This is a genomic window from Kribbella sp. NPDC003557, from assembly GCF_040610805.1.
Taxonomy (GTDB): domain Bacteria; phylum Actinomycetota; class Actinomycetes; order Propionibacteriales; family Kribbellaceae; genus Kribbella.
On the sequence record NZ_JBEXMY010000001.1, the window covers coordinates 552,625 to 608,879 of the forward strand.

Sequence of the window (56,255 nt, forward strand, 5' to 3'; positions counted from 1 at the left end):
GGCAAGACCACAGCCTCTGCACCGCCCTCGAATTCGACTGAGACTCTGCCTCGCCGGACCGGCGACACCGCGGGGTCTGCGCGGCCGTCGAACTCGGCTGAGACTCTGCTCGGTGAACCGGCGAGACCACTTGGTCTGCACCACGTCGGACTCGACTGACACCCCCAGCCCCGCGAACCGACGAGCCCCCCAGGTCCACACCACCCCCGCGAACCCAAGCCACACCCAACCCGCCCAACCACCAGACCCACACCAGCCCGAACCCAACCCACACTCCAACCCCAACCAAACCGCCAGGTGCGCGCCGCCCTCGGACTCCGTTGACACCCACACCCCGGCGGAGCGAACTCCTGGTTCGGTGTGGGCGTCATACCGGGCGCAATTCGATTGTGGTGGTTCTGTCATCTGGTTGCGGTACCGGCGTCGTACGGTGGCCGGGGTCGTCAGGGTTCGGGGGAACGAGGATGTCGAAGAGCACAACTGCCGCGCCGGCGTGGCAGGTCGGTGTGCGGGAGTTGAGTGTGGCCGAGCAGGCCCGCATCCTCCCAGCGGTACGACGGCGGCGCTGGAGTGAACGCATCCGCCTCCTGTACCCGCTGGCCGTGCGCTACCACCGCGCCGTCAAACGCCTGCAGTGGCTGACGTCCAGTACGCCGTACTCCGCTACGCACGAGCCGACCAACCTGCCGGTGCGCATCAAGCGGCACAAGTCGTTGCTGCTGCGACAGCTCGGGGAGACCGAGATGTGGATGCAGCACAACAAGGTGGCGAATCTGAAACTCGCCTGCGCGCAGATCGACGGGCTGCTGATCCGCCCCGGCGAGACGTTCTCGTTCAACAAGGTGGTCGGCAACGCGACCCGTCGCAAGGGCTATCTGAAAGGGATGCGGCTGTCGAACGGCCAGGCCAAGCCGGGGATCGGCGGCGGCATCTGCCAGCTCGCGAACCTGCTGCACTGGATGGTCCTGCATTCGCCGTTGACCGTGACGCAGCGATCCACGCACAGCTTCGACCCGTTCCCGGACAACGGCCGGGTGCTGCCGTGGGGCGTGGGCTGCAGCATCGTCTACAACTACGTGGATCTGCAGTTCCGCAACGACACCGACCAGACGTTCCAGTTGCGGGTCGGCGTCGGCGACCGCTACCTCGAGGGCGAGATCCTGGCCGACGTCCCGGCGGAGTCGTCGTACCGGGTGTTCGCCAAGGACGAGCGGTTCCTGCGCGTCGGCGCCGAGTACTTCCGCCGGAACCAGATCTGGCGGACCGTCGTCGACCGGCGCACGGGGACGGCGGTCCGCGACGAGCTGATCCGCGAGAACGTTGCCCTGGTCAAGTATCTGCCGGTCGACGTACCGGTGCTGGACGTCGTCCTCCCGCGCTGATCACCCGAGCAGCGAGCACCCGTATTGCTCGAACAGCGCCGCCACGTCGCCGGAGAACCCGCCGTGCAGCTCGCGCAGCATCGCGTGCGTGGTCGCCGACATCACCAGCACGTACCGCGCCGGCTCCTCGCCCGGGTTGCCGAACGTGTGCGGCACGCCGCGCGGCCCGACGATCCCGGATCCGGCCGGTACGTCGTAGTCCTCGCCGTCGATCCGCATCCGCATCGTCCCCGACAGCACGTACCAGGCCTCGTCGTCGGTGTGGTGGACGTGCAGCGGCGCCTGCCACGCCACGGCGTCCGACGTACGGCCCGCGGCCTCCCACTCGGCGAGCACCAGACCGGACCCCTCGGGCGCGATCGTGCGCCCGAGCAGCGGAACCCCTGACAGATCGTCACGACGCGTCACAGCACCCCTCATGCCCGAACACGGACATCGGCAAACTGTCGGCGGCGCGTAGCAGACTGGAGAGGTGACTGTGGCCGTCGAGCCGTACCGGGAGCGCCCCGCGCGCATCGCCGGCGCCGACCTGTGGACACGGACGGCCGAAGGCGGTGAGTACCGGATCCTTCCCGACGGCTGTATGGACCTGCTGCTGATGGACGACGACCTGATCGTGGCCGGCCCGGACAGCCGCGCCTGGACGGGCTCTGCCCCGCGCGGCACGCGGTACGCCGGGATCCGGTTCGCGCCGGGCGCCGCGCCGGGCTTCCTCGGCGTACCGGCTCATGAGTTGCTGAATCAGCGGGTCCGTCTCGCCGACCTGTGGTCGCCGAACCGGAGCAGACGCCTGCTGGACCGGATCAGAGCCACACCCGATCAGGCGACGGCGCTCGACCTCGAGGTCGCCAAACTGCTGGAAGATCCCACGGACCGGCTCACCGCCCACGTGCTGCGCAGCGTCCGCGGCGGGCTGCTCCGCGGCACCGCCGGCGTGGCCCGCCTGGCGGGGACGATCGGCCTGAGCGAGCGGCAGCTGCACCGCCGCTGCCTGGACGCGTTCGGCTACGGCCCGAAGATGCTCGACCGGGTGCTGTGGATGAATGTGGCGCTCGACCACGCCCGCACCGGCCTGCCGCTCGCCGACGTCGCCGTCCTCACCGGGTATGCCGACCAGGCCCATTTCACCCGCGATGTGAGAGCCCTCACCGGTCTGCCACCGAAGATGCTGCTGGGCTGACACACTGCTCCTCATGACCGAAGTCGGTACGACGACGTTGCGGCACAACCCGCTCAACGCGGTGACGGCGAACGTCGAACGGGTGACGTACGCCGACGGCCGGACCGCCGTACGCAAGGAGCTCCGGCGGCCCGCCGACTCCTCCGGTCCGTGGGCCGCGTCGACCGATCCGCGGCACTGGAACTACTGGCGCCGCGAGCTCGAGGTCTATCGCGACGACGAACTCCGCGAACAGCTCGCCGACGCCGGACTGGTGCTGCCCGCGGCGCAGACCGAGGACCAGCCGGACGGCGCCGTCCTGCTGATGGAAGACATCGACGGTACGCCGGGCACGCACTTCAGCCTCGCGGAGCACGCGGCGCTCACCCGGGCCTGCGGTCGCTGGCAGGCCCGCCCCGCGCCGGAGCGGCCATGGACGTCGACCGGCTTCCTGCGCGACTACTCGACGACCCGCGACGTGCCGTGGCATCTGATGACCGACGACGCCGCCTGGCAGCAGCCGTTGATCCGCGAAACCTGGCCGGCCGAGCTGCGCGAAGCCTGGACCGGGTTGCTGGTCCATCGCGACGCGCTGCTCGGCCTGGTGGCGAGCCTCCCGCGGGCCCGCTGCCACCTCGACTTCTGGGTCTCGAACGTGATCCAGCGGCCGTCCGGCGAACTCGCCCTGTTCGACTGGTCGTTCCTCGGCGACGGCGCGCTCGGCGAGGACATCGGCAACTACATCCCGGACGCGGTGTTCGACCTGTTCTGGCCGGCCGAGCGGCTGCCCGAGCTCGCCGAGACCTGCATCGCCAACTACCTCGACGGTCTGCACGAGGCCGGCTGGCGTGGCGACCCGGACCACGTCAGGCTGGCCGTGATGGCCTCGGGCGTGAAGTACGCGTGGCTGCTCCCCGGCCTGCTCGGCCGGGCCTCGGATGCGACGCACAACGCCTACCACCGCCAGGTCGACAGCCGGTACCTGTTCCACCAGCGCGGCCAGGCCCTGCTGTTCCTGGCCGACTGGTGTGCCGAGGCGCTCAGCCGAGCACGACGGTGAACCCACCCGGTACGACGAGCGGCGCGCCGCGGGCAATCAGCCGGCCGCCGGCGTCGTAGGTGTAGGCCCGCTGGCCGAGACCGACTACCCGCGGACGGCTGTCGACACTCACCAGTAGCGTCGCCGAGCCGATCCGCAGGCTGCTGATGGTCGGAAGCAGAAGCACTGCGTCCACTTGAGCCGTGCCTGTCGCTTGTGCGCTGAGCGTGGTCGCGTTGGCCGGTAGCGGTTTGGCCAGTGTGAGCGGTTGGAGAGCACCAGGTGCCGCAGAGATTCCTTGTGGGCCGCAGAGATGCGTCAGCGTGCCAAGGGTCAACCCATCGCTGGTCCAGGTGGTCTTGGCCGGGTCGGGTGTGTTGATGAGGTTGACCACTGGGAGCACCAGCCGCGGCTGCGTCGACGCCGGCAGCGTCCAGGTCGCCGTGTCGTCCAGGGAGAGGTAGGCGCCGTTGCTCCACTGGGATTCGCCGGTCCAGGCCGAGGGCGGAGTGACGACCGTGCCGCCGGTGCCCGACTCAGCCTCGACGACGTGCAAGCCGTCGTACGTCGCTGAGCCTGAGAGCCGGGCGACGTCGGGGTGGGCGTCGAGGGCGAGCATCGAGAGTTGACCGTGGATCGTCGACTCGGCGCCGGAGTTGCGGTTGATCACGCCGTCGCCGGAGACGCCGTCGTACGTGCGCCCGGTGGTCGCGTCGTACATCGGTTCGCCGGCCCGGTTGGCACCGAAGTACCAGGCCGCGACGAAGGCGGCGAGGTGCTGCTGACCGGGGCGGTCGATCGCCAGCAGTGCTTGCAGGCGCGCGTCGACGCCGTACGCGATCTGGGTGCGGTCGATCGGGACCGGCAGCCAGCCGTTGTCGGGGCCGCCCGCCGTCAGCAGGAGCGGCGTGAAGCCGGCCGTGTCGCCGATCGCTGCGGTGAGCAGCCCTGGATCGCCGAGCGCCGCGGCGGCGGCCGCGAGGGCTGAGGGCATCTGGGCACCCCACGCGTGCCAGTCGGAGATCGACTCGCCCCACGGAAGGAGCGCACGGAACGGCCATTCGCGGGTCGAACCGGCCTGCAGCTGTGCGATGCCTTCGGCGAAGCGCGTCAGCGCGCGACGGGCGCTCGGCGATCCGCCGGCGTCGACGTACGCCGACAGTCCGAGAACAGCTTCCGAGGTGGCGTCGGCGCCGTTCACGATCAGCCAGGCGGGGAGCTTGTGACCATCGACCAGGTTGTACTGCCCGTAGCGGATCAGGACCTGGCGTTCTAGTGCGGCGATCGCGAGCTCGAGACGGTCCTTCAGGAAGTTGGCGAAGGCCCGGTCGGTGCGGCGGAAAACGCTGTATCCCTCCCCTAGCGCCCAGACCGTTCGGGCCAGCCAGTACGACGGGCCGGAGTCGGACGGGTCGGGCAGCTCGACCGGGTCGGCGCTGGGGTTGAGGGTGCCGTCGGGCTGCATCCAGAGGACGACGTTGCCGTTGCGCGACTGCAGGAAAGTGAGGGAACGCAGCAAGTTCCTGGCAGCCTGCAGCGACGAAGCCTCGTGGAACAACGTCCAGTGCCGCAGGTAGACGACGGCCGCGCGGGCGATGTCGTCCGCGTTGAAGGCGCCCTGGCCGTAGGTGTCGGTCGCGGGATCGTAGGTGCCGCCACCGATCCGCCGGTACGAGCCGTCGGGCTGACGGTCGGCGTACGTCCACAGAACGCCCAGCGGGCCGGAGCCGTAAGTGCTGTGGCCGACGGCGGGTGGAGGTGTGACCGAGGTCCGGAGGTAGTCGAGGTGCGCGAGATTCGAGAGACGAGTGGAGGCTCCAGCGGCGCTGACTGCCGATGCGGGTGAGCTGACTGCCGAGGCTGCAGCCAGTGCGACTGCTCCGCCGAGGACGGTGCGGCGGGTCGGGTTCATGACAGGCGATCCAATCGGGCCACGCCGATCGCGGCGTCGGCCATGCCGTAGAAGACGTACCGGACGCCGTCGACCTCCTCGATCGCGGTCGGGAAAACGACGTTCCCCACCGTTCCGACTTTTTCCTCCTCGGTTTCCGGGACCAGCAGCGGTTCGGTGCTGCGGGCAACCACCCGGGTGACGTCGGCGGCGTCGAGGATCAACGCGCCGGCCGCGTAGCAGACCTTCTGGGTCGTCGGGTCGAAGCCGGCCGGCTGCTCGCCGGTGACGCCGTGATGGATCACCAGCCAGCCTTCGGGGATCCGCAGCGGCGCCGGCCCGGCGCCGATCTTCAGCTCCTCGAACGGGTACTCCGACATCGCGACCAGCCGGTGGTGCCGCAGGTGGACGAGGTTGCGCAGGTCCTCCTCGACCGCCGCCACCGGCACGAACGACACCCAGATACCCGGGCGGTCGTCGGTGACGCCGGCCGGCAGGTGCACGCCCTCGCCCTCGCGGAACCAGCCGAGGTCCCACATCGGCCGGTGCAGCATCGCGTACGCCGGTTCGCCGTCCGGCCCCGGCACCGGCTCGGGAAAGAAAACGGTGTCCTTGTTCGGGAACAGGTTGAGGTCGGTGTCCAGGTCCGGCTGGTACTCGAAGTGCAGCGGACCCAGCCGCCGCCAGTCCCGCAGGTCCGACGACACCGCCAGGGCCGGCTTCGGTCCGAGCGGGCCGTAGGCGACGTAGGTCATCACGTGCAGGCCGAGCGACGGGACGAACGTGACGCGGGGGTCCTCGACGCCGGCGTTGTTCTTGCCGCGCTCCCAGCCTTCGTCCGGTGCGAGCACGACGCCTTCGCGCCGGACGCCGGTCGGTACGCCGTCCGTCACCTCGACCTCGGCCAGGCCGACACGAGAGACGTTGCCACCAGCAACCAGCCGCGGCAGCAGGTACAGCCGGCCGTCAGGAGTGTGCCCGGTGGCGGGGTTGAGCACCCCCTCCGCCTCGAGCTCGTTGCCCGGCTCGGGCGTCATCAGCACGCCGACACGAGTAAGGGTGTAGGGAACAGTCACGGGGAAAGCCCTTTCAGAAATCGACACTGCGGAACTAGCCTTTGACGCCGGACGACAGGTTCGTCGAGATGAACCGGCGCTGGAAGATGATGAACAGGGTCACCGCGGGCGCGGCGAGCACGCAGGCACCCGCGAGGACGGCGCCGAACGGGTTCGCGGCACGGGCGGACACCGTGGTCAGGTAGTTGGACAGCGAGACCGCGAGCGGCTGCAGGTCCTGCTGTTTGGTGATCAGGAACGGCCACAGGAACTCGTTCCACGGCCCGATGAACGTGAGCAGCACACCGGTCAGCAGCGCCGGCCGGACCAGCGGTACGGCGACCCGCCAGAGGATGCCGAGCTCCGACGCGCCGTCGATCCGGGCGGCGTCGAAGAGCTCGGCCGGCAACTGCAGGAAATATTGGCGGAACACGAAGACCGCCGTCGAGTTGATCAGGAACGGCAGGATCATCCCGAGATAGCTGTCGGCCAGCCCGTAGCTGCGCACGATCAATACGTAGAGCGGGATCGTCAGCAGCTGGAACGGCACCACTTGGATGAGCAGCATCAGGTTGAACACGAGCCCGCGGCCGCGGAACCGCAACCGCGCCAGCGCGTAGCCGGCGAGCACCCCGAACACGAGTGTGCCGAGGATGACACCGCCGGTGAAGATGCCGGAGTTGAGCAGCGACCGGCCGAGGTGGATGGACTTGTTGATCTCGGCGTAGTTGTGGCCGGTCAGGTTACCGGGTGCCGGAAATGCTCCGGAAACCGTCGGATCCGGTTCGGCCTGCAAGGAGCCGATCAGCATGTAGTAGAAGGGGAACAGGAACACGAACGCACCGATCAGCAACGCGACGAACTTGAGCCTCATCAGTCCTCCTCCCGCCCCACGAACCGCCGTTCGATCAGTGCGACCAGCAGGACGCCGATCACCAGCAACACCCCGATCGCCGAGCCCACGTCCGGGTTCCCTTGCTCGATCCCGCGCTGGTACATGATCAGCACCGGGGACGCGGACGCCCCGTCCGGTCCGCCGCCTCCGGTCAGCAGATAGGGCTCGGTGAACAGATTCGCTCCGGTCACCGTCGCGACCAGCACCACCAGCGTCGTCGCCGGCCGCACACCCGGAACAGTCACGTTCAGAAACGACTTCCACCGGCCGGCACCGTCCATCGACGCGGCCTCGTAGAGATCCTTCGAGACGTTCTGCAGGGCGGCCAGGTACAGCAGGATGAAGAACCCGAGCTGTTTCCAGGTCACGTACACAGCGACCGTCGGCATCGCCAGTTTCGAGTTCACCAACCAGGACGGATCGGGAGCGAGCGGCCCCAGGACCGAGTTGACCAGACCGTTGGAGTTGAAGAGGAACAGCCACACCCCGACCACCGCGACGGACGCGGTGACGTACGGGACGTAGTACGAGACCCGGAAGAAGGTCCGCCACCGGATCGCGGCGTTCAGCGCGGTCGCCAGCCCGATCGACAGGACGACGGTCAGCGGAACGTTGATCACCAGGAACACCAGCACGTTGGCGAACGCCCGCCGGACCGCCGGGTCCGACAGCACCGCCACGTAGTTGTCGAACCCGACGAACGGCCGGTCCACGACCGCTCCGGGGGCGGCGAAGAAGTAGTCGTGGAACGACATGTAGACCGCGAACCCGAGCGGATACGCGAACACCGCGGCCAGGAAAACGACGTACGGCGTGACGAACGCGGTCCCGGCCGGATGCTCACCGAGGATCCGGCCGAGCGGACCACGCGACCTCATGACTGCTTGGCGAGTTGGTCGACCTTCTGTGCGGCGTCGTCGAGAGCCTGGCCGACGTCCTGCTGGCCGAAGATCACCGACTTGGAGTAGGCGTCGCGGAACGTCTGCCAGATCGTGATCGAGTTCGGCACGTTCGGCACCTCGACGGTGCGCGAGGCCTGGTCGGCGAAGGTCTTGTAGTCCGGGTTCTTCGCGAAGTAGTCGGCGTACGTCGACGCGACGTCCTTGCGCAGCGGCATCTGCCCGGTGGCGGCCAGGAACTTGCCGTCCTGGTCCTTGCTGGTCGCGAACTTCAGCACGTCCGCCGCCGTCCCGCGGTTCTTGCAGGCCGAGTACATCGCGACGTTCTTGGCGTCGGAGAACGTGTGGATCTGGTCGGCGGCCTGACCCGACGACGTCGGCACCGGCACGACGCCCCAGTCGACCTTGCCCTTGTACGTCGCGATCGCCCACGGACCCACCACGGCCATCGCCGCGGTCCCGTCCACGAACGCGTCCCCGGTGTACTTCTCCGGCGACGCGAGCTTGTCGGCGTACATCGTCCGCCAGAACTGCGCGACCTTCTTGCCCTCGTCGGACGCGAACGTCGCCTTGCCGTCGGCGACCAGTTGCTTGCCGCCGCTCTCGGCCGCGTACAGCGGGTAGAAGTCGAACCAGGACTGGTAGAACTCGTTGCTCGGCGCGGGGTAGATCGCGAACTTCGCGGCCTTCGAGGCCACGATCTTCCGCGACGTCGCGAGGAACTCGTCGTACGTCTTCAGCGACGGGTTCGTGATACCGGCCTTCGCGAACACCTTCTTGTTGTAGAAGATCATCACCGGGTTCGACTTCCACGGCAGCTGGTAGTACTTGCCGTCCGGCGACTTGTACTGCTGGGCGACGTCACCGGAGCGCTCCTCGATGTACGACGCGTCCAGCGGCACCAGCCCGCCCTGCTTCTGGAACTGCGACACCGACGCCGGCGACGTGTTGAAGATCAGGCACGGCGCGTTCCCCGCCGTGATCGCGGCGCCGATCACCTCTTCCGACGACTTCCCGGTCGGGATCTCCTGCGCGGTGACCTTCTGGTCGGCGTGCCCGGCGTTCCAGGCCGCGACCATCTGCTTGCCCCAGGCCACTTCCTCGGCGTTGTTCGAGTACCAGATCGTGATCGGGCCGCGGGCCTCGGCCGCGGCGCCGGCGTCACCAGCGCCGTCACCGCCGCTCCCGCAGGCGGCGAGCGAGCCGGCCAGAACCACGGCCAGCAGTCCAGCTTGCAACTTCATGGGGTTCCTCCTAGGCAGGGGGTGCAGCGGTGGAGCGACGTACGACGAGGTCCGCGGGCGGGAGCTCGACGTCGGGGACGTCGGTGTCGCCGTCGACGACCCGGTTGAGGGTCCGGGCCGCCGTCTCGCCGAAGCGGAACGGGTCGGCGCGGACCGTGGTCAGACCGGGATGCACGTACTCGGCGAGCTCGCTGTCGTCGAAGCCGGCGATGCTCAGGTCGTCCGGCACCGTCAGGCCGGCGGCCTGGGCGGCGCCGAGACCGGCGATCGCCATCCGGTCGTTCGCGTAGACGATCGCGGTCGGGGGCTGCGGCAGCGCGAGCAGCCGGTGCGTCGCCTCGATGCCGCCGGCCGCGGTGAAGTCGCCGGTCTCGACCGCGACCGGCTTCAGCCCGGCGCCGGCCAGCGTCTCGACGAAGGCTGTCGACCGGGCGGTGGCGTGCACGAACGCGGGCGGACCGGCGACGTGCGCGATCCGGGTGTGCCCGAGCTCGAGCAGGTGCTCGACGACCGCCACCGTGCCGGGCCGGTCGTCGAGGGTGACCGCCGGGAACGGCGACTCGCCGTCCGGACGGTTCAGGGTGACCGCGGGCAGGCCGAGCTCGATCAGCAACTCGATCCGCGGATCGTCGTGCCGCAGGTCGGACAGGAAGACGCCGTCCACTCGGGCGTCCTGCGCGAGCCGCCGGTAGCCGTCGGCCTCCGAGCCGTCCGCGACCACCTGCAGCACCAGGGCCTGGCCCTGCGTCGACAGCACGCTCTCGACCCCGGCGATGAACGCCGGGAAGAACGGGTCGGACGACAGCACGGCCGGGTCCCGGGTGATCACCAGGCCGAGCGCGAACGCCTTCGAGACCGACAGCGACCGCGCCCGGTTGCTGGGCCGCCAGCCCAGCTCGTCGGCGGCCGCGAGGATCTTGTCCACGGTCGCCTGCGCCAGCCCCGGCCGCCCGTTGAGCGCGAACGACACCGACCCCTTGGACACACCGGCCCGGCGTGCCACATCCGCGATGGTCGGCCGTTTCGTCACGCTGGACTCCCGTCTAAACCGGTTTAAAGAGCATTTAAACCGGTTAAAATCACGGCTGTCAAGATCCAGCGCATTGCGCAATACCGCAATCTGCAGGCGGTTCCGCGCACTCGTTTGCAGCCGATCGCTTGACGGGCGCGGCCGGCGAGGGATTCACTGGTCGGCAGCGACGCACCCAGCCGGTACCAGGCCGACGGCCTGAAGTCCGGTTTTCCGGCGCCAGGGTGGTGAGAAACCCGAGGCGGGGTCGCGTCCCCGGGACCGATGGAGCAATCGTGTCCAGACTCACCCGCCGCCTGCTCGCAGCAGCCGCGGCCACCGCCCTCGCAGTCACCGTCACAGCCGCCGCCTCCACCCTCACCCGACATCCCGCCGACGCGGCCGTCACGCTGCCGCCGGCGCACGCGAAGTTCGACTATCAGATCGGCGGCGCGTACGCCCCGCCCGCCGGTGTCCAGGTGGTCACCCGCGACCGGACCGCCGCACCGGCAGCCGGCCTCTACAACATCTGCTACGTCAACGCCTTCCAGGTCCAGCCCGGCGAACAGGGCCAGTGGGCCGCCGACCTGCTCCTCCGCGATGCCAAGGGCAACCTCGTGATCGACGAGGACTGGGGCGAACCGCTGCTCGATCTGCGCACCGCGGACAAGCGGACCCGGATCGCCGCCAAGGTCAACGGCTGGATCGACGGGTGCGCCGCCAAGGGCTACCGGGCGATCGAGCCGGACAACTACGACAGCTACACCCGCTCCAAGAACCTGCTCACCGCCGGTCAGGCCAAGGCGTACCTGACCCTGCTGGCGACCCACACGCACGGCAAGGGCCTCGCGATCGGCCAGAAGAACACGGTCGAACTGGCCGGCTCCCGGACGTCGGTCGGCCTGGACTTCGCGGTCGCCGAGGAGTGCGGCCAGTACGACGAGTGCGGTGACTATGTCGATGCCTTTGGCAACAACGTGATCGTGATCGAGTACACCGACAGCGGCCGGCGGACCGCGTGCTCGCAGTACGGCGGCACGCTCTCGATCGTGCAGCGCGATGTGGACGTCTCCGTCCCGGGCGATCCCGGGTACGTCCGCAAGACCTGCTGAATCTCCCTTCCTGCACACCATTTCTGGAGACCGTCATGTCTCAGCATGCTCGAAACCTGTCCCGTCGTGACGTCCTTCGCGCGGCCGCGGCCGTCGCGGCCGTCGGCACCCTGGGTGCGTGCGGCAAGAACGACGACGAGGGCGCCGGTCCCGACGGCGTCGTGACCCTGGACCTGTGGCACGGCCAGGTCGATCTCGGCAAGGCCGCGATCGACTCCCTGATCGCCGCGTTCAACCAGTCGCACCCGAAGATCAAGGTGGTCGGTGGCGGTGGCGGCGTGACCGCGGACAGCATGCTGCAGAAGGTCACCGCCGGTCTGGCGGCGGGGTCCTACCCGGACATCGCGTACATTTTCGGGTCGGACCTCGCCAGCCTGACCAAGAGCCCCAAGGTCGCCGATCTGACCGGACAGCTGAAGATCGACGACTACTGGCCGGCCGCGAAGGACGCGGTCAGCGTGAAGGGAAAGGTCCGCGCGGCACCGGCTCTGCTGGACTCGCTGTGCGTGGTCTACAACAAGAAGCTGTTCGCGGCGGCCGGCGTGTCTCCGCCGAAAGCCGGCTGGACCTGGGACGACTTCGTCACGGCCGCGAAGCAGCTGACGAACCCGGCCAAGGGCGTCTTCGGCACCGGCTGGCCGGGCGTCGGCGACGAGGACACCGTCTGGCGGATCTGGCCGATGATCTGGGACCTCGGCGGCGACGTGGTCAGCGGCGACGGCAAGAAGGTGGGCTTCGACTCCGTGGGCGCCAAGGCCCTCGAGACGCTGGACCGGCTGCGGACCGACAAGTCGCTGTACGTCGACCCGAAGCCGGGTAGCGAGCAGCTCTACCAGGTCTTCCTCGGCGGGCGGATGGGAATGGTTGCCACCGGCCCCTGGCAGCTTCCCGAGCTCAAGGACAACGGCCTCGACTACGGCGTCGTCCCGCTGCCGTCGTACTCCGGGAAGCCGGTCACGATCTCCGGCCCGGACACCTGGACGATCTTCGACAACGGCAAGGCCAAGGTGAAGGCGGCCGCCGAGTTCGTCACCTGGCTGGCCGAGCCGGCGCAGGACCTCCAGTGGGACATGAAGGGCGGCAGCCTGCCGATCACCAAGGCGACCGCGGAAATGCCTGAATGGAAGAAGCATTCCGCGGCGACGAACGGCCTGGACGTGTTCGTGACCGCGCTCGACACCGCGAAGGTGCGGCCGACGATCCCGACGTACCCGCAGATCTCGCAGCACGTGGGCGAGGCGATCGCCGCCGTCCTGCTGGGCAAGCAGAGTCCCGCGGACGCGCTCAAGCAGGCCGTCGACCAGTGCAACCAGGTGCTGGCGGTGCCGAGCTGATGGCCAGCGTGGTCGGGACGTTCACCGTCGATCCGCGGGCCCGGGCGGCCAAGCGGCGGGCGCGGGGTGAAGGTGCGACCGGCTGGGCGTTCGTGAGTCCGTCGGTGGTGCTGATCCTCGGCCTCGGTGTTGTGCCAGTGGTGTGGTCGCTGCTGCTGTCGTTCCAGGTGAACGATCTGGTGTCGCCGAGCGAATGGGTCGGGCTGGCGAACTATCAGGCGCTGGCGAAGGATCCGGCGTTCGGGTCGGCGGTCGCGCACACGCTGATCTACACGGCGCTCTACGTCCCGTTGAGCGTGGTCGCCGGGTTGGCGATCGCGATCGCACTGGACCGGAAGATCGCGTTGATCGGGCTGTACCGGACGCTGGTGTTCGTACCGTTCGTGGTGTCCGCGGCGGCGCAGGGCGTGCTGTTCTCGTTCGTGCTCGATCCGGAGTTCGGGGTCGCGAACTCCCTGCTGCACAAGGTCGGGCTGCCCGCGCAGGGATTCTTCAGCGACCCGGGTCAGGCGCTGTACCTGCTGGTCGCGATCTCGTTGTGGAGCGGCATCGGGTTCTGCGTGATCGTCTATCTCGCCGGCCTGCAAGGGGTTTCGACCGACCTCGTCGAGGCCGCGCGGATCGACGGTGCCGGCCGCTCGGGCGTACTGCGGCATGTGACGCTGCCCGCGCTGACACCGGTGACGATCTTCCTGCTGCTGTTCCAGACCATCAACGCGCTGCAGGTGTTCGACCTGGTGTTCGTCACCACGAAGGGCGGGCCGCTCGGGTCGACGACGGTCATCGTGTACTTCATCTGGGAGAAGGCGTTCAAGACGTTCACGGCCGGCTACAGCGCCGCGGCGGCGTACACGCTGGCGGTCGCGCTGCTCGTGGTCGGTGTCGCCCTGCAGCTCTACCGGAGGCGGGTGGCTGCTCGATGAAGCGCATCAGCGGCTGGCATTTCGTCCTCGCGCCACTGGCGCTGCTGTTCGCGTTGCCGCTGGTCTGGCTGCTGGTCAGCTCGGTGATGAGCAACGCCGAGATCAACCGCTTTCCGCCGGCCCTGTGGCCGCACGGGATCAAGCTGGACGGCTACCGGTACGTGCTCGGAAACGCCTTGTTCCCGCGCTGGTTCCTGAACTCCTTCGTCGTGTCCGCGGTGGCGGTGACCGCGAACCTGGTGCTCGGCTCACTCGGCGGGTACGCGTTCGCGCGGATCCGGTTCGCCGGCTCGAAACTCGTACTCGGGCTGATGCTCGCGACGATGGTGATCCCGTTCCAGCTGACGATGATCCCGACGTTCCTGGTGATGAAGCAGCTCGGCCTGATCGACACGCTCGGCGCGCTGATCGTGCCGTCGCTGGTGACACCGCTGTCCGTGTTCCTGTTCCGGCAGTTCTTCGTCTCGCTCCCCCGCGAGCTCGAGGAGGCAGCCTGGCTGGACGGCTGCGGACGGCTGCGGATCCTGGTGTCGATCGTGCTGCCGCTCGCGCGGCCGGCGCTGAGCACCGTCGCCGTGCTGACGTTCCTCGCGACCTGGAACGACCTGACCTGGCCGTTGATCGCGATCAACAGCGACTCCACCTACACCCTCCAGCTGGGACTCACCACGTTCCAGGGACAGCACCACACCCAGTGGTCGGCGGTGATGGCCGGCAACGTCATCACCGTGCTGCCCGTCCTGCTGGGATTCCTCCTGGCCCAGAAGGCGTTCATCCGCTCACTGGCCTCCACCGGACTCAAAGGCTGACCTCATGTTCGATCTGCTCGTGATCGGCGACGCGAATCCCGACGTGGTCGTCGGGCCCGTCGACCAGCCGATCCTCTTCGGCCAGCGGGAGCGCCTCGTTCCCGGTGGCTCCCTGGTGCTCGGCGGCTCCGCGTCGATCATGGCCTGCGGCGCGGCCCGGCTCGGTCTCCGCGTCGCGTTCGCGGGCCGCGTCGGCGACGACCCGGCGGGCGACTTCGTCCGTACGTCGCTCGCGGACCGGGGCGTGAACGTCGACGCGCTGGTGGTCGACGACACGCTGCCGACGCCGCTGACCACGATCCTCACGTCAGGGGACGACCGCGCGATCCTCACCTCTCCCGGCTGTTTGCCCAGAACCGTGGCGGACGATGTGCCGCAGGCCCTCGTCCGGTCGGTGCGGCATGTGCATGCCGCGTCGTTCTACCTGATGCCGGAGTTGGCGGCCGGGCTGGCGGGGATCTTCAAGGAGGCCAAGGCGGCGAAGGCGACCACGTCGCTGGATCCGAACGACGATCCGGCCGGACGATGGGACCGCATGGTCCTCGACCCCGTCCTGCGCGTCACGGACTACTTCCTGCCGAACGCGGCCGAGGCGCTGGCGCTCACCGGTCACCACTCGGTCGAGGACGCCGCCGGCATCCTGGCCCGGCGCCTGGCCCGCCGCGGCACCCACGTCGTCGTCAAGAACGGCGCGGACGGTGCCCTGGCTCACGACGGGTCCAAGGTCGTCTCCGCGCCGGCCTTGAAGGTCGACACCGTCGATGCCGTCGGCGCGGGTGACAGCTTCGACGCGGGCTGGGTGGCCGCCGTACTCAACGGCTCGAAACCCGAGCGTGCGCTGGCGATCGCGGCGGCCTGCGGCTCCCTCTCCACGCGCGCGGCCGGCGGCACTGCTGCCCAACCCGACTGGGACCTGGCCATCGGGAGTGTGGCGTGATGACGGAATCGCAGCAGCACCTGACCAAGATCGCGTTCGTCGGGGCGGGCAGCGTGGTGTTCACGCAGGGTCTGCTCGCCGACCTGTTCGGGCTCGAGCTGGGTCCCGTGCACATCGCGTTGCACGACATCGACCCGGAGCGGCTGGAGACGGCTGGAGCCGCGGCGTCGTACATCGCCCGGGAGCGTGGCGTCGTACCGCGGATCACCACCCATCTGGAGCGGCGTGCGGCGCTCGACGGCGCCGATTACGTCATCAACATCGTGCAGGTCGGGATGAACGCGGCGACGCACGTCGACTTCGAGATCCCGGCCCGGTTCGGGATCCGGCAGACGATCGGCGACACGCTCGGCGTCGGCGGCGTGTTCCGCGCGCTACGGACGTTCCCGGTCCTGCGCGGGCTCGCGCAGGACATCGCTGAGGTCTGCCCGGACACGTGGCTGCTCAACTACACCAACCCGATGGTGATGAACGTCTGGTACTTGAAGGCGCTCGGGGTCCGCAACGTCGTCGGGCTCTGCCACTCGGTCTACTGGACGATGCAGGGGCTGTCCGAGCTGGTCGGCGTGCCGTACGACGAGGTCAGCTATCTGGCCGCGGGTGTGAACCACCAGTCGTGGGTGCTGCGGTTCGAGCGCGAGGCCGAGAACCTGTACGACCGGTTGGACGCGGCGATCGAGGCGGACCCGGAGCTGCGCCGGCGGGTGCGGGTGGACATGTACCGCCGGCTCGGGTTCTACCCGACAGAGACGAGCGAGCACTCCTCGGAGTACGTCCCGTGGTATCTCGGCCACCCCTCCGAGATCGAGCGCCTCCGGCTACCGATCGGCACCTACCTCGACATCGTCGCCGACAACCTTGCCTCCTACGAACACACCCGCAAGGCCCTCAAGGCAGGTGACCCCGTCGAGGTCGAACCCACGATGGAATACGCGCCCCAGATCATCCACAGCATCGTGACCGGGACCCCGAGAACGGTCTACGCCAACGTCTCGAACACCACCGGTGGCGAGTTGATCAGCAATCTGCAGTCCGGGGCCGTCGTGGAAGTGCCTTGTTCTGTGGATGGTTCGGGGATCCGGCCGGTTGCGGTGGGCGAACTTCCGGCACAGTGTGCCGCGCTCAACCGTTCGTATCTGAATGTTGCCGAGCTGGTCGTACAGGCGGCGGTGACCGGGGATCCGCGGGCGGTCCGACAGGCGCTCATGGTCGACCCGGCGACCGCCGGCGCGCTACCGGTCGAGCGGATCTGGGAGCTGTGCGACGAGATGGTGCTTGCTCACCGCAACTACTTGGACCCGTCGCTGAGGGCGGCCCTCAAGTAGTCGCGGTACGTCGCGAAGTCGTCGAGGACCTCGGCCGCCGTCGGCCGGCCGGTCAGTGCGCCGACGCCCTGGCCCGCGTAGATCGACGCGCGGGCCGGGTCGGCGGCGCGGGTGCCGTCCACGTACTCGGCGTGGCCCGCGTCGTCGGACTTCAGCTCCTGCTCGCGGCCTTCCCAGCTGTCGTAGTACGTGTTGCGAAGCGCGCGTCCGCCGAACTCGTCCGGCCACCCGGCGCGGGACGCGGCGTCGAACACCGTGCCGTAGACCGTGTCGGTCTCGCCCGCCTCGATGATCCGCTGCCGCACCGGCTCCTTCGTCAGCGCCTCGACACAGGTGAGGAACGCCGTACCGATCCACCCGCCCGACGCGCCCGCGGCCAGCACAGCCGCGAGGCCGCGCGGGCCCGAGATCCCGCCGCCGGCGAGCACCGGAAGGTCGGTGAGGTCGAGGATCGCCTGTAGCAACGGCAGCGTGGCCACGGAGTTCCGTCCGTGGCCGCCCGCTTCGGCGCCCCGGGCAACGATCACGTCCACCCCGGCCGCCACGGCCTCGCGGGCGTCGGCCACGGTACCGGCCTGGGTCGCGACCACGATCCCGGCAGCCTGCAGCGCACCGACGTACGGCTGGTAGTTGCCGAAGCTCAGCGAGACCAGCGCCGGTTTCAGCTCCAGCACCGCCTCGAGATGCTCCGGGTGGTCATCGACCGACCACGCCATCAACCCGATGCCGTACGGCTTGCCGCCCGCGGCGGCGATCGCGCCCTCGGTCCGGATCCAGTCAGCCGACACCGCCGACCCGGCCCCGAGCATCCCCAGCCCACCCGCGGCCGAGATCGCCGCGGTCAGCTTCCCGCCGCTCACGTTCGCCATCGGCGCACCCACCACCGGCACCGCGAGCCCGAACCGCTCCGTCAGCCACATGCCCCCAGAGCACCACACCCCGACCATCCCGCGCCATGGCCGGCGCCACACGCGCACGCAGAAACGGCCGACCCCCATTCCTGGGGGCCGGCCGTCGATGGTTCCGCGTCAGAACTTGTAGACGTCCGATTGGGGGTCGCCGTGGCAGCGCTTGTACTTCTTGCCGGAGCCGCAGGGGCAGGCGGCGTTGCGCGGCGTCCCGGCGTACTCCAGCTTGCCTTCTTCGACGGCGTCGGAGTGCATCGCGACCTCGTCGTCACCGTCGATGGTCGGCGCCGAGTACGTCAGGCGCTGCGGCCGCGGCTCGTTGGTGAGCCCCTTGGCCCGCAGGCGCGGCGTGTCCCGCGGCCGCGGGGTGTCCTGCGGCCGCTCCTCGTCCGCGGTCCGGCCGGCGAACTCGGCGACCGGCGCGCCCGGGGTGAGGATGTCCTGGATCCGCTTGCCCTCGAGGCTGTCCTCGTCGGCCAGCGCCGCCTCGTTCGCGAGCTCCATCTCGGCCCGCATCGCCTCGACGTCGACCTCGACGTTGAAGATGAAGCCGACCGACTCCTCCTTGATGGACTCCATCATCGCGGCGAACATGTCGTAACCCTCGCGCTGGTACTCGACCAGCGGGTCGCGCTGCGCCATCGCGCGCAGGCCGATGCCCTCGCGCAGGTAGTCCATCTCGTACAGGTGCTCGCGCCACTTGCGGTCCAGCACGCTCAGCACGACGCGACGCTCCAGCTCACGCATCGCCTCCTCGCCGAGGTGCTCCTCACGGCGCTCGTACGCCGCGGTGGCGTCCTCGAGGAAGCGCTCGACCAGGAAGTCCTGGGTCAGACCGGCCTTCTCGCCGCCGGCCTCCTCGATCAGCTCCTCCTCGGTGAGCTCGGTCTGGTAGAGCGTCTTCATCGCGGTGAACAGCGCGTCCAGGTCCCAGTCCTCGGCGAACCCGTCCGCGGTCGCGCCCTGCACGTACCCGGTGACGGTCTCCTCGAGCATGTCCTGCACCTGGTCGCGCAGGTCGGCGCCCTCGAGCACCCGACGGCGCTCGTCGTACACGACGTGCCGCTGCCGGTTCATCACGTCGTCGTACTTGAGGATGTTCTTCCGGGTCTCGAAGTTCTGCGCCTCGACCTGGCCCTGCGCGGACGCGATCGCCTTGGTGACGACCTTGTTCTCCAGCGGCTGGCTGTCGTCGTTGTTCCGCGACATCGCCCAGTCGACCATCTCGCGCTTGAACAGCCGCATCAGGTCGTCCTCCAGCGACAGGTAGAACCGGGACTTGCCCGGGTCACCCTGCCGGCCGGCACGACCGCGCAGCTGGTTGTCGATCCGGCGGGACTCGTGCCGCTCGGTGCCGAGCACGTAGAGGCCGCCGAGTTCGCGAACCTCCTCCTGCTCCGCCTTGACCTGCTTCTCGAACTGCTCGAGCATCGCCGGGTACTCGGCCTCGTACTGCTCGATGTCCTCGACCGGGTCGATACCGCGGGCCCGCAGCTCCTTGTCGGCGAGGAACTCCGGGTTGCCGCCGAGGATGATGTCGGTACCACGGCCGGCCATGTTCGTGGCCACGGTGACCGCGCCCTTGCGGCCGGCCTCGGCGACGATCGCGGCCTCGCGCGCGTGCTGCTTCGCGTTCAGCACCTCGTGCGCGATGTTCTCCTTGAGCAGCTGCCGGGACAACCGCTCGGACTTCTCGACCGAGGTGGTGCCGACCAGGATCGGCTGGCCGGTCGCGTGCACCTCGACGATGTCCTTGACCACCGCGTTGAACTTGGCGTCCTCGGTGCGGTAGATCAGGTCGCGCTCCTCGACCCGGATCATCGGCTTGTTGGTCGGGATCGGCACCACGCCGAGCTTGTAGACCTTGGAGAACTCGTTCGCCTCGGTCATCGCCGTACCGGTCATGCCGGCCAGCTTGGTGTAGAGGCGGAAGTAGTTCTGCAGCGTGATCGTCGCGAGGGTCTGGTACTCCTCCTTGATCTCGACGCCTTCCTTGGCCTCGATCGCCTGGTGCAGGCCCTCGTTGTACCGGCGGCCGTGCAGGGTCCGGCCGGTGTGCTCGTCGACGATCAGGACCTCACCGTCGTTGACGACCACGTAGTCCTTGTCCCGGTGGAACAGGTCCTTGGCCTTCAGCGCGTTGTTCAGGTAGCTGATCAGCGGGGTGTTGGCCGACTCGTACAGGTTGTCGATGCCGAGCCGGTCCTCGACCTTCTCGATGCCGCGCTCGAGGATCGCGACCGTGCGCTTCTTCTCGTCGACGTCGTAGTCGGCGACCCGGCGCTTGGTCTCGTCGATCTCCAGGTCGGTGACACGCGGGTTCTTCCGCTTCAGCTCGGCCTCGTCGGCCAGCGTCCAGGCCTTCAGCGTGTTCGCGATCCGGGCCATCTCGACGTACCAGCGCTGGGAGTCCTCGGCCGGGCCGGAGATGATCAGCGGGGTCCGGGCCTCGTCGACCAGGATCGAGTCCACCTCGTCCACGATCGCGTAGTTGTGCTCGCGCTGGACGCAGTCCTCGATGCTCTGCGCCATGTTGTCGCGCAGGTAGTCGAAGCCGAACTCGTTGTTGGTGCCGTAGGTGATGTCCTTGGCGTAGGCGATCCGGCGCTCCGCGGGCGACATCTCCGGCAGGATCACGCCGTAGTCGAGGCCGAGGAAGTGGTACACCCGGCCCATCCACTCGGCCTGGTACTTGGCCAGGTAGTCGTTCACCGTGACCACGTGCACGCCCTTGCCGGACAGCGCGTTCAGGTACGTCGGGAGGGTGCCGACCAGGGTCTTGCCCTCACCGGTCTTCATCTCCGCGATGTTGCCCAGGTGCAGCGCGGCGCCACCCATGATCTGGACGTCGTAGTGCCGCTGGTGCAGCGTCCGCTTGGCCGCCTCCCGGACCACCGCGAAGGCCTCCGGGAGCAGCGCGTCGAGGGACTCCCCGTTCTCGTGGCGCTCCTTGAACTCCGCGGTCTGCGCGCGCAGCTCCTCGTCGGACATCTTGACGAAGTCGTCCTCGATGGAGTTGACCATCTTCGCGATGCCCTGCAGCTGGCGCAGGATCTTGCCCTCGCCGATCCGCAGGACCTTGTCGACAACCTTCATGGTGGGGAGTTCACTCCTTGCTGCTGAAGCCTGGGTTGCGGCCGAACGCCGACAGGGCGCGCCGACCCCTCCCGGGCAGGCGTGCGTCCCCCATCGTACGGGGCCGGGTGTGCCAAGCCACGCCCGCAGCGTGCCTCAGTGGGTGTCATGGCCTTACCGGACCCACGTCCGGGCGGGCCGGAAAGTTCCCGCGATCGCCTCAGGACCCTCGCAGGGCGTCACTGAGCGCTGGCGAGAGGTCACCGCCGCCCGCCACCCGGACCCGGTCCAGCCCGAGCCATCCGGCCAGCTGGATCAGCTCCGCGGCCAGCTCGTCCGCCGTCTCCACCGGCGCCTTCGGCTCCGCGTGCGCCGACTGGACGAGCAGCACGCCGCCGGGGCGGTCGGCCTTCAGGTCCACCCGGGCGACCAGCCTGTCCCCGAGCAGGAACGGGAGCACGTAATACCCGTAGATGCGCTTCTCGGCCGGCACGTAGATCTCGATCCGGTACCGGAAGTCGAAGAGGACCTCGGTCCGGGTGCGCTCGAAGACCAGCGAGTCGAACGGGCTGACCAGGGCCCGGGTGTTCACCCGGCGCGGCAGCCGCGCGTCCCGGTGCAGGTACGCCGGGCGCTTCCAGCCGTCGATCTGGACCGGGAGCAGCTCACCCTCCTCGACCAGCTCGGCGATCGCCTGCAGGGTCGGCTCGGGCGCGGTCCGGAAGTAGTCCCGCAGGCACTGGGCTGTCGCCACCCCGTGCGCCCGGGCCGCGATCGACACCAGCCCGCGATGCGCCTCGTCGAGCGTCGGCGTCGGCGTGTCGACCACCGCCTCGGGCAGGACCCGCTCGGGCACGTCGTACAGCCGCTCGAACTGCTGGTTGCGACGGGCGACGGTGATCTCGCCGGCGAAGAACAGGAACTCGAGAGCTCGCTTCACGTCGGACCAGTTCCAGCCCCAGTTGTCCCGCGCCCGCTCGACGTCGTCGTCGATCTCGCGGGCGGTCAGCGGGCCGTGGGTCCGCACGTCGGCGAGCACCTGCTGGATCAGGTCCGGCCGCTCCTTCGCGATCGACCGCGGACCGCCCCACGCCTCCGTCGTCGCGCGGGCCATCCGCCAGCGCATCAGCGGATGCGTCTCGACCGGGATCAGCGACGCCTCGTGCGCCCAGTACTCCACCAGGCGGCGCGGGGCCTTCCCGGCGGCGCGGTCCAGCAGCTCACGCGGATACGGACCGAGGCGGGAGTAGAGAGGCAGGTACTGCGTGCGGCTGAGGACGTTGACCGAGTCGATCTGGATCAGCCCGATCCGGCCGAGCACCCGGGACAGCGCCCGCGCGTCGGGCACGCCCTTCGGCCGGGGGTCCATGAACCCCTGCGCCGCCAGCGCGACCCGTCGCGCCTGAGCCGTCGACAGCACCTGTGTGGTCATGCGGGAATTCTGCCCGCTGCCACCGACAAGTTCCGCCGGGCATAACTCCGGAGTTACCGAAAGTGGGAGGTGCGCTACGCATGGTATTCGGGAGAACCTGCCAGGAGGCCGTCCGCCCGTGCGGCCCCTATCACCCTGGAGTGAGGCATGACAGGAAAGAAGCAGGTGATCCGTGCTGCCCTGGCAGCCGGCGTACTGACCGCGGCGTCCCTCGGTGCGGTGGCCGTAGCAGGCTCCGCCTCGGCCGCACAGTCGCCCGACGGACCCAAGAACCGGATCGTCGGCGGCACCATCGCCCACACCGCGGACACCCCGTGGGCCATCCAGCTGTCCAACAGCGGCTCACCGTCGCCCAACCTCGAGTGGTGCGGCTCGACGCTGGTGAAGGCGAACAAGATCGTCACCGCGGCACACTGCGCCCAGGAGGCGGCGACGACGTACACCGCGATCCAGGGCCGCGACGACCTGGCCGACAAGTCCGTCGGCAAGGAATCCAAGATCAGCAGCATCTGGGTGGACCCGGAGTACGGCAAGTCGCCCGGTCACGACGTCGCCGTGATGACCCTGGCGACGCCCTTCGACGGTGTCGACACCCTGGCGCTGGAGACCGACAAGGCGGCGGACGCGGCCGGCGCGGCCTCGGTCGTGTACGGCTGGGGCGCCACCGAGGGCACCGGGCCGGAGGACACGTTCCAGAAGGTCGACGTACCGGTGCTCGGCGACGCGTACTGCGAGAAGGCGTACGCGAGCGAGGGCTACACGGCCGACGGCGAGATCTGCGCCGGGTACGAGGAGGGCGGCAAGGACTCCTGCCAGGGCGACTCCGGTGGCCCGCTGGTCCTGAACGGCCGCCTGTTCGGTGTCGTGTCCTGGGGCGTCGGGTGCGCGGACGCCGGCAACCCGGGCGTGTACGCCGAGGTCGCGACCTACGCGGCGGAGCTGCAGCAGCAGATCGACGGCTGACCTCTGGCGAGACCTACATCGAGGGGCCGGGCGGTTGATCCGCCCGGCCCCTCGGCTGTGCTCCTCCCGGGCTCTAGACGGCCAGCCGGATCACGCCGTAGTCGTAGCCGCGGCGGCGGTAGACCACGCTGGGCTGGTTCTCGTCGGCGTCGACGAACAGGTAGAAGTCGTGCCCGACCAGTTCGAGCTCGTAGAGCGCCTGGTCCAGGGTCATCGGCTTGGCGGTGTGGGTCTTCTCGCGCATCACCAGCGGACCGTCGCCGGTCACCGTGAGAGATCCGTACTTGTGTGTCGCCACCTCGTCCTCGGCGACTGGTTCCTCCACTACAGGTGAGGTGCCGGCAACCGGCTGCTTCGCGTTCACGTGCCGCAGGCCTTCCGGCGTCCGCTCACCCCGGTGCACCCGGCGCCGGTCGGCCGCCTTGCGGACCTGGGACCGGAGCCGGTCCAGGCAGACGTCGAACGCCGCCTGCTTGGTCTCGCCGCAGGCTTCTGCGCGGACCACCGGCCCCTTGGTGTACATGGTGAGCTCGACACGCATCGCCCGATCGTGCTGTCGCGGGTTCTTCTCCTGGCTGACTTCCACCTCGCACCGCAGTACCCGATGATCGACTTTCTCGATTCGCTCGAGCTTTTCCTCGACGTACTGCCGGAAGCGGTCACTGACCTCGCAGTGATGACCCTTGACAACGACGTCCACGGAAACCTCCATCGATCGGCGACTTCTTTTACGTGTTCGGACCCCCGTGCTCAGATCGACGGTGCCCGAAACGAGAACACCCGCTGTCGAACCCGTCGGACCCGGTGGCGAGGAATCCGGCTGATCCGGTCCTCCACCACTCCACTGCCCGACAAGCCCTAGCGGGTGTCATAGGCCAACGCTAGTCGGCTTCGGCGAAAACCGGTAGGGAAGTTCTCATGAACCAGACGGGTGGCGCCGCGCGGTGGCAGCCAGCACCGCGCAGCCGAGCACCCGGATTCCCCGGGATTCCAAGGCGCGGCAGGCTTCGCTGAGCGTGGATCCGGTGGTGATCACGTCGTCCACCAGCAGGACCGGTTGATCGATCAGCGTTTCAGCCCAGCGCGAACGCACTCCGAAAACCCCGTCCAGGTTGGCGGTACGGCGTTCCGCGGACAGGCCGGCCTGGTCGTCGGGGCGTCCGACGACCCGCAGCGCGTCGGCCGTCCGGGCGTCGATTCCCTGTCTGCGCAGGGATCTGACGGCAGCCTTCGTAATCCGCCGGAGCGGGTCGTGCCCCCGCCGGCGGACGGTTGCCCGCGGCGACGGCACCGGACACACCCACGCCGCCCGCCGGTCGCCGAGCGCGGCCCGGACGACGTCCGCCAGCAGCCGGCCGAGCGGCCTGGCAAGGGCGTACCGCGCGTGCTCCTTGTGCGCGAGGATCAGGCTGCGGAGCTCCCCGGCGTACGGCGCGGCGGCGGTCGGCGGCGCCAGACCGGGCGGGCTCGGGTCCGGCCAGGCACGGAACGGAGTCGTCCCGGTCAGTAGCCGACGGCAACCACCACAGAGCGTGACCCCGGGCCGGCCGCACCCGGCACACCGCCCGCCCAGCACCAGGTCCGCGAACCCGTCCCACCCCCGCACCACCTCACGGTCCCCGAACGCCTCCGGCTCCCGCAACCTCGGCCGCGCGAGCCTGTGGACAACTCAGCCGGGGTAGGTGGGGTCGACCGGGCCCGGGATGTCTCCGGAGTCGGGCGAGACCCAGATCAGGTCCTTGCTGAGCCAGTGGATGCGGCCGGTGTCGTCCTGGATCACCGGCAGGGTGTCCTTGTTCGGGTTCGACGCGACGCGCTCCGGGACGAAGTCGGGCGACGATCCCGGCAGCAACTGCAGGCTGGAGCCGTCCGGGCTGGCCAGCCAGGCCTGGCGCGCCGAGCTGGCGTTGACGCCCGCGCCGATCACGATGATGCCCTGCTTGTTCCAGGCCGCGTCGGTGATGTTGGTCAGCGCCAGCCGGAGCGGCCGGAACGCCCCGAGCACCCGGTGCTTCCCGTCCGGGGCGGTCTGGATCGCGGCGGTCTGGACGTAGTTCTGCTTGGTGCCGGCCGCCTGCATCACGAGCAGCACCCGGACACCGTCGGGCGCCATCCGGAGCGCGACCGGGGTGTCACCCTTGAAGTCGACGTCGATGGACTCGAGCGGCCTGTCGTGGTTACGGACGCGCAGCCGCGGGTGGTCGGTGCCGGCCCGGTCCAGGAACCACAGGTTATCCTGGTCGTCGAAGCTCGGCACCAAGGTCTTGCCGTCGAGATCGATCTTCGCCTGGTCGGTGTCCTTGTCCCCCGGGTCCAGCTTCCCGTAGACGAGGTGCTTCCCGTCGTCGGTGACGATCGCCCCGGCGTCACCGGCCAGCGCGACCGCGAACGACTGCGCCTTGTACAGCGCCAGCGGGCCGGCGTTCAGCGGCTGGGCGGCGATGTCCGAGGCCCCGTCCAGCCCGACGATCCGCTGCGGCTTCTGCTTCAGCAGCCCGTACAGCCGGGTCGCGGTCCCGGCAGGCACCTGTGGGTCGAACGGGCTGAAGTTGGCGAACGGCAGGATCTCCGGGTCGTCGGGCAGCAGTGGGGCGCCGCCGACCGTGATCTTGGCTCGCAGGTTCAGCTGGTTGAGGGTCCAGACGATCTGCGCGGCCAGCAGCCGCCGGTCCTGGTCGCGGAGCGAGCCCGCGGCGTCGTTGAGCGCCACGGTCGCCACGCCGAGGTCCACCGGGACGGAGACCTGCACCGCAGTGCCGGGCGGCGCTATCGACACCACACCGTTGCCGAGCCGGCTGGTCGGGCCCTTCAGCAGCTCCTGGACGAGCTGGGTCGCGGCCTGGCCGGACGGGAGATTCTGGGGCAGCCAGACCTGGTCCGGTACGAGGAGCTCGTGGGCCTGGTTGAAGAAGTACAGGTCCCGGGGAGCGAGCTTCAGGTCGACCTGGTTGCTGCCGAGGTAGGCGCCCGGCGGTGCCACGTCGACGCGGTACTGGCCGTCGACCTTCTTGAGCCTGAAGAAGAAGTCGGCCGGCTCGTCGGCCTTCGCCGGGATCCACTCGCCGCGCGCGCCGATGGTCGCGATCTTGCGGGCGGTCAGCTGGATCCCGCCGGGCTTCCGGGTCAGCGAGTCGGCGCTCTGCTCGTACACCACGGTCTTCGCCTCCGGCCGCCACTCACCGGCGGCGTCCGGAGTCATGTACTGCCGCGCGACGTCGTACGCCTGGGAGTCCGACATGGCCTCCAGGAAGCCGCTCACGATTGCCATGTCGCCGACGTTCGCGCGCGGTGGCTTGGCCTCGACGCCGACGCCGCCGAGGTCCGGCGCCGACCCTTGCCGCTCACCGTTGCGGATCGTGCCCTGCGTCGGCACGGCCGCGCAGCCGCCGAGCATGACCACGGCCAGCACGACCCCGAGAAGCTTGCGCCTCATCGCTGTTCACCGCCGCTCAGCTTCTGGTACGGCGCGCCGACGTCGACGAGCTCGGTGACCACGCGGGTCGCGTCGGCCGGACGCGGCGGCAGCGGCGAGCCGGTGAGCGCCACGTCCGGGCGACGCGGCAGCGTCAGCCGGAAGTACGCGCCGTCGCCGGGCGACCCCCACGCGTCCAGGCGGCCGCCGTGCAGCCGGGCGTCCTCGAGGGCGATCGACAGCCCGAGCCCGGTGCCGCCCGTGGTCCGGGCCCGGGCCGGGTCGGCCCGCCAGAACCGGCTGAACACCATCTCGGCCTCCTCGGGCCGGAACCCGACGCCGTGGTCGCGGACGGCCACCGCGGCGGCGTCCTCGTCGTGCGCCGTACTGATCCGGATCGGCAGGCCCTCGCTGTGCTCGATCGCGTTGCCGATCAGGTTCCGCAGGATGCGCTCGATCCGGCGCGAGTCGACCTTGGCCCGGCACGGCTCCGGCATGTCCAGCTCGACCGGGCAGCCCTTGCGGTGCAGCAGGGTCTCGTGGTTCTCCAGGACCCGGCTGACGATGTCGCGCAGGTCGACGTCCTCCAGGTCCAGGGCGGCCGCTCCGGCGTCGAACCTGCTGATCTCCAGCAGGTCGGCGAGCAGCTCCTCGAACCGGTTGAGCTCGTTCTGCAGCAGCTCCACCGAGCGGCGGCTGATCGGGTCGAACTGGTCACGGCTCTCGTGCAGCAGGTCGGCGGCCATCCGGACCGTGGTCAGCGGCGTCCGCAGCTCGTGGGACACGTCCGACACGAACCGGCGCTGCAGCCGCGACAGCTCCTCCAGCCGGCGGATCTGCCGCTGCAGGTTGGAGGCCATCTTGTTGAACGACACGGCCAGCCGGGCCAGATCGTCGGTGCCGCGGACCTGCATCCGCTCCTCGAGCTTGCCGGCCGCCAGCCGCTCGGCGATCCGGCGGGCCATCCGCACCGGCGTCACGACCTGCCGGGTGACCAGCCAGGCCACCGCACCGAGCAGGACGATCAGCAACAGGCCCGCGGTCACCAGGGCGCGCTGGACGACGTCCAGCGTCTCCTGCTGCGCGGTGAGCGGGAACAGGAAGTAGATCGCGTACTTGTCACCGGTCGAGTCGATCCGGATCTGGGAGCCGATCACCAGGCCCGGGACGCTGGGGCTGTCGCGGTAGTTGATCAGCGTGTACGTGTCCCACAGCTTGGAGCCGTCGCTGACCACGGACGAGGACAGCGGCTGCGGGATCGAGTCACTGTTGACCAGACCGGTGTAGCGGATCGCGTTGGACGCCGCCTGGTCGGTCGGCACCAGCAGGACGTCGTACAGCCCCGGGCGGTTGGAGCCCAGCACGAGCTCGGACAGCTGCTGGTTGACGAGGTTGGGGTTGGCGGCGTCGAGGCTGACGGACAGCTGCTGGAGCTGGGCGCGCACCTCGGCCTGCGCGCTCATCCGGCGCGACTCCAGGACACCGTCGGTGACCTGGCTCATCATCACCCAGCCGACCAGGATCAGCACCAGCGTCGACATCAGCAGCGTGCCGGTGACGATCCGGGCCTGGATCGACCGCCGCCAGATGTCCGGCCAGTGCTTGGGGTGCGTCCGCCACAGCGGCTGCGGCTGGGCAGCCCAGTCCGCCGCGGCGGCGGTGAGCTCCAGCTCCGTCCCGCGGGACTCGGCCACCTCCTGCTCTGGCGGTGCCGTCGGCTGCCCGTTCCGGTGGTCGGCGACCTGACCGGTGTGCACCTCGTGACCGGGGTCCACCACCTGGTCGCCGGTGGCAGCCTGCGACTCTTGGCCGCGTCCGTACTCGATCAGTCCGCACCCGCCTTGTATCCGACCCCACGGACCGTGACCACGATCTCCGGGTGTTCAGGGTCCTTCTCGATCTTGGAGCGCAGGCGCTGGACGTGCACGTTCACCAGCCGGGTGTCGGCGGCGTGCCGGTAGCCCCAGACCTGCTCCAGCAGCACCTCGCGGGTGAACACCTGCCAGGGCTTCGACGCCAGGCAGACCAGCAGGTCGAACTCCAGCGGCGTCAGCTGGATCGTCTCGCCGGCCCGCTTCACCGAGTGACCGGCGACGTCGATGGTCAGGTCGCCGATCGTCAGCGACTCCGGACCGGGCTCGTCCATCCGGCGCAGCCGGGCCCGGATCCGGGCCACCAGCTCTTTCGGCTTGAACGGCTTGACCACGTAGTCGTCGGCCCCGGACTCCAGCCCGAGCACGACGTCGACGGTGTCGCTCTTGGCGGTCAGCATCACGATCGGCACCCCGGACTCGGCCCGGATCGCCCGGCAGACGTCGATCCCGTCCATCCCGGGCAGCATCAGGTCGAGCAGCAGCAGATCGGGCTTGAACTCGCGGAACGCCGGCACCGCCTTGTCACCGGTCGCGCACAGGTAGGTGTCGTAGCCTTCGTTGCGCAGCACGATGCTGAGCATCTCCGACAACGCGGTGTCGTCGTCGACGATGAGGATGCGGCCCCGCATCGTCCGGTTACCGTCTGCCACGCCCTTAGCTCCTCGCTGCTCCGTTGGGTCCGAGTCCGACCGGTCGGTGTGCGCCCGGCGGGGTGCCAGGCCGTACGCACTACGGATAGTGTCCCATTCCCCTGGTAGTGCACACGCCGGATCGCCGTGTGACCCCGAGTTGGGCTGTGATCATCCGGGATCATGGTGCACGGCCGGGGTTCACCACAACTCACGTGCCCGCTGGTCCGACGGTTCACCGGGAGAGGAGGGACGCAGTGGCCGACCACCCTGTGCAGTCGAGTATGCGCCTGCACGACGACGTGGCGACCGAGCCGCTGCGGCCGTGGCTGCCGGCGGACCTGCTCGACAACGCCGCCCGGACGATCTCCGACAACAAGACGATCATGCTGGGCCTGCCGGTGCTGGCCGGGATCGCGCTGGTCGCGGTGCAGGCCGTTCTGACCGAGGTCGCGGTCCCGGGCGGGCTGGGCGGCTTCTTCGGGGCCGACGACCCGTTCGGGCAGGCCGGTGCGGCCCTCCTGCTCACGTACGGCGTCCAGGTGGTGCTGTTCTCGGTGGTGTCGAGCATGCTGTCCGGCATCATCGCCCTGGCCGCGGTGCGGAGCCAGCTGGCGCACCGGGCCGGGCCACGCGAGCTGATGCGCCTGGTGCGGCCCGCGCTGCCCGCACTTGCCGCTGTGGGTCTGGTGCAGTCGCTGTCGTTCATGCTGCTGATCGGCGGCTGGGGGCTCGCGGTGTTCGGCATCGGCGCCGGGGCGGACGCGGCGATCTCCTCCGAGGTGGCCGGCGCCGCGGCGCTCGGGATGATGCTCCTCGGCGGCGTGCTGGTGCTGATCTTCGGCATCCGGCTGGTGCTGGCCGGGACCGTCGTCCTGATGGAGGGCCGGCACGCGCCGGACATCGGGCTCCACATCCCGCTGCGGGTGGGGGTCTGGGGCTCGCTGCGGCGGTCGTGGCAGCTGGTGAAGGGCAAGTTCTGGCGGGTGTTCGGGATCCTGCTGTTCGGCGGGCTGGTGGTGAACATCATCGGGTACGCGCTGCAGTTCGGCGTCAGCGCGCTGATCCTCACGGTCGGCGGGTGGGCCGGCTCCAGCGAGAGCACCGGGGCCGTCGTGGTCACGATCGTGCTCGGCGTGGCGGTCGGCATCGCGACGCTGATCACGCTGATCGCGAGCCTGGCCTTCATGTCCGCCGTCCAGGCCCTGATCTACCTCGATCTCCGGGTCCGGCGCGAAGGTCTGGACCTGTGGATGCGGCCGGCGCTGCGGGTCGAGGAGACGGCGTGATCCTTCTCCCGCTGGAACCGCCTGTCGACATCGACCGGGACCAGGCCGCTCAGGAGGCGGCCAAGGAGCTGTCCAAGTCCGCGTACCGGGACTCCGGCTCGCTGATCGAGCGGGCCGTCGGCAAGGTGCTGGACTGGATCCAGGACCTGCTGGACAGCCTCACGGGTTCGTCGCCCAACGGCCACGCCGGGCTGGTCATGCTGATCGCCCTGCTGGTCCTTGTCGTGGTCGTGGTGCTCTGGCGGTCCGGCGTACTGCGGACCAGCCGAAGGGCCAAGTCTCAGGCGGTTTTCGACACCGCCCGGCCGCAGAGCGCCGCGGAGTACCGCGCACTGGCCGAGCGGGAGGCCGCGTCCGGCGACTTCGCGTTGGCGATCCGCAGCCGCTTCCGGGCGTGCGTGGCGGAGCTGACCGAGCGGACCGTGCTCGACGAGCGTGCCGGGCGTACGGCGTACGAGGTCGTTGCGGATGCCTCGCGGGCAGCGCCTGTACTGCGTGAGCCGCTGCAGCCGGCCGCACTGGTGTTCACCGAGGTTGTGTACGGCAACCGTCCTGGAACCCCGGAGCGGTACGCCGCTGTTGTTGCGGCTGATGATGCTGCGCGAACCGCCCGGGTGGCCGTATGAGTACGCCGGTCGGACGCAGCGTCAGCGAGGGCTGGCGCGCGTTGCGGACACCGCTGCTCGTCACCGGTCTGATCGTGCTGGCCGCGGTCGTCGTGCTGATCGCGACCTCGGCCCGTACGTCGGGACCGTTCAGCCCGGACTCCACCGAGTCCGACGGTGCACGGGCTCTGGCAGCCTTGCTGAAGGACCACAACGTCGACGTCCACGGCACGGAGTCGCTGGACGACGCCCAGCAGCCAGGCGACGGTAAGGCGCTGATCATCGGCCCGGGTGGTTCACTGAACGCCGCGGACTGGCAGCGGATCGCTAGTGCGCAGTGGAGCCACGTCATCCTGATCCGTCCCAGCAGCCGCGCATTGGAAGCTCTGGCGCCAGGTGTGCGCCCGACCGGCAACTCACTGGCGAGCCGCAGCCGCCAGCCCGGCTGTGAGCTTCCGGCCGCGGTGAAGGCCGGCACGGCGACCGTGAGCGGGCCGACGTACTCCGCTCCCGACGGCGCGATCACCTGCTACGGCGACGGCATCAACGCCACGATGGTTCGGTTGGACGTCGGCGGCCGCCTCGTCGACGTGGTCGGCGCCCGGACGTCGTTCACGAACGCCCAGCTCGCTGACGACGGCAATGCGGCGCTGGCCCTCAACCTGTTCGGCACGCACGAGGATCTGACCTGGTACCTGCCGCAGTGGGAGTCGACCTACAAGGACTCGGGCGACGACGCTCCCCCGTTGATCCCACCTGCTGTCCGCTACATCGGCTGGGCTGTGGCGTTCGCCGTACTCGTGGTGGCGATCTGGCGCGGACGGCGCCTCGGCCCTGTGGTGGCGGAGCGGCTGCCGGTGATCGTGCACGCGGCGGAGACAACTGAGGGCAGGGCGCGGCTCTACCGACGCTCACGAGCCCGCGACCGCGCCGCGGCCGCGCTGCGCGAGTCGGCGCTCGGTCAGCTGCACAAGGCGCACGGCATCCCACGGCGGGCCGACCCGTCGGCTGTTGTCGCGACTGTCGCCGCACGGACCGGCCGCGACCCAGCCATGCTGTACGAGCTGCTCTACGGCCTGCCGCCGATCACCGACGACGCTTTGATGTCCTTGTCCCAGGAACTCGACGTACTGACGCAGGAGGTACGACACCCGTGACGACTACCGAGGTCACCGCGGACCAGGCCCGGCAGGCGCTGGTCGCGCTACGGACCGAGATCGGCAAGGCGGTGGTCGGCCAGGACACTGCGGTGACCGCACTGGTGCTCGCTCTGCTCTGCCGCGGCCATGTGCTGCTGGAGGGTGTCCCTGGTACGGCGAAGACCTTGATGGTGCGAGCGCTCTCGATGGCGCTGCGCCTCGACACCAAGCGTGTGCAGTTCACCCCGGACCTGATGCCGGGTGACGTCACCGGATCGCTGGTGTACGACGCGAAGACGAGCGAGTTCGAGTTCCGGCCGGGGCCCGTGTTCACCAATATCCTGCTGGCGGACGAGATCAACCGGACGCCACCGAAGACCCAGGCCGCGTTGCTGGAGGCCATGGAGGAGAGGCAGGTGACCGTGGACGGGGAGCCGCGCCGGCTGCCCGCGCCGTTCGTGGTCGCCGCCACGCAGAACCCGGTGGAGTACGAGGGCACGTATCCGCTGCCGGAGGCCCAGCTGGACCGGTTCCTGCTCAAGGTGACGCTGGACATCCCGCCGCGCGACGCGGAGATCGCCGTGCTCGCCCGGCACGCGCAGGGCTTCGATCCGCGTGACCTTGCTGCTGCCGGGCTGCGTCCGGTGGCCGGCCCGGAGGACCTGCAGGCCGCGCAGAGCGCCGTACGGCGTGTTGCGGTCCGGGAGGACGTCTTGGCGTACGTCGTGGACCTGTGCCGCGCCACTCGTCAGTCGCCGTCGCTGCAGCTGGGCGTCTCGCCACGTGGTGCCACCGCGCTGCTGGCGGTCTCGCGGGCCTGGGCGTGGCTGTCCGGCCGGGACTACGTCATCCCGGACGACGTGAAGGCAATGGCGCGTCCTTGCCTTCGGCATCGGGTCCAGGTGCGGCCGGAGGCCGAGCTGGAAGGTGTCAGCGCGGACGCGGTGCTGGAGAGCGTGCTCGCGACGGTGCCGGTGCCACGCTGATGGTCCTGACTGGCCGAGCCGGCGTCCTGGCTGCTGCTGGAGTGGTGTTCGTCGCTCTGGTGATGCCGTCGTGGGGCGGGATCGGCGTGGTCGTCGCTGCTGTGCTGGTGGTGTGTCTCGTGGACATCCTGCTGACCGGGTCGCCTCGGCGGTTGCAGTTCGAGCGGGAGGGCGACAACGCCGTACGGCTCGGTGAGCAGGCTGCGGTGAACCTACTGATCACCAACCCGGGCCGACGCGTGCGCGGGTTGCTGCGGGACGCGTGGCCGCCGTCTGCCGGCGTACTGGATCGGCCGCACAAGCTGGACCTGCCGTCGGGCGAGCGGCGGCGGCTGACGACACACCTGCTCCCGACCCGCCGCGGCGATCGGCAGGCGTACCGGGTGACTGTGCGGTCCGTGGGCCCGCTGGGGTTCGCGGGTCGGCAGGGGTCGCATCAGGTTCCGTGGACTGTACGGGCGCTGCCGCCGTTCAAGAGCCGCAAGCATCTGCCGTCGCGGCTGGCGCGGCTGCGGGAGCTGGACGGGCGGACTGCGTTGCTGGTGCGTGGGCAGGGGACGGAGTTCGACTCGCTGCGCGACTACGTGCCTGGCGATGACGTACGGAGCATCGACTGGCGTGCGACGGCACGGCGCGGAAACGTCGTACTGCGGACGTGGCGACCGGAGCGGGACCGGCAGGTCGTGATCGTGATCGACTCCGGACGGCTGTCGGCGGGGCGCGTCGGGGATGCGCCGCGGCTGGACCACGCGATGGACGCGGCACTCCTGCTGGCCGCGCTGGCGACGCGGGCCGGGGACCGGGTTTCCTTGCTGGCGTGCGATTCCGCGGTGCGGGCCGACGTACGGCGGCCGGCGCCGCAGGACGTGCTGCCGTCGTTCGTGAACGCGCTGGCGAACGTCGAGGCCGAGCTCGTGCAGACCGATTTCCGCATCGTCGTGTCGCAGGTGCTGGAACGGCTGGGCCAGCGCTCTCTGGTGGTGCTGCTGACCGGTCTCGATCCGGCGGTCATCGAGGAGTCGCTCCTGCCCGTCATCGGCCCGCTGCTGCGCCGGCACGTCGTCGTACTCGCATCGGTGGCCGATCCCCGGCTGACCGAGCTGGAGGCCACCCGCGGCGACCTCCTGGACGTGTACGGCGCCGCCTCGGCCGCCCGGACCCGCCTCGACCGCGAACGCCTGACCGCCACCCTCACCCGGGCCGGCGCGACCGTCGTCGACGAGTCCCCGGACCAGATCGCCCCGGCCCTCGCCGACACCTACCTCACCCTGAAGAAGGCCGGCCGCCTCTAGCCCAGCGCAGCCTCGAAGACGCTGCGGTGCGCCGTCACGAAAGCGTGTTCCTGCCGCGACCAGGCGATCCGCTCGGCCGCCTCCGCACACGGTCGGCGTACCCAGAACTCCACGTTCGCCGACTGTCGCGCCAGCGTGGCGTCGACCAACTCGGACCGCTGATCGCCGGTGAGCCCGTAGGCGTCGCCGAGGACGCGCACCTGGTGAGCCTGACGGCTCGGGTCGCCGTGTTTGGAGGCGATGCACCACGTCCACGCTGCGTACCCGAGATCCTCGAGCGGATCGCCGGGTGCGGCCAGGTCGAAGTCGATCAGGGCGGCCGGGAGCTCGTCGGTGAAGACGAAGTTGGTGGGGGCCGGGTCGTGGTGGCAGACGACCGGGTGGTCCGCGGCGAGCCGGCTGTCCCGGGTGGCGTCGTGAAAGCGCCGGATGAGGGCACCCGCGGCGGTGATTTGCTGGTCGGACCACCGTTGATACCTGGACGGCACCCAGCCGTCCAGGTAGGTGAGGATGTCGCGCCCGGTCTCGTCCTGCCCCAGGTACTTCGGAGCGGCGCCGAAGCCGTTTTCTGCAAGGAGTTCCAGGAGTTTCGCGGTGAAGGCGGAGCTGTCCGACCCGGGGCGGCGTACCGTGTCGGCGATACGCACCACCCCGGGCGTCAGACGGCCACCGGTGAGGGGCTGTTCGGTCATCCCATCGTGGGGCGGGCCTGGGCGAAGGTCCACGGCCGGCCTTCCAGGTCCTCGGCCTCGTAGCAGCGGTAGCCGTGCGAGTGGATCTCGGTGAGGATCTTCGCCCCGGCCGCCTGGACCCGGGCGAAGTGTGCGTCGAGGTCGTCGACGTACACCCAGACGTTGTGATCGACCGCGGTCGGGCGGGGGCCGGTCCGCTTGAACAGCAGTACGGCGACGTGGCCGACGTGCAGCTCGATCCACATCGGGTTCTCGCCCTCGGCGGGAAGCGTGTCCCAGGAGTCGATCGCGAACACCTCGTGCAGCCAGCGTGCCGCGGCGGCCGGATCGTCGTAGTACAAGGCGATCGAGAGCCGCTCGATCTCACGCGGCGGCTGACCGGACGCGGCCGCCCGCCGCCCGACCCAGTCCGGCAGCCAGCGGATCACCCGCGGCCAGAAGTAGAACGCATTGCCGTCGTCGGTGACCAGCGACTGGACAACGGTCACACGCGTCCCGCCCGCCACCGGCTCGAAGTCGACGCTGGTCTCGGTGTCGTCGACCGAACTGCGGTACCCGAGCCGCACGCCGGGCTCCCAGACGGTGATGCTGGCGAGCTCGAGGGCATCGTCGGCCGTGTAGACCTCCAGCACCCGCCCGCCGACCCCCGGCTCGATCCGCATCGCACTGACCCGGCCGGAGTCGAAGAAACTGATCGGATTTCGCAGCCACCACTGGTCGATCTCGGCGGTGAACACCTCGAACGCGGTCCCCGGGTCGACAGCAACTTCGACGGAGGCGGTCGCGGACGGTTCAGTCATCGGACTTCCCTTTCTGCTCGACGTGCTGCTTGAACGAGGCCAGTTGATCGCGCCAGTGCGCCTGCACCTGGTCGAGCCAGGCCTGGACGGCGACGACGGGCTCGGGATTCAGCCGGAACACGCGGACCCGCGCGTCGTCCGGGACCCGCTCGTCGGAGACCAGGCCGGCCGCCAGCAGGATGCGGAGGTGCCGGCTCATCGCCGGCGACGACGCCCCGGTCGCCGCGGCCAGCTGACCGGCCCGCTGCGGCCCCTCCCCGAGCAGCTGGACGACGTGCCGCCGGGTGGGATCGGCCAGGACTTCGAAGAAGCGGTCGACCTGATTTTGCGCCATACCGCAATAGTTCTACTATCTGTTAACTATTGTCAACCTCTGGAAGAACCTTCGGCCTGCTTGGATGGGCGGCATGAGTGAGAGAGATGTCGAGAAGGACTACTCGGTCGCCGATTTCGCGGCCAAGCTGCGGCGGCTCGCGGACGCGCTGGAGTCCGGCAAGCCGTTCCGGATCCAGATCGCGGGCGAGCGGTTCACGGTGCCGAAGAACGCGCGGATCAGCGTCGAGCACGAGCGCGGCGAGGACGAGGAAGAGGTCGAGTTCCAGCTGAAGTGGGCGCTCGCCGACGCCGCCGAGGAGCCCGAGGACGACGACGAGGTCTGATCAGGGAGCGGCCACGTGGCACGCGACCTGGGCCGCCGTGCCCGCGGGCAGGATCGGCAGGGGTTGCGTGCCGCAGGCCGGTTTCCCGTTGCCCTGGGCCACCAGTTGGCAGCGGGGATGGAAGCGGCAGCCGGCGGGGACCCGGGTCGGGTCCGGCGGCTCGCCGCTGAGGACGACGCGGTTCGGGGATTCGGGCAGGACCGAGAGCAGCGCCTGGGTGTAAGGGTGCTGCGGGTTGGTCAGCACGTCCTCGGTGGGGCCGGACTCGACGATCCGGCCGAGGTACATCACGGCGACCCGGTCGGCGATGTTCCAGGCCAGGCCGAGGTCGTGGGTGACCACGAGCGCGGACAGCCCGAGGTCGTCGCGCAGCCGGAGCAGGAGCGCGAGAATCTCGCCGCGCACCGACGCGTCCAGCGACGCGACGGGCTCGTCGGCGATCAGGACCTTCGGGTCGAGGGCGAGCGCGCCCGCGATCACGACGCGCTGGCGCTGACCGCCGGACAGCTCGTGCGGATAGCGCTGGAAGAACCGCTCCGGCGGCCGCAGCCCGGCCCGGGCGAGCGCCGACGAGACCACGGATTCCTCGTCCGGCAGTCCGTGGATGCGCGGACCTTCGGCCACTGCCTCGTAGACGGTGTGCCGCGGGTTCAGCGACCCCATCGGGTCCTGGAGGACGAGTTGCACCTGGCGGCGGAAGGCCCGGAGCGCGCGGCCCGTGTAGCTCAGCCGCGTACCGTCGTACGCGACCTGGCCCTGCGTCGGGCGTTCCAGGCCGAGGAGCGTGCGGGCGAGGGTGGTCTTGCCGCAGCCCGACTCACCGACCAGCGCGACGATCTCGCCGGCTCCTACCGACAGGTTGACGCCGTCGACTGCCCGGGCCCGGCGACCGCCGCGGCCTGGGAACTCGACATGCAGATCAGTTGCCTCGAGCAAGAGTCACTCCCCTACCAGGACACAGGCGGCAGACCGGTCGGTGCCGGCCTCTCGCAGGTGTACGTCGGACGTCGCGCACGACTCGAGTGCGACCGGGCAACGCGGGTGGAACGTGCAACCACCGGGCAACTGCTGCGGATCGGGCGGATCACCGGCGAGTCCGCGCGGCGCGAGACGGGACGCCGGATCGCCGACGGTCGGGAACGCGGCGGCCAGCGCCTGGCTGTACGGGTGCCGGAAGTCCCCGGACGAAGGTCCGACCTCGACCAGCCGCCCGGCGTACATGACGGCCAGCCGGTCGCAGACGTCCGCCAGCACGGACAGGTCGTGCGAGATCATCAGCAACGAGATGCCGTGGTCCGCGATCAGCTGACGGATCAGCGTCAGCACTTGCGCCTGCACCATCAGGTCGAGCGCGGTCGTCGGCTCGTCGGCGATGATCAGCTGCGGTGCGCAGGCCAGCGCCATCGCGATCATCACCCGTTGCCGTTGGCCACCACTCAGCTCGTGTGGGTAGCTGCGCGCCCGCCAGGCCGGCAGCCCGACCTGCGCGAGCAGGTCCTGCACCCGCTTGTCCGCGGTGGCTCCGGACGCCAGCTTGTGCACGAGCAGCGGCTCCGCGATCTGGTCGCCGATCCGCCGCACCGGGTTGAGGCCGTGCTGTGCGCCCTGGAAAACGATGGACGCCGACGACCAGCGGACCGCGCGCAGCCGGCCCCACTTCATCGACAGTACGTCCTCGCCGTCGAGCATCACCCGCCCGCCGACCACGGCGGACCGCGGCAACAACCGGAGCAGGGCGAGCGCGACCGAGGACTTCCCGGACCCCGACTCCCCCGCCAGTCCGAGGGCCTCGCCGGCCGGTACGGTCAGCGACACCCCGCGGACGGCGGGAACCTCGCCGCCGGCGATCCGGTACCTCACGGTCAAGTCGTCGAGCTCAAGCATGTGCACGCGTCCGCAGCCGGGGGTTGAGCACGGTCTCCAAAGCCCTTCCACACAAGGTGAACGCCATCACCACGGTCACGATGCACAGACCCGGCACGAGGATGTACCACCAAGCTCCGGCGGTCGCCGCGCCCCAGTCGTACGAGCCGCGCAGCATCGTTCCCCACGAGGTCTTGTTCGCGCTCACGCCGAGGAACGCCAGCGTCGACTCGGTGACGATCGCGCTGGCCACCTCCAGCGTCGTACTCGCCAGCAGCAGCGGGGCGACGTTCGGCAGCACGTGGCGCGTGGTGATGTGCCAGTGCCCGGCGCCGAGTGCCAGCGACCGCTCGATGTACGGGCGGGCCTCGACGGCCAGCGTCTGCGCGCGGATCAGTCGCGCCGTCGACGGCCACGAGGTCACGCCGATCGCCACGATGATCGTCGTTGTGGAGCCGCCCAGGATCGCCGCCAGCACCAGCGCGGTGACCAGCGACGGCAGCACCAGGAACCAGTCGGTGACCCGCAGGATCACCGCGCCGATCCAGCCCCGGAAATGCCCGGCCGCGATGCCGAGCACGGTGCCGATCACCATGCTCAGCAGTGCCGCGAGGAAACCGATCAGCAGCGAGGTCCGGGAACCCCACCAGATCATCAGCAGCACCGACCGGCCCGACTCGTCCGTGCCGAGCGGCTCGTCGAGGCTCGGCGGCGCCAGTTTGGCCCCGGTCCCGCTGACCACGTTCGTGACACCGGCGTCGATGAACAGCGGCGCGATCAGCGCCAGCACGACGGCGACCGCCAGAACGATCAATCCGGCAACTCCTGCGCGCTGTTTCCGGAAATCCGTCCAGAAACGACCGGCAGCGTGTTTCCGCCGCACCCAGGCCACGCTGCTCATGCCGACCTCACCCGTGGATCCAGGACGTGGTAGACCACGTCGGCCAGCGTGTTCATCACGATCACGGAAACCGTGATCAGCAGGAACGTTCCTTGCATCAGCGTGAAGTCCGGCACCCGGATCGCCTCGTAGAACAGCTGCCCGAGCCCTGGCCAGCTGAAGATCGCCTCGACCGTCACGGCGCCGCCGACCACGAACCCGATCCGCATGAACACCAGCGTCACGGTCGGCAGCAGCGCGTTCGGTACCGCGTGCCGGCGTCGTACGTCGTCGTCGCGCAGGCCCTTCGCCCGCGCCGTCGTGATGTAGTCCTGGCCGACCTCGTCGATCACCGACGACCGCATCACCAGCAGGTACTGCGCGTAGACGACCGCGACCAGCGTCAGGCACGGCAGCACCATGTGCTGCGCGACGTCGAGCACCCCCGCGAACCCGTCGGGCTTGTCGACGCTCGAGCTGCCGCGGGTCGGGAAGATCCCCGGGATCGGGCCGATTCCGGCCGCGAACACCATCAGCAGCAACAGCCCGAGCCAGAAGGTCGGCACCGACCACAGCACCAGCGAGATGGCCGTCGACACCTTGTCGAACCTGCTGCCGGGCTTCCACCCGGCCCGCGCGCCCTGCCACAGGCCGAGGCTGACGGCCATCACCAGCGCGGTACCGGTGAGGAGCAAGGTCGACCCGATCCGCTCGCCGATCAGGTCGACGACCGGGCGCTTGTACTCGTACGACGTCCCGAGGTCGAACGACAGCGTCTGCTGCAGGAAATGCAGGAACTGCTCCGGGATCGGCTTGTCCAGCCCGAGCCGGGCCCGCTCCAGGTCGAGCTGCTCCGGTGTCATGTTCCGGCCCTGGGCCAGCGCACGGACCGGGTCGCCCGGCAGCAGCCGGAACAGGAAGAACGTCGCGACGATCACCATCGCGATGCTCAGCAGCGCCCCGCCCGCCTTGGTCGCCGCGTACCGCGGCAGACCGTGGCGGGCCGGGCGCTCCTCGAGCGCCTCGACGGCAGCGGAGGTGGTGTCGACCGTCATTCGCGCTCGTCGGCCGCGCCCTGGCGGCGTCGCAGGACGAAGAATCCACCGATCAGGACGACGACCACGGCCGCCGCGATCCCGGCGATCACGCCACCGCCCAGGCCACCGCTTTCCGCGGCCGCGCCGTCCTTCGACACCGCCTCGAGCGTGTAGAACGGCCAGTAGCCCGAACCGCCGTACAGCAGGCCCTTGTCTTCTGGGATCGGCGTGATGCTGGCGATCCGGTCCTTCCGGTACCCCTCCAGGTCGTTCGGGTAGTAGAGCGCGATCACCGGCGCGTCGGAATAGAGCCTTTCTTCCATTTTCTTGATGATTTCCGCGCGCTTTCCGCGGTCGAGTTCCTTCTGCTGCTGCAGGTAGAGGCTCTCGTACTGCGGGTCGCAGTAGAACGACTCGGTGCCGCCACCCTGGCCGGACGCGGTCGGACGCCGGCTGCACAGGTGTGTGCCGAGCACCTCCTCCGGGTCCGGGTTCACCGACCACCCGCTGATCGCGATGTCGAACAGCGCCGTCGTCCCGGTCTCCTCGGTGAACTTGCTGGAGTCCAGCCGCTTGGTGGTCAGCTGGATGCCGACCTCCTTGAACCAGCCGGTCAGGTACTCGGCGAGCTTGTCCTCGATCGGGGTGTCGGTGTGGATGCTGAACCGGAACTGCAGTTTCCGCGACCCGTCCGGCATCGACCGGACGCCGTCGGCGCCCTTCTTGTAGCCCGCGTCGTCGAGGATCTTGTTCGCCTTCGCCGGGTCGAACGAGACCTTCTCGGCGCCGCTCGCCTCCCAGAAGAAGTCCTTGTACAGCGGCGGAATGATCGAGCCGTCGGCCGGTTTCGCCAGCCCGCCCTGGACCTCGTCGACCAGCTTCTGCTTGTCGATCGCGTAGTGCAGCGCGGTCCGCACCTTCGGGTCCTTCAGCGCCGGATGCCCGTCGCCGATCGGCTTGTCGTCACTGGTCGTCGCGCCGTGGTTGATCTGCAGGTACGTCGCCCGCCGGCCCTGCGTGTTCCACTGCTCGATGTTGCTGTCGCCCTTCAGCGACTCGAAGTCCGGCGGGTTCAGCCGGCCGATGAGGTCGATGTCGCCCTTCTTCAGGCCGACGATCGAGGCCGCGGGGTTGTCGTAGAAGATGATCTGCAACTCGTCGATCTTCGGGCGGCCGCGCCAGTAGTCCGGGTTCGCCTCCAGCCGGACGAACTGGTCCTTCTTGTGCTCCACCGCGACGTACGGCCCGCTGCCGACGGTCGGGTACACCTCGCCGTCGTACTTCGAGATGTCCGTGACCTTCTCCCAGACGTGCTTCGGCATGATCGGCACCGGGTTGTCGAGCATCGACGCCTGCGGCGCCTTGAGCTTGATGGTCAGCTCCTGGCCGTTCGCGGTGACGCTCTGGAAGTTCTCCACCGCCGGGCCGTTGCCGGTCTTCGCGCCGTCGTCGGTCATCATCTTGTTGAACGTCCAGGCCGCGTCCGCCGCGGTGATCGGCTGCCCGTCCGACCACTTCGCCTCACGGATCTTGAACGTCCAGGTCAGCCCGTCCGGCGACGTTGTCCAGGACTCCGCGAGATCCGGGCTGGGCTGCAGCGTCTTCGAGTCCGGCACCGTCAGGAAGCCGTAGATCATCCGCTGGATCGACCCCGTCACCAGCCGGACGGCAAGGAACGGGTTCATCGAATCCACCGACTGCGTGACCCCGATCTTGATGACCTTCTTCGCCGCCGGCTCAGCCGCCGACGCCGTCCCAGGTACCGCCGCCAGCACACACAACGCCGCCAGCACAGCCAACAGCTTCCTCATGGGCCGCCCCACCTTCCCCAGCCGGGTGTTGATGTTGGGAAGAAACCACACCAGCAAGCGCTGTCCTGTCAACAAGATACGAAGCTTTGTCACACTGAAGTAACCTTCTTACGGCGCGTCGGGGTGTGTGGGGTATGGCGAGCCCACGCGTGCTTCGCGGCCGCTTGCCTCGTCGCTGCGCTCCTCACGGCGTCCACTCCGCGCGCTCCCACCCACCCTCCGCTTAGCGCGGTGCATCAGCTTCCGGCTGGCGCCGGGTGCTTCCGGCTGGCGCCGGGAGTTGCGGCTTGCGCCGGGTGGTGAAGCGAACCCACGCGTGCTTCGCGGACGCTTGCCTCGTCGCTGCGCTCCTCACCGCACCCACTCCGCGCGCTCCCACCCATCCCCCGCTTGGCGCGGTGCATCCGCACCCGGCTATCGCCGGGCGTTCCGGCTGACGCCGGATGTTCCGGCTGACGCCGGGAGTTGCGGCTTGCGCCGCGGGCATCGGCTTGCGCCGGATGTTCCGGCTGACGCCGGGTGATTCCGGCTTGCGCCGGGTGATTCCGGCTTGCGCCGGGCGTTCCGGCTGACGCCGGGAGTCGCGGCTTGCGCCGGAAGTTCCGGCTATCGCCGGGCGTTCCGGCTCGCGCCGGGTATTCCGGCTGCTCCGGGTGTTGCCGGCTGCGCCGGCGAGTTGCGAGCTGGCGCTCGCGTGTGTCTGCTGGGCAGATGCCCTGTGAGAGCGTCCGACGCGGGTGGGCCCGGACCCCAGCCGGGAACGTCCCACAGCCGATCGCTGTTCCCGTGGGGCGCGTCGTGGCCTTGGCCGTCGTGCTGTGAACCGAGTCGTGGAAATCAGTTCTCGCTGCTGATCCGAAGCCTGAGGAGCCCGGGGCCACCACGGACAGGGCTCCGCGGCGACAGGCACTCGCACGCGAGCGGCAGCTCGCAACTCGCCGGCGGCAGCCGGCAAAACCCGGCGTCAGCCGAAGTACCCGGCGCAAGCCGGAACACTCAGCGCAAGCCGGAACACTCAGCGCAAGCCGGAACACTCAGCGCAAGCCGGAACACTCAGCGCAAGCCGGAGTAGTCGGCGCCAGCCGAAGTACCCGGCGTTAGCCGGAAACAGCCGGCGCAAGCCGGAAACAGCCGGCGCAAGCCGGAACTTCCGGCGTCAGCCGAAGCACACGGCGGTAGCCGGAAACGGATGCACCGCGCTAAGCGGGGGGTGGGTGGGAGCGCGCGGAGCGGGTGCGCTGAGGAGCGCAGCGACGAAGGAAGCGCCCGCGGAGCACGCGTGGGCCGACTACCTCCCTCACACACTCCACCCCCCGCCAGCTCCCTCACACACCCCACCCCCGCCACCTCCCTCACACACCCCACCCCTGCCTCAACACACACCACGCTCCCGCCGCCTCCCTCCCACACGCCACACCCCCTCCACCCCACGCGCGCTTCACAGCCGAGTACTTGACTACACGATCGTGTAGTAGTTTGCTGTTGTGTGTAGCGAGAGGAGTTCGGGGATGGATCGGGCGGTGGAGGATCTGACGGCGCGGGCCCGGATTCGGGATGCGGCGGTTCGCCTGTTCGGGGAGCGGGGGATCGAGGGGGCTTCGATCCGGGACATCGCGGCCGAGGCCGGTGTCTCGTCGGGGCTGGTGCGGCATCACTTCGGGTCGAAGGAGGCGCTGCGGGAGGCGTGTGATCAGTACGCGAAGGAGCGGATGCTCCAGATCGGCGCCGAGCTGACCAAGGACGGGAACCTCACCGGGCTCGACCCGCTCACCCTGCACCCGCTCGCGTTCCCGCTGCAGCTGTATCTGGTGCGGTCGATGATGGACGGTTCGGAGACCGCGACCGCGCTCTTCCTCGAGGGCGTCGAGGCGGTCGAGGAGTGGACCACCAGCTTCGGCATCAACCCCAAGGACCGGCGCGGGTATGCGGCCGCGCTGGCGGCGATCAAGCTCAGCGTGTTCGTGTTCCGCGACCAGGTCTCGAAGGCGCTCGGCGAGGACATCACCACACCGGCGGGCTACAACCGGATCGGCCAGGCGCTGATGGAGGTCTTCACGATCCCGCTGCTCACCCAGGAACAAGTCGACCACATGCGGAAACAGGAGAAGTGATCATGCCGGCTGCGATCAGCACGGAAGGTCTGGTCAAGCGCTTCGGGCGCACCCACGCCCTGGACGGTCTCGACCTCACGGTGCGAACCGGTGAGGTGCACGGGTTCCTCGGCCCGAACGGCGCGGGGAAGACCACCACCATTCGCATCCTGCTCGGGATGACCCGGGCCGACGGCGGTACGGCGCGGGTCCTGGACGGCGATCCGTGGTCGGACGCGACCGAGCTGCATCGGCGGCTCGCGTATGTGCCCGGCGACGTGACGCTGTGGCCGAACTTGTCCGGCGGCGAGGCGATCGATCTGCTCGGCCGGATGCGCGGCGGCGTGGACAAGAAGCGCAAGGCGGAGCTGCTCGAGCGTTTCGACCTCGACCCGCGGAAGAAGGCGCGCGCCTACTCCAAGGGCAACCGGCAGAAGGTCGCGCTGGTCGCCGCGTTCGCGTCCGACGTCGAGTTGCTGCTGCTCGACGAGCCGACCTCCGGGCTCGACCCGCTGATGGAGGAGGTCTTCCGCGACGTCGTGCAGGAGATCAGCGACCGCGATGGCCGGACCGTCCTGTTGTCGAGCCACATCTTGTCCGAGGTGGAGGCGCTGTGCGATCGCGTCACGATCATCCGGGCGGGCCGCGCGGTCGAGAGCGGCACCCTGAGCGAGCTCCGGCATCTCACCCGCACGTCGATCCAGGCTGAGCTCGTCGGGCCGATGGACGGCCTGGCGCAGTTGTCGGGCGTCCACGACCTGACGGAGGTCGACGGGCGCGTCCAGTTCGACGTGGACACGGACGAGATCAACCCGGTTCTGCGGCGGCTGACCGAGATCGGCGTACGGAGTCTCGTGAGCCAGCCGCCGTCGCTGGAGGAGCTGTTCCTGCGGCTGTACGAACCCGAGGCCGTGAAATGAAGTCGCTGGCCGGCACCGGCGGTCTGATCCGGCTGATCCTGCGCCGGGACCGGATCGTGCTGCCGCTCTGGATCGTGCTGCTCACCGCGATCTCGGTGAGCTACGTGAAGGAGTACGGCGACCTGTTCCCGACGCCGGAGTCCCGCGTCAAGTACGCGAGCAACGCCGGCTTCATCACCTTGTACGGCGAGCTGTCCGGGTCGAGCCTGGGCGAGTTCGTCACCTGGCGGCTCGGGTTCGTGCCGGTGATGGTCGGGCTGATCAGCCTGCTCACGGTGATCCGGCACACCCGCGTCGAGGAGGAGACCGGTCGCCGTGAGTTGCTCGGGGCAACTGTCGTCGGGCGACACGCGCAGCTGGCCGCCGCGCTGATCACGGTGCTCGGCGCGAACCTCGTCCTCGCCGTACTGCTTGCTCTCGGCATGCACAGCCAGGACCTGCCGTGGGCCGGGTCGGTCGCCATCGGGGCCGTTTATGCCGGCACCGGGTGGTTCTTCGCGGCGCTCGGCGCGGTCGCGGCGCAGCTGACCGCGAGTGCCGGCACGGCGCGCGGTATCGCGATCGCCGTGCTCGGCGGTGCTTACGTACTGCGGGCGGCCGGGGACACCAGCGCGCACACGGACGGTCCGCTCGCGTGGCTGTCGTACCTGTCGCCGATCGCGTGGGCACAGCGCATCCACCCGTACGCCGAGAACCGTTGGTGGCTGGTGATTGTGATGCTGGCGGCAACCATCCTGCTGGTCGGGGCGGCGGTGTTCCTGGCGGTACGACGCGATGTCGGGGCCGGGATCCTGCCGGATCGGCTCGGCCCGGCGGACGGGAAGCTGGGATCGCCGTTCGCGCTGGCGTGGCGGCTGCATCGTGGGCTGCTCGTCGCGTGGACGATCGGATTCGCCTTGCTGGGCTTGCTGTTCGGCGGTGTCGCGGAGGGCGTCGGCGACATGATGCGCGACGACCCGGGCATCCAGGAGATGTTCCGGCGGATGGGCGGCGCGGCCGGGCTGATCGACTCGTTCCTGGCCGGTGTGATGACGCTGGTCGGGCTGATCGCGTCGGCGTACGCGGTCCAGGCCACGTTGCGGATGCGCGTCGAGGAGAGCAGTGGACGCGCCGAACCGGTCCTGGCGACCGCGACCAGTCGCTGGCAGTGGGCCGCGAGCCATCTCGTCTTCAGCCTGCTCGGCCCGGCTCTCGCGCTGCTGGCGGCGGGCGTGGCCGAGGGGCTCGCGTACGGCGCGGCGATCGGCGATGTGGGTGGTCAGGTACCGCGACTGGTCGGTGCGGCGCTCGCGCAACTGCCGGCCGTGTGGGTGCTGGCGGCGCTGGCGATCGCGATCTTCGGGCTGTTCCCGCAGGCGTCGATGGTGTCGTGGGCCGGTCCCGTGGTGTGCATCCTGATCGGGCTCGTGAGCGCTGGGGTCAGTACTGCCGGCTGGATCCGTGACATCTCGCCGTTCACCCACCTCCCCTCGCTGCCCGGCGGATCGGCCTCAGCCGGCCCCTTCCTGGCACTGCTCGCCATCGCATTCGTCATCGCCCTCACCGGACTGATCGGCCTCCGCCGACGGGATCTCCCGGCCTGACCGTGGCGGGCACCGTGTCGAGAGTTGTGTCCGAGCTCCGACGTCTCCGGTATGAGACGAGCTATCGCCGACACAACTGCGCTCCCGCCGGTCGTCGACCGGGAGACGTTCGACGCAGGACTCGAGGCACTGCGGGTCCGCGAGAAAGCGCACACCCGCGAGGGTGACGCGATCGCCGCGGAACGCAGACGGTTGCCGATGGTCGAGGTCGATGCGGACATCACGGTGGCCGGTCCGGACGGGCCGGTCACCCTGCTCGACGCAGTCGACGGCCGCAAGCAGCTGCTGGCGTACTACTACATGTGGCACACGGGTCACCCGGCCGCCGAGCAGTGCCAGGGGTGCACGTGGTGCACCGGGCAGGTCCAGGAACTCTCGTACCTGCATTCGCGCGACATCACGTTCGCGGTGTTCTGCCAGGGCCCGTACGCCGAGAGTCGGGCGTATCGCGACTTCCTGGGCTGGACGATGCCGTGGTACTCCGCCGTCGGATCGCTCGACCGGCTCCTGACCGGGCGCACCATCGGGCAGATGTACCTGATCTCGTATGTACGGCAGGGCGACCGCGTCTACGAGACCTACTGGACGACGATGCGTGGCGTCGAGGTGATGGACAACAACTACGCGCTGATGGACCTGACCGTGTACGGCCGGCAGGAGCCGTACGAGGACTCGCCGGACGGCTGGCCGCAGCGGTGGGCGACCGAGAACCCCAAGCTGCCCAAGACGATCGATGGCCGCCCGATCGCGCAATGGTCCCGGATCGCGGCCGGCCGCGACGACGACCTCAGCGGCGCGCCGCGATGACCAGCTCAGCGGCGACCCAGGATGACCGGCTCAGCGGCGGGCGTTGCGGGACCAGCTGAAGCAGTAGGCGCCGAAGGCGGCGATGCCGGCTGCCAGGACGGCGAGTAGGACCGAGCCGGCCGGCTGTTCCTTGATCGTGTGCAGCGCGGTGTCGAGGCCGCCGGCCTTCTCCGGGTCGTAGGCGATCGCCGCCCAGCCGAACAGGACGCCGACCACGGCGTACGCGAAACCCTTCGCGCCGTACCCGATCCGGCCCAGCAGGATGGTCACGTCCGAGACGCCGCCCACCAGGTCCTCGGTGAACTTCTTCGTGATCCCCTTGTAGACGTGGTAGCAACCGATCGCGAGGATCGCGACCCCGGCCGCGATGATCACGGCCCGTCCCCAGCCGTGCTCCATCAGCCGCGCGGACATCGTCCGCTGCTGACCGGTTCCCGAACCGCCCGAGCCGATCGCGACCTTCACCGCACTGATGGCCAGTACGACGTAGACAATCGCGCGTCCGGCCGACGACAGCTTCTTGTGCGGCTCCAGGTGGCCCCAGATCACCTGCAGGCCCTGCCAGACGGCCAGGGCGAACAGCCCGATCGCAACAACCCACAACAGCACGCCGCCGAGCGGCTTGTCGGCCAGTTCCCGCAGGGCCCCTTGTTGTGAAGCCTCCTGCGAGGACTTGCCGAACGCGAGCTGCAGTGCGATCCAGGCGACCAGCAGGTGTACGACGCCGTACGCCACCAGACCGACCGTCACCGCGTACCGGTACGGCCGGCTGTATCGGACTTCCTGGGCGGTAGTAGTCACACCTGAGAAGTGCCCACCGGGAAAACCATCAGTCCGGAAAACGGTCAGGCGGAGACGGGCGCGCTCGCCTCACGGTCAGACTCGTCGATGTCGCCGTACTCGCCCTGGCGGTAAGCGCGCCGGCCCAGCGTCCACACGTACGTGATGAACGCCAGCTCGGCCAAGATGCCGATGGTCACCCGGACCGGGCCGGGCAGGAACGGTGTAACAAACGCTTCGATCAGCCCCGTGACCAGAAGCACCGCGGCCAGGCCGATCGCCATACCGACAGTGGCACGGCCGGTCTGCGCTACGGCCTGCATGCGCGTACGAGGTCCTGGCACGACCCAGGCCCAGCCGAGCCGCAGGCCGGCCGCGGCTGCGACGAACACCGCCGTGATCTCGAGCAGGCCGTGCGGCGCGATCAGGCTGAAGAACAGACCGCCCCGGTCGTGGCCGATCATCAGTCCGGCGCTCAGGCCGAGGTTGAGCGCGTTGTCCCAGAGCACGAAGACCGACGGGATCAGCAGGATGCCTAGTGCGAGGACGGCGGCGCTGATGGTTGCGTTGTTGATCCAGACGCGCAGGGCGAAGTCCTGCGCCGGGTTCTCCGAGTAGTACGCCTCGAAGTCGTGCTCGACGAGCTGCTTGATCTGGTCCGGCGTAGCGATCGAGTCGATCACCTCCGGATGTGCCAGCACCCGCCAGGCGGCCCAGGCCGCGACGAGGTAGAAGAGCAGGCCGATGGTGATCCACCAGCGTCTGGACGCGTAGAGCGCGGCCGGGAAGCTGACCAGGAAGTACTTCGAGATGTCGCGCCAGACAGGTGCCTGCGCACCGGTCACCGCGCCCCGCGCGTCGGCGATCAGGCCGGACAGCCGGCCGATCGACACCGGATCCGCGCCGGCTGCCCGCAGCGCGGCCAAGTGCGTGCCGACGCGCTGGTAGAGGACTACAAGCTCTTCGGCTTCAGCACCGGACAGGCGGCGCTGGCGACGGGTCAGGTACGCCAGGCGGTCCCACTGCGGCTGGTGCACCGAGACAAACGCTTCTACGTCCACCGCCACCTCCTCCACCCGACTGGTGGCAGACTAACCGGACCCAGTGTCTACGCAGGAAGGGGGCGGCGGAGTGTCGCAGCTGGTCACCGGCGAAGCAGTCGTCCTCCAGGTGCGGATCGCCCGGATGCCGACGCGGGCGCTGGCGTGTGCGATCGACATGCTGCTGCAGGGCATCGTGCTGACCGTGCTGATCGCGCTGCTGGCCGGGTTCCTGTTCGGGAGCGAGGCCAGTGAGGCGCTCGCGGGTGCGCTGATCTTCATCGTCGTGCTGCTCGTCGTGGTCGGCTACCGGGTCGTGATGGAGACGCTGACCCGCGGGCGGACGCTGGGCAAGATGGTGCTCGGGCTCAAGGTGGTGCGCGACGACGGGAGCTCGATCCGGTTCCGGCACGCGCTGGTGCGGACGCTGATGTGGTTCTTCGTCGACTTCGCGCCGTGGTTCGCGGCCTGCCCCGGGATCGTGGCGAGCCTGATGAACAAGCAGGGCAAGCGGATCGGGGACATGGTCTCCGGCACGGTCGTCATTCGCGAGCGGAACCAGCCGATGGCGTCGCCGCCGCTGTTCGTGCCCGGTCATCTGGTCCCGTGGGCGCAGTCGCTGGAGCTGTCGCGGCTGTCCGACGAGCTGGCGAACGCGGCCCGCGACTACCTCGCCCGCTTCACCGAACTCCTCCCCGGCCCGCAGTACGCGATCGGCGAGGCCCTGGCAGCCCGGGTAGCGGCCGTCATCGCCCCCGCACCGCCGACCCAGGTCATCGCCCCGGCCTACCTCTCCGCCGTCCTGGCCGAACGCCGCCGCCGCGAACTCCAGCGCCTGGCCACCCACCGCCCCCACCAAACCGGCCCCTTCCCCACCACCCCCTACACACCAACCCCGTCCCCGTACGCCGCCGGCGCACCCGCCGCGCCGTACACCCCGGCTCCATCGCCATACGCCGCACCGGCCGCGCCATACGCCCCGGGTCCATCGCCGTACGCCGCACCCGCCGCGCCATACGCCCCGGGTCCATCGCCGTACGCCGCGCCGACCGGGCCGTTCGCCCCGCCGAGCCCGTACGGCGCGATGCCGCCGCCTGCCCCGTCACCGGGCCCGTTCGCCCCGCCCGTGCGACCGTCAGCACCACGTCCTGCGACGGTCAACGCCGAAGGCTGGGCCGCCCCGGGCAGCAACGAAACCAGCCAAGGTTTCTGACCCGGCAGCGTCCGGCAAACCCTCGTCGTGGGGATCCGCTCAGCGCCCTGCTATGCCCCGGTCTCGACCTATAGTCCCTTCCGGACCTGCAGCGACTGACAGAACGACGATCCCCTCAAGGAGACACCTCTTGACCTCTCGGCACATCGAGGCTGCCCAGCCCGGCCCGGTCACCGTCGACGCCCGACTGCTGCAGCAAGCAGGCAAGGTCTCGGTCGTCGTCGATCCGAACTGCAAGCGCGCCACGCTGCGCATCTCGACCCCGGACACCCGCGGCCCGTCCGCGGACCTGGTCGATCGCGCGACGCTGCAGCAGTCGACGGACGGCGTGATGTCCGCGAAGGTCGAGGGAACCGGCGCCGGGAACGGCGGCATCACGATCCAGAGCGGTAGCGGCAACATCTCGATCGGCAGGGTCAACGGCGCTGTCTTCAGCACCGGGAACCGCGGTATCAGCATCTCCGGCGTCAGCGGTCCGATCATGGTCAACGGCGTGCGGATCGATCCCTCCAACGGCGGCGTCGACGCGTCCGAGCCGGCCTCCGACATCGAGGTGACCGCCGTCCTGCCGCCCGGCAGCGCGCTCACCGCCCAGACCACGTCCGCCGGCATCGAGGCAACCGGCCTCAGCACTGTCGAGGCGCGCACGCAGTCCGGGGACGTCGACGTGAAATCCGCCTGGTCCGTCAACGCGTCCACCCAGTCCGGGAGCGTGGCCGTCGGCTGGGTGCAGGACCTCGACGTCCGGACGCAAAGTGGATCCGTCCACGTCGACTGGGCCCAGGGCCAGGTGCAGGCGAAGGCACAGAGCGGATCGGTGAACGTCCGTCAGTTCGCGGGCGCTACCGCGACCGTCGGCGCGATGTCCGGCAATGCCAGCATCCACGTCGTCGCGGCACACCAGCCGATGGACGGGCAACGCATCGTTCGCGCCAGCGCGATGTCGGGGAACGCGACCGTGACTGCCGCGAGCCCGGACGTGGAGCAGACCCTGAACGCGCAGGCGACGTCGATGTCCGGCCGGGCCAGTGCCCCGCAACCCGCCGCGACCCGGCCGATGCACCAGGGCGGTGCGCGCGCCTATCAGCAGATGCCCGGCCATCAGTCGGCCCGCGGCAGCAATCTGGGTTATTGACGCACGAGGCGCCCCACCCGAGCGGTGGGGCGCCTCGTCCGGGAACCTCAGTAGCGGTAGGCCTCGGCCTTGTACGGGCCCTCGACCGGTACGCCGAGGTAGGCCGCCTGCTCCTTGGTGAGCTCGGTCAGCTTGACGCCGAGCGAGTCGAGGTGCAGCCGGGCGACCATCTCGTCGAGGTGCTTCGGCAGCACGTACACCTCGGTCGGGTAGTCGGCGGTCTTCACGAACAGCTCGATCTGCGCCAGCACCTGGTTGGTGAACGAGTTCGACATCACGAACGACGGGTGCCCGGTGGCGTTGCCGAGGTTCAGCAGCCGGCCTTCGGACAGCACGATGATCGTGTGGCCGTCGGGGAAGCGGAACTCGTCGACCTGCGGCTTGATGTTGACCCGCTCGATGCCGGCGACCTTGTACAGCCCGGCCATGTCGATCTCGTTGTCGAAGTGGCCGATGTTGCCGACGATCGCCTGGTGCTTCATCGCCGCCATGTGGTCGGCGGTGATGACGTCCTTGTTGCCGGTCGTGGTGACGAAGATGTCGGCGATCCCGACCACGTCGTCCACGGTCGACACCTGGTAGCCGTCCATCGCGGCCTGCAGCGCGCAGATCGGGTCGATCTCGGTGACGATCACCCGCGCGCCCTGGCCGCGCAGCGACTCGGCGCAGCCCTTGCCGACGTCGCCGTATCCGCAGACGACCGCGACCTTGCCGCCAATCAGCACGTCGGTGGCGCGGTTGATGCCGTCGATCAGCGAGTGCCGGCAGCCGTACTTGTTGTCGAACTTCGACTTGGTCACCGAGTCGTTGACGTTGATCGCCGGGAACAGCAGCGCGCCGGCCTTGTGCATCTCGTACAGCCGGTGCACGCCGGTGGTGGTCTCCTCGGTGACACCCTTGATGCCCTGACCGATGGTCGTCCACTTCGACGGCGAGTCGGCCAGCGTCCGGGTCAGCAGCTTCAGGACGACGCCGTACTCCTCGGAGTCGGCGGTCGACGGGTCCGGAACGGCGCCCGCCTTCTCGAACTCGGTGCCCTTGTGGACGAGCATCGTGGCGTCGCCGCCGTCGTCGAGGATCATGTTCGGGCCGTCAGCGCCCGGCCAGGTCAGCGCCTGCTCGGTGCACCACCAGTACTCCTCCAGCGTCTCGCCCTTCCAGGCGAACACCGGCACGCCGGCGGGGTTCTCGGCCGTCCCGTCCGGGCCGACGACGACCGCGGCCGCCGCGTGGTCCTGGGTGGAGAAGATGTTGCACGACACCCAGCGCACCTCGGCCCCGAGCGCCGTCAGCGTCTCGATCAGCACGGCGGTCTGGATCGTCATGTGCAGCGAGCCCATGATCCGCGCGCCGGCCAGCGGCTTGCTCTCGCCGTACTGCTCGCGCATCGCCATCAGGCCGGGCATCTCGTGCTCGGCCAGCCGGATCTCCTTGCGCCCGAACTCGGCCAGGCCGAGATCCGCCACCTTGTAGTCGAAGGTCATGCCGCTCCCCTGCTGAAGACTGTGATTACTACCTGCCCGAGCCTAGAGGGCCGAGCCACGCGGTTTGATCGCTCCAGGCGCATTTTTGACACCGAAATGTCAGGATTGATGCTATGCGCATCACCGAGGCCGCTCGCCAGCTGGGTACCACTCCGCGCATGCTCCGCTACCGGGAGGCACTCGGGCTGCTGCCGCGCTCCCGCTCCGAGCACACGTCACAGCGCCAGTACGACGACCGCGACCTCGCGGCCGTCCGGCTGGCACTCGACCTCGAACGCCGGTACGACGTGACGCCGGCCGCGCTCGCCTTCGCACTGCGCGCGCTGGCCGAGCCGTCCGTGGCGGCCGACATCCGCAATCTCGGCTACCGCACCGGCCGCCTCACCGCGCCGCCGACCCAGGCCGAGATCGACCGCGAGCGCGCCCTGCGCTGGCTCGGCCGCTCCGGCGTCCTCCCACCCAAGCCGCGCTGACGTCCATCTCAGGGGTCAACCCCCGAGATGGACGGTTCGCCTGCCTGCATGCGGAGTGCCAACCGGCGAACTGAGGGGTTGACCCCTCAGCTGGCCCTTAGTGGGACGGGGCCTCGGGGACGGCCGGGCGCTCGTCGGGGACGTGGTTCTCGTGGAAGATGTCCGGCTCGAGGTAGATGTGCCGGCTCATCGGCTCGGCGGCGCGGATCGCGCGCTCGGCGGCGTCGATGGTCTCGGCGACGACGGAAGCGTCGGCGGTCGGCTCGACGCCGAGCTTCGCGGCGACCAGGACCTCCTCGGGGCCGAGGTGCAGGGTCTTGATGTGGATCAGGCGCTGGACACCGGGGGTGTTCTCGATCGCGGCGACGATCCGGGCCTGGGACTCCCGGGTCGCGGACTCGCCGAGCAGCAGCGACTTCATCTCGATCGCCAGGAAGATCGCCACGCAGACCAGCAGCGCGCCGATCGCCATCGACCCGAGGCCGTCGTACACGCCGTTGCCGGTGGCAAGCGTCAGTACGACGCCGATCAGCGCCAGCACCAGGCCGGTGAGCGCCGCGAAGTCCTCGAGCAGGATGACCGGCAGCTCCGGGGCCTTCGCGTTCCGGACGAACTTCACCCACGGCACCGTGCCGCGGACCTTGTTCGCCTCGACGATCGCGGTCCGGAACGACAGGCTCTCCATCACGATCGCGACCACCAGCACCGCGACCGGGACCCACTTCCAGTTGTCGATCCCGTGCGGGTCGTGCACCTTGTGGTAGCCCTCGTACAGCGCGAACAGACCGCCCACGCTGAACAGCACGATCGACACGATGAACGAGTAGACGTACCGCTCCCGGCCGAACCCGAACTGGTGCAGCTCGTCGGCCGCCCGCTTGGCCCGCTGGCCGCCGACCAGCAGCAGCACCTGGTTGCCCGCGTCGGCGAGCGAGTGGATCGCCTCGGCCAGCATCGACGCCGACTGGGTGAGCGCCCAGGCGGCGAACTTGGTGACCGCGATCCCGGTGTTCGCCAGCAAAGCCGCGACAACGGCCTTGTTCCCGCCACCAGCCATGGTTGTTCAGGTCCTCCAGTTAGCGTGCGGCGACGACGAACGCCGTGCCGGAACCACGCAGGGTACAGGGTCCTTCGGGTCCGGCGAGGAACGCCGACTGACCAGCGGACAACGTCACAACGGATTCCTTGCCGGCAGCATCGACGGAGCCGTCCACGCAGCAGACGATCCGCGGCCCGACGCCGTCGATCGTGCGCTCGTCGGACGCGAGATCCACCCGGTGGATCGCGAAGTACTCACACCCTGTCTCGTAGACCCCGTCCGCCGTCGCGGTCAGCACCGGGTCGGCGAGCGGCTCGAAGTCCACCACCGAGACGAGCTCCGGTACGTCGACGTACTTGCTCGTCAGACCGCCGCGCAAAACGTTGTCGGAGTTCGCCATCACCTCGAAGCCGAGGCCGCGCAGGTAGGCGTGCACGTTGCCGGCCGGGAGGTACACGGCGTCGAACCGCTGCAGGCGGACCCGGTTCAGCAGCAGGGCCGCGAGCACGCCGGGGTCGTCCGGGAAGTCCGCGCACAGCTTCGCCAGCGTCTCGCGCTCCAGCGGGAACGCGTCTCCCGGGTACTGCGCGACGGCCTCGCCCAGGGCCGCGACCAGCGGGCGGATCGAGTCCCGGTCGGTGCTCATGAAACCGGTGAACGCGTCCTGCAGCTTGCCGTTGCGGAGCAGATCCGTGAGCTCCCCGAACCCGGCCGGGGCCAGCGCGTCGAGCAGCGCGACCGTCCGCTCCAGCGGCCGGAAACCGACCAGTGCGTCGAACGGCTCCAGCGCGATCAGGATCTCCGGCTTCGGCCAGGCGTCCTTGTAGTTGCGGTCCGCGGCGTTCCGGGGGATGGCGGCGGCCTCGTCCCGCTGATAGCCGTCGATCGCCTGCTCCCGGGACGGGTGCGCCTGGATCGACAACGGCTGCGCGGCCGCGAGCAGCTTCGCGAGGAACGGGAACCGGCCGTCGAAGCGCTCGGCCGTCTCCTCCCCCAGTACCGCGGCCGGGTCGGCGGACACCGCGTCGTACAAGGTGTCACCGTTCGGCAGGACCGACGGGGCGGACTCGTGCGCACCCATCCACAGCTCGGCCTGCGGCTCGCCGGTCGGCGGCACCCCGAGCAGCTCGGGCAGTGCGGTCGGCGAACCCCACGCGTAGTCGCGGACGGTGTTCTGCAGCGGGACTACCACGCCGGATCCTCCGAGGGGTTGCCTGGCTCGACCGGGTCGTCCTCGGTCGCCGTACCATAGCGGCCCAGGCCGATGCCGAGGTACGCCGCGGCGTACCGGCCGTGCTGGGTCAGCGCGGCGTACCGGGCGATGTCCGTGCC

At 69.5% G+C, this 56,255-nt stretch carries 52 protein-coding genes (1 of these 52 running past the window's edge); 23 read left to right on the plus strand and 29 right to left on the minus strand.

What is annotated here, in order from left to right; genetic code table 11:
- Window positions 1-464: 464 nt before the first annotated feature.
- Entirely contained in the window at window positions 465-1,382 is a 918-nt protein-coding gene (locus ABZW60_RS02705) for a VanW family protein (protein WP_355473314.1), read from the plus strand.
- Here the strand turns inward: ABZW60_RS02705 and ABZW60_RS02710 are convergent, their stop codons facing one another.
- Window positions 1,383-1,790 carry a cupin domain-containing protein gene (locus tag ABZW60_RS02710; RefSeq protein ID WP_355473316.1) on the minus strand — a complete coding sequence of 136 codons (408 nt, stop codon included), beginning with the start codon at window positions 1,788-1,790 and terminating at the stop codon, window positions 1,383-1,385.
- A 64-nt stretch (window positions 1,791-1,854) separates the two neighbouring features.
- On the opposite strand from ABZW60_RS02710, the gene ABZW60_RS02715 reads away from it, so the two are divergent.
- Window positions 1,855-2,562, plus strand: coding sequence for a helix-turn-helix domain-containing protein (locus tag ABZW60_RS02715; protein WP_355473318.1), 708 nt, complete (start codon window positions 1,855-1,857; stop codon window positions 2,560-2,562).
- A 13-nt stretch (window positions 2,563-2,575) separates the two neighbouring features.
- Window positions 2,576-3,601, plus strand: coding sequence for an aminoglycoside phosphotransferase (locus ABZW60_RS02720; protein ID WP_355473320.1), 1,026 nt, complete (start codon window positions 2,576-2,578; stop codon window positions 3,599-3,601).
- On the opposite strand, the gene ABZW60_RS02725 is transcribed toward ABZW60_RS02720, so the two are convergent.
- Genes ABZW60_RS02725 through ABZW60_RS02750 form a run of 6 tightly spaced genes read right to left on the minus strand, consistent with a single transcriptional unit; the run spans window position 3,582 to window position 10,594 of the window.
- Window positions 3,582-5,492: a hypothetical protein gene (locus ABZW60_RS02725; RefSeq protein WP_355473322.1), complete on the minus strand. Its 1,911-nt coding sequence runs from the start codon at window positions 5,490-5,492 to the stop codon at window positions 3,582-3,584. The two genes, ABZW60_RS02720 and ABZW60_RS02725, sit on opposite strands and share 20 nt — an antisense overlap.
- A complete protein-coding gene (locus tag ABZW60_RS02730; RefSeq protein WP_355473324.1) occupies window positions 5,489-6,547 on the minus strand; it encodes a glycosidase in 1,059 nt (352 codons plus the stop codon). Before ABZW60_RS02730 ends, ABZW60_RS02725 begins: the two co-directional genes overlap by 4 nt.
- Window positions 6,548-6,581: 34 nt before the next feature.
- Window positions 6,582-7,400, minus strand: a complete 819-nt coding sequence (locus ABZW60_RS02735; protein WP_355473326.1) for a carbohydrate ABC transporter permease — start codon at window positions 7,398-7,400, stop codon at window positions 6,582-6,584.
- Window positions 7,400-8,299: a sugar ABC transporter permease gene (locus ABZW60_RS02740; protein ID WP_355473328.1), complete on the minus strand. Its 900-nt coding sequence runs from the start codon at window positions 8,297-8,299 to the stop codon at window positions 7,400-7,402. The genes ABZW60_RS02735 and ABZW60_RS02740 overlap by 1 nt, the downstream gene beginning before the upstream one ends.
- Window positions 8,296-9,564 (minus strand): extracellular solute-binding protein, encoded by a 1,269-nt coding sequence (locus ABZW60_RS02745; RefSeq protein ID WP_355473330.1) that lies wholly within the window; start codon window positions 9,562-9,564, stop codon window positions 8,296-8,298. The genes ABZW60_RS02740 and ABZW60_RS02745 overlap by 4 nt, the downstream gene beginning before the upstream one ends.
- Window positions 9,565-9,574: 10 nt before the next feature.
- The gene (locus tag ABZW60_RS02750) at window positions 9,575-10,594 is read right to left on the minus strand and encodes a LacI family DNA-binding transcriptional regulator (RefSeq protein ID WP_355473332.1); all 1,020 of its coding nucleotides are present in this window, start codon (window positions 10,592-10,594) and stop codon (window positions 9,575-9,577) included.
- 275 nt (window positions 10,595-10,869) lie between these two features.
- Between ABZW60_RS02750 and ABZW60_RS02755 the strand changes: the two genes are divergently transcribed.
- From ABZW60_RS02755 to ABZW60_RS02780, 6 genes are read left to right on the plus strand one after another with little or no spacing between them, the layout of a single operon-like run.
- Window positions 10,870-11,685, plus strand: a complete 816-nt coding sequence (locus ABZW60_RS02755; RefSeq protein ID WP_355473334.1) for an endo alpha-1,4 polygalactosaminidase — start codon at window positions 10,870-10,872, stop codon at window positions 11,683-11,685.
- 35 nt (window positions 11,686-11,720) lie between these two features.
- A complete protein-coding gene (locus tag ABZW60_RS02760; protein WP_355473335.1) occupies window positions 11,721-13,019 on the plus strand; it encodes an ABC transporter substrate-binding protein in 1,299 nt (432 codons plus the stop codon).
- Window positions 13,019-13,942, plus strand: coding sequence for a sugar ABC transporter permease (locus ABZW60_RS02765; protein WP_355473337.1), 924 nt, complete (start codon window positions 13,019-13,021; stop codon window positions 13,940-13,942). The genes ABZW60_RS02760 and ABZW60_RS02765 overlap by 1 nt, the downstream gene beginning before the upstream one ends.
- Window positions 13,939-14,751 (plus strand): carbohydrate ABC transporter permease, encoded by an 813-nt coding sequence (locus ABZW60_RS02770; RefSeq protein ID WP_355473339.1) that lies wholly within the window; start codon window positions 13,939-13,941, stop codon window positions 14,749-14,751. The genes ABZW60_RS02765 and ABZW60_RS02770 overlap by 4 nt, the downstream gene beginning before the upstream one ends.
- A 4-nt stretch (window positions 14,752-14,755) precedes the next feature.
- Window positions 14,756-15,688, plus strand: a complete 933-nt coding sequence (locus ABZW60_RS02775; protein WP_355473341.1) for a carbohydrate kinase family protein — start codon at window positions 14,756-14,758, stop codon at window positions 15,686-15,688.
- Window positions 15,688-17,013, plus strand: coding sequence for an alpha-glucosidase/alpha-galactosidase (locus ABZW60_RS02780; protein WP_355473343.1), 1,326 nt, complete (start codon window positions 15,688-15,690; stop codon window positions 17,011-17,013). The genes ABZW60_RS02775 and ABZW60_RS02780 overlap by 1 nt, the downstream gene beginning before the upstream one ends.
- On the opposite strand, the gene ABZW60_RS02785 is transcribed toward ABZW60_RS02780, so the two are convergent.
- From ABZW60_RS02785 to ABZW60_RS02795, 3 genes are all read right to left on the minus strand, one after another.
- Window positions 16,977-17,933 carry a nitronate monooxygenase gene (locus tag ABZW60_RS02785; RefSeq protein ID WP_355473344.1) on the minus strand — a complete coding sequence of 319 codons (957 nt, stop codon included), beginning with the start codon at window positions 17,931-17,933 and terminating at the stop codon, window positions 16,977-16,979. The two genes, ABZW60_RS02780 and ABZW60_RS02785, sit on opposite strands and share 37 nt — an antisense overlap.
- A gap of 108 nt (window positions 17,934-18,041) precedes the next feature.
- A complete protein-coding gene (gene secA / locus ABZW60_RS02790) occupies window positions 18,042-21,017 on the minus strand; it encodes a preprotein translocase subunit SecA (protein ID WP_355473345.1) in 2,976 nt (991 codons plus the stop codon).
- A gap of 199 nt (window positions 21,018-21,216) precedes the next feature.
- A complete protein-coding gene (locus ABZW60_RS02795; RefSeq protein ID WP_355473347.1) occupies window positions 21,217-22,428 on the minus strand; it encodes a crosslink repair DNA glycosylase YcaQ family protein in 1,212 nt (403 codons plus the stop codon).
- A 147-nt stretch (window positions 22,429-22,575) separates the two neighbouring features.
- Here ABZW60_RS02795 and ABZW60_RS02800 point away from each other — a divergent pair, with 147 nt between their 5' ends.
- Complete coding sequence (locus ABZW60_RS02800; RefSeq protein ID WP_355473349.1) at window positions 22,576-23,391, plus strand: serine protease; 816 nt, start codon at window positions 22,576-22,578, stop codon at window positions 23,389-23,391.
- Between the two features lie 73 nt (window positions 23,392-23,464).
- On the opposite strand, the gene raiA is transcribed toward ABZW60_RS02800, so the two are convergent.
- The 5 genes from raiA to mtrA form a co-directional block, all read right to left on the minus strand.
- A complete protein-coding gene (gene raiA, locus ABZW60_RS02805; RefSeq protein ID WP_355473351.1) occupies window positions 23,465-24,091 on the minus strand; it encodes a ribosome-associated translation inhibitor RaiA in 627 nt (208 codons plus the stop codon).
- A gap of 216 nt (window positions 24,092-24,307) precedes the next feature.
- Window positions 24,308-24,997, minus strand: a complete 690-nt coding sequence (locus tag ABZW60_RS02810) for a phosphoribosyltransferase family protein (RefSeq protein WP_355473352.1) — start codon at window positions 24,995-24,997, stop codon at window positions 24,308-24,310.
- Between the two features lie 63 nt (window positions 24,998-25,060).
- The gene (locus ABZW60_RS02815) at window positions 25,061-26,824 is read right to left on the minus strand and encodes an LpqB family beta-propeller domain-containing protein (RefSeq protein ID WP_355473354.1); all 1,764 of its coding nucleotides are present in this window, start codon (window positions 26,822-26,824) and stop codon (window positions 25,061-25,063) included.
- Window positions 26,821-28,581: an MtrAB system histidine kinase MtrB gene (gene mtrB, locus ABZW60_RS02820; protein WP_355473356.1), complete on the minus strand. Its 1,761-nt coding sequence runs from the start codon at window positions 28,579-28,581 to the stop codon at window positions 26,821-26,823. The genes ABZW60_RS02815 and mtrB overlap by 4 nt, the downstream gene beginning before the upstream one ends.
- Before the next feature lie 47 nt (window positions 28,582-28,628).
- Window positions 28,629-29,306, minus strand: coding sequence for an MtrAB system response regulator MtrA (mtrA, locus tag ABZW60_RS02825; protein ID WP_141859693.1), 678 nt, complete (start codon window positions 29,304-29,306; stop codon window positions 28,629-28,631).
- Window positions 29,307-29,563: 257 nt separating this feature from the next.
- On the opposite strand from mtrA, the gene ABZW60_RS02830 reads away from it, so the two are divergent.
- Genes ABZW60_RS02830 through ABZW60_RS02850 form a run of 5 tightly spaced genes read left to right on the plus strand, consistent with a single transcriptional unit; the run spans window position 29,564 to window position 34,617 of the window.
- Complete coding sequence (locus ABZW60_RS02830; protein WP_355473358.1) at window positions 29,564-30,595, plus strand: hypothetical protein; 1,032 nt, start codon at window positions 29,564-29,566, stop codon at window positions 30,593-30,595.
- Window positions 30,592-31,221 carry a DUF4129 domain-containing protein gene (locus tag ABZW60_RS02835; protein ID WP_355473360.1) on the plus strand — a complete coding sequence of 210 codons (630 nt, stop codon included), beginning with the start codon at window positions 30,592-30,594 and terminating at the stop codon, window positions 31,219-31,221. Before ABZW60_RS02830 ends, ABZW60_RS02835 begins: the two co-directional genes overlap by 4 nt.
- On the plus strand, window positions 31,218-32,357 hold the full coding sequence (locus ABZW60_RS02840) for a DUF4350 domain-containing protein (RefSeq protein ID WP_355473362.1): 1,140 nt from the start codon (window positions 31,218-31,220) through the stop codon (window positions 32,355-32,357). Before ABZW60_RS02835 ends, ABZW60_RS02840 begins: the two co-directional genes overlap by 4 nt.
- Window positions 32,354-33,325: a MoxR family ATPase gene (locus ABZW60_RS02845; protein WP_355473364.1), complete on the plus strand. Its 972-nt coding sequence runs from the start codon at window positions 32,354-32,356 to the stop codon at window positions 33,323-33,325. Before ABZW60_RS02840 ends, ABZW60_RS02845 begins: the two co-directional genes overlap by 4 nt.
- On the plus strand, window positions 33,325-34,617 hold the full coding sequence (locus ABZW60_RS02850; protein ID WP_355473366.1) for a DUF58 domain-containing protein: 1,293 nt from the start codon (window positions 33,325-33,327) through the stop codon (window positions 34,615-34,617). The genes ABZW60_RS02845 and ABZW60_RS02850 overlap by 1 nt, the downstream gene beginning before the upstream one ends.
- Here the strand turns inward: ABZW60_RS02850 and ABZW60_RS02855 are convergent.
- From ABZW60_RS02855 to ABZW60_RS02865, 3 genes are read right to left on the minus strand one after another with little or no spacing between them, the layout of a single operon-like run.
- A complete protein-coding gene (locus ABZW60_RS02855) occupies window positions 34,614-35,309 on the minus strand; it encodes a phosphotransferase (protein WP_355473368.1) in 696 nt (231 codons plus the stop codon). The two genes, ABZW60_RS02850 and ABZW60_RS02855, sit on opposite strands and share 4 nt — an antisense overlap.
- Window positions 35,306-36,109 (minus strand): VOC family protein, encoded by an 804-nt coding sequence (locus tag ABZW60_RS02860; protein ID WP_355473370.1) that lies wholly within the window; start codon window positions 36,107-36,109, stop codon window positions 35,306-35,308. The genes ABZW60_RS02855 and ABZW60_RS02860 overlap by 4 nt, the downstream gene beginning before the upstream one ends.
- On the minus strand, window positions 36,102-36,443 hold the full coding sequence (locus tag ABZW60_RS02865; RefSeq protein WP_355473372.1) for a metalloregulator ArsR/SmtB family transcription factor: 342 nt from the start codon (window positions 36,441-36,443) through the stop codon (window positions 36,102-36,104). The genes ABZW60_RS02860 and ABZW60_RS02865 overlap by 8 nt, the downstream gene beginning before the upstream one ends.
- 73 nt (window positions 36,444-36,516) lie before the next feature.
- Here ABZW60_RS02865 and ABZW60_RS02870 point away from each other — a divergent pair, with 73 nt between their 5' ends.
- Entirely contained in the window at window positions 36,517-36,768 is a 252-nt protein-coding gene (locus ABZW60_RS02870; RefSeq protein ID WP_355473374.1) for an amphi-Trp domain-containing protein, read from the plus strand.
- Here ABZW60_RS02870 and ABZW60_RS02875 read toward each other — a convergent pair whose 3' ends face one another.
- From ABZW60_RS02875 to ABZW60_RS02895, 5 genes are read right to left on the minus strand one after another with little or no spacing between them, the layout of a single operon-like run.
- Window positions 36,769-37,704: an ABC transporter ATP-binding protein gene (locus ABZW60_RS02875; protein ID WP_355473375.1), complete on the minus strand. Its 936-nt coding sequence runs from the start codon at window positions 37,702-37,704 to the stop codon at window positions 36,769-36,771.
- Window positions 37,705-37,707: 3 nt separating this feature from the next.
- Window positions 37,708-38,628 (minus strand): ABC transporter ATP-binding protein, encoded by a 921-nt coding sequence (locus tag ABZW60_RS02880; RefSeq protein ID WP_355473377.1) that lies wholly within the window; start codon window positions 38,626-38,628, stop codon window positions 37,708-37,710.
- A gap of 16 nt (window positions 38,629-38,644) precedes the next feature.
- Entirely contained in the window at window positions 38,645-39,532 is an 888-nt protein-coding gene (locus ABZW60_RS02885; RefSeq protein WP_355473379.1) for an ABC transporter permease, read from the minus strand.
- On the minus strand, window positions 39,529-40,566 hold the full coding sequence (locus ABZW60_RS02890) for an ABC transporter permease (protein WP_355473381.1): 1,038 nt from the start codon (window positions 40,564-40,566) through the stop codon (window positions 39,529-39,531). The genes ABZW60_RS02885 and ABZW60_RS02890 overlap by 4 nt, the downstream gene beginning before the upstream one ends.
- Window positions 40,563-42,359, minus strand: coding sequence for an ABC transporter substrate-binding protein (locus ABZW60_RS02895; protein ID WP_355473383.1), 1,797 nt, complete (start codon window positions 42,357-42,359; stop codon window positions 40,563-40,565). Before ABZW60_RS02895 ends, ABZW60_RS02890 begins: the two co-directional genes overlap by 4 nt.
- A gap of 1,508 nt (window positions 42,360-43,867) precedes the next feature.
- Here ABZW60_RS02895 and ABZW60_RS02900 point away from each other — a divergent pair.
- The 4 genes from ABZW60_RS02900 to ABZW60_RS02915 are packed head-to-tail and all read left to right on the plus strand — an operon-like array spanning window position 43,868 to window position 47,759.
- On the plus strand, window positions 43,868-44,470 hold the full coding sequence (locus ABZW60_RS02900) for a helix-turn-helix domain-containing protein (RefSeq protein ID WP_355473385.1): 603 nt from the start codon (window positions 43,868-43,870) through the stop codon (window positions 44,468-44,470).
- Between the two features lie 2 nt (window positions 44,471-44,472).
- On the plus strand, window positions 44,473-45,369 hold the full coding sequence (locus ABZW60_RS02905; protein WP_355473387.1) for an ABC transporter ATP-binding protein: 897 nt from the start codon (window positions 44,473-44,475) through the stop codon (window positions 45,367-45,369).
- On the plus strand, window positions 45,366-46,952 hold the full coding sequence (locus ABZW60_RS02910) for an ABC transporter permease (protein ID WP_355473389.1): 1,587 nt from the start codon (window positions 45,366-45,368) through the stop codon (window positions 46,950-46,952). The genes ABZW60_RS02905 and ABZW60_RS02910 overlap by 4 nt, the downstream gene beginning before the upstream one ends.
- Before the next feature lie 51 nt (window positions 46,953-47,003).
- Window positions 47,004-47,759 carry a DUF899 family protein gene (locus tag ABZW60_RS02915; protein WP_355473390.1) on the plus strand — a complete coding sequence of 252 codons (756 nt, stop codon included), beginning with the start codon at window positions 47,004-47,006 and terminating at the stop codon, window positions 47,757-47,759.
- Window positions 47,760-47,789: 30 nt separating this feature from the next.
- Here the strand turns inward: ABZW60_RS02915 and ABZW60_RS02920 are convergent, their stop codons facing one another.
- Window positions 47,790-48,560 (minus strand): DUF1206 domain-containing protein, encoded by a 771-nt coding sequence (locus tag ABZW60_RS02920; RefSeq protein ID WP_355473392.1) that lies wholly within the window; start codon window positions 48,558-48,560, stop codon window positions 47,790-47,792.
- A 44-nt stretch (window positions 48,561-48,604) separates the two neighbouring features.
- Entirely contained in the window at window positions 48,605-49,600 is a 996-nt protein-coding gene (locus tag ABZW60_RS02925; RefSeq protein WP_355473394.1) for a stage II sporulation protein M, read from the minus strand.
- Between the two features lie 70 nt (window positions 49,601-49,670).
- On the opposite strand from ABZW60_RS02925, the gene ABZW60_RS02930 reads away from it, so the two are divergent.
- Both ABZW60_RS02930 and ABZW60_RS02935 read left to right on the plus strand, forming a co-directional pair.
- Window positions 49,671-50,792 (plus strand): RDD family protein, encoded by a 1,122-nt coding sequence (locus ABZW60_RS02930; protein WP_355473396.1) that lies wholly within the window; start codon window positions 49,671-49,673, stop codon window positions 50,790-50,792.
- Between the two features lie 130 nt (window positions 50,793-50,922).
- Complete coding sequence (locus tag ABZW60_RS02935; RefSeq protein ID WP_355473398.1) at window positions 50,923-51,927, plus strand: DUF4097 family beta strand repeat-containing protein; 1,005 nt, start codon at window positions 50,923-50,925, stop codon at window positions 51,925-51,927.
- A 47-nt stretch (window positions 51,928-51,974) separates the two neighbouring features.
- On the opposite strand, the gene ahcY is transcribed toward ABZW60_RS02935, so the two are convergent.
- Entirely contained in the window at window positions 51,975-53,411 is a 1,437-nt protein-coding gene (gene ahcY / locus ABZW60_RS02940) for an adenosylhomocysteinase (RefSeq protein ID WP_355473400.1), read from the minus strand.
- A gap of 113 nt (window positions 53,412-53,524) precedes the next feature.
- Between ahcY and ABZW60_RS02945 the strand changes: the two genes are divergently transcribed.
- On the plus strand, window positions 53,525-53,884 hold the full coding sequence (locus tag ABZW60_RS02945; RefSeq protein WP_355473402.1) for a MerR family transcriptional regulator: 360 nt from the start codon (window positions 53,525-53,527) through the stop codon (window positions 53,882-53,884).
- Between the two features lie 97 nt (window positions 53,885-53,981).
- Here ABZW60_RS02945 and ABZW60_RS02950 read toward each other — a convergent pair whose 3' ends face one another.
- The 3 genes in view from ABZW60_RS02950 to ABZW60_RS02960 are tightly spaced (at most 19 nt apart) and all read right to left on the minus strand, a layout consistent with a single transcriptional unit that may run on beyond the window.
- Window positions 53,982-54,941: a cation diffusion facilitator family transporter gene (locus ABZW60_RS02950; RefSeq protein ID WP_355473404.1), complete on the minus strand. Its 960-nt coding sequence runs from the start codon at window positions 54,939-54,941 to the stop codon at window positions 53,982-53,984.
- A gap of 19 nt (window positions 54,942-54,960) precedes the next feature.
- Window positions 54,961-56,115, minus strand: coding sequence for a mannose-6-phosphate isomerase, class I (gene manA / locus ABZW60_RS02955; protein WP_355473406.1), 1,155 nt, complete (start codon window positions 56,113-56,115; stop codon window positions 54,961-54,963).
- Window positions 56,109-56,255, minus strand: partial view of an SIS domain-containing protein gene (locus ABZW60_RS02960; RefSeq protein ID WP_355473408.1) — the end only. The gene runs 930 nt beyond the window's last position; only the last 147 of its 1,077 coding nucleotides appear in the window; the start codon falls outside the window, past its right edge — the gene reads right to left on this strand; the stop codon is at window positions 56,109-56,111. The genes manA and ABZW60_RS02960 overlap by 7 nt, the downstream gene beginning before the upstream one ends.

What these genes read in the sequence shown, in the direction of transcription:
- ABZW60_RS02705 (WP_355473314.1), top strand. Translation starts at nt 465, where the DNA reads ATGTCGAAGAGCACAACTGCCGCGCCGGCGTGGCAGGTCGGTGTGCGG.
- ABZW60_RS02720 (WP_355473320.1), top strand. Translation starts at nt 2,576, where the DNA reads ATGACCGAAGTCGGTACGACGACGTTGCGGCACAACCCGCTCAACGCG.
- ABZW60_RS02725 (WP_355473322.1), bottom strand. Translation starts at nt 5,492, where the DNA reads ATGAACCCGACCCGCCGCACCGTCCTCGGCGGAGCAGTCGCACTGGCT.
- ABZW60_RS02735 (WP_355473326.1), bottom strand. Translation starts at nt 7,400, where the DNA reads ATGAGGCTCAAGTTCGTCGCGTTGCTGATCGGTGCGTTCGTGTTCCTG.
- ABZW60_RS02740 (WP_355473328.1), bottom strand. Translation starts at nt 8,299, where the DNA reads ATGAGGTCGCGTGGTCCGCTCGGCCGGATCCTCGGTGAGCATCCGGCC.
- ABZW60_RS02745 (WP_355473330.1), bottom strand. Translation starts at nt 9,564, where the DNA reads ATGAAGTTGCAAGCTGGACTGCTGGCCGTGGTTCTGGCCGGCTCGCTC.
- ABZW60_RS02760 (WP_355473335.1), top strand. Translation starts at nt 11,721, where the DNA reads ATGTCTCAGCATGCTCGAAACCTGTCCCGTCGTGACGTCCTTCGCGCG.
- ABZW60_RS02765 (WP_355473337.1), top strand. Translation starts at nt 13,019, where the DNA reads ATGGCCAGCGTGGTCGGGACGTTCACCGTCGATCCGCGGGCCCGGGCG.
- ABZW60_RS02770 (WP_355473339.1), top strand. Translation starts at nt 13,939, where the DNA reads ATGAAGCGCATCAGCGGCTGGCATTTCGTCCTCGCGCCACTGGCGCTG.
- ABZW60_RS02775 (WP_355473341.1), top strand. Translation starts at nt 14,756, where the DNA reads ATGTTCGATCTGCTCGTGATCGGCGACGCGAATCCCGACGTGGTCGTC.
- ABZW60_RS02780 (WP_355473343.1), top strand. Translation starts at nt 15,688, where the DNA reads ATGACGGAATCGCAGCAGCACCTGACCAAGATCGCGTTCGTCGGGGCG.
- ABZW60_RS02785 (WP_355473344.1), bottom strand. Translation starts at nt 17,933, where the DNA reads ATGTGGCTGACGGAGCGGTTCGGGCTCGCGGTGCCGGTGGTGGGTGCG.
- secA (WP_355473345.1), bottom strand. Translation starts at nt 21,017, where the DNA reads ATGAAGGTTGTCGACAAGGTCCTGCGGATCGGCGAGGGCAAGATCCTG.
- ABZW60_RS02795 (WP_355473347.1), bottom strand. Translation starts at nt 22,428, where the DNA reads ATGACCACACAGGTGCTGTCGACGGCTCAGGCGCGACGGGTCGCGCTG.
- ABZW60_RS02800 (WP_355473349.1), top strand. Translation starts at nt 22,576, where the DNA reads ATGACAGGAAAGAAGCAGGTGATCCGTGCTGCCCTGGCAGCCGGCGTA.
- ABZW60_RS02815 (WP_355473354.1), bottom strand. Translation starts at nt 26,824, where the DNA reads ATGAGGCGCAAGCTTCTCGGGGTCGTGCTGGCCGTGGTCATGCTCGGC.
- mtrA (WP_141859693.1), bottom strand. Translation starts at nt 29,306, where the DNA reads ATGCGGGGCCGCATCCTCATCGTCGACGACGACACCGCGTTGTCGGAG.
- ABZW60_RS02840 (WP_355473362.1), top strand. Translation starts at nt 31,218, where the DNA reads ATGAGTACGCCGGTCGGACGCAGCGTCAGCGAGGGCTGGCGCGCGTTG.
- ABZW60_RS02850 (WP_355473366.1), top strand. Translation starts at nt 33,325, where the DNA reads ATGGTCCTGACTGGCCGAGCCGGCGTCCTGGCTGCTGCTGGAGTGGTG.
- ABZW60_RS02855 (WP_355473368.1), bottom strand. Translation starts at nt 35,309, where the DNA reads ATGACCGAACAGCCCCTCACCGGTGGCCGTCTGACGCCCGGGGTGGTG.
- ABZW60_RS02860 (WP_355473370.1), bottom strand. Translation starts at nt 36,109, where the DNA reads ATGACTGAACCGTCCGCGACCGCCTCCGTCGAAGTTGCTGTCGACCCG.
- ABZW60_RS02865 (WP_355473372.1), bottom strand. Translation starts at nt 36,443, where the DNA reads ATGGCGCAAAATCAGGTCGACCGCTTCTTCGAAGTCCTGGCCGATCCC.
- ABZW60_RS02870 (WP_355473374.1), top strand. Translation starts at nt 36,517, where the DNA reads ATGAGTGAGAGAGATGTCGAGAAGGACTACTCGGTCGCCGATTTCGCG.
- ABZW60_RS02885 (WP_355473379.1), bottom strand. Translation starts at nt 39,532, where the DNA reads ATGAGCAGCGTGGCCTGGGTGCGGCGGAAACACGCTGCCGGTCGTTTC.
- ABZW60_RS02890 (WP_355473381.1), bottom strand. Translation starts at nt 40,566, where the DNA reads ATGACGGTCGACACCACCTCCGCTGCCGTCGAGGCGCTCGAGGAGCGC.
- ABZW60_RS02895 (WP_355473383.1), bottom strand. Translation starts at nt 42,359, where the DNA reads ATGAGGAAGCTGTTGGCTGTGCTGGCGGCGTTGTGTGTGCTGGCGGCG.
- ABZW60_RS02900 (WP_355473385.1), top strand. Translation starts at nt 43,868, where the DNA reads ATGGATCGGGCGGTGGAGGATCTGACGGCGCGGGCCCGGATTCGGGAT.
- ABZW60_RS02905 (WP_355473387.1), top strand. Translation starts at nt 44,473, where the DNA reads ATGCCGGCTGCGATCAGCACGGAAGGTCTGGTCAAGCGCTTCGGGCGC.
- ABZW60_RS02910 (WP_355473389.1), top strand. Translation starts at nt 45,366, where the DNA reads ATGAAGTCGCTGGCCGGCACCGGCGGTCTGATCCGGCTGATCCTGCGC.
- ABZW60_RS02915 (WP_355473390.1), top strand. Translation starts at nt 47,004, where the DNA reads ATGAGACGAGCTATCGCCGACACAACTGCGCTCCCGCCGGTCGTCGAC.
- ahcY (WP_355473400.1), bottom strand. Translation starts at nt 53,411, where the DNA reads ATGACCTTCGACTACAAGGTGGCGGATCTCGGCCTGGCCGAGTTCGGG.
- ABZW60_RS02945 (WP_355473402.1), top strand. Translation starts at nt 53,525, where the DNA reads ATGCGCATCACCGAGGCCGCTCGCCAGCTGGGTACCACTCCGCGCATG.
- ABZW60_RS02950 (WP_355473404.1), bottom strand. Translation starts at nt 54,941, where the DNA reads ATGGCTGGTGGCGGGAACAAGGCCGTTGTCGCGGCTTTGCTGGCGAAC.